This window comes from Cytobacillus oceanisediminis, from assembly GCF_003182355.1.
Lineage (GTDB): Bacteria > Bacillota > Bacilli > Bacillales > Cytobacillaceae > Cytobacillus > Cytobacillus oceanisediminis_A.
Genome location: NZ_QGTW01000018.1, coordinates 1 through 55,756 on the forward strand (window position 1 = coordinate 1; position 55,756 = coordinate 55,756).

General features: G+C 39.9%; 62 protein-coding genes (1 of these 62 cut by a window edge). 22 read left to right on the top strand and 40 right to left on the bottom strand.

The features are described from left to right. Positions 1-114: 114 nt before the first annotated feature. Genes DFO73_RS24420 through typA form a run of 3 tightly spaced genes read right to left on the bottom strand, consistent with a single transcriptional unit; the run spans position 115 to position 2,604 of the window. Positions 115-408 (bottom strand): hypothetical protein, encoded by a 294-nt coding sequence (locus tag DFO73_RS24420; RefSeq protein ID WP_110067289.1) that lies wholly within the window; start codon positions 406-408, stop codon positions 115-117. Between the two features lie 15 nt (positions 409-423). After that, the gene (locus tag DFO73_RS24425; protein WP_110067290.1) at positions 424-738 is read right to left on the bottom strand and encodes a YlaH-like family protein; all 315 of its coding nucleotides are present in this window, start codon (positions 736-738) and stop codon (positions 424-426) included. Positions 739-765: 27 nt separating this feature from the next. Further along, positions 766-2,604, bottom strand: coding sequence for a translational GTPase TypA (gene typA / locus DFO73_RS24430; RefSeq protein WP_110067291.1), 1,839 nt, complete (start codon positions 2,602-2,604; stop codon positions 766-768). Between the two features lie 227 nt (positions 2,605-2,831). On the opposite strand from typA, the gene DFO73_RS24435 reads away from it, so the two are divergent. Further along, positions 2,832-3,017 (top strand): YlaF family protein, encoded by a 186-nt coding sequence (locus tag DFO73_RS24435; RefSeq protein WP_110067292.1) that lies wholly within the window; start codon positions 2,832-2,834, stop codon positions 3,015-3,017. 39 nt (positions 3,018-3,056) lie between these two features. Here the strand turns inward: DFO73_RS24435 and DFO73_RS24440 are convergent, their stop codons facing one another. The 3 genes from DFO73_RS24440 to DFO73_RS24450 form a co-directional block, all read right to left on the bottom strand. Continuing rightward, positions 3,057-3,527: a GNAT family N-acetyltransferase gene (locus DFO73_RS24440; protein WP_110067293.1), complete on the bottom strand. Its 471-nt coding sequence runs from the start codon at positions 3,525-3,527 to the stop codon at positions 3,057-3,059. Continuing rightward, a complete protein-coding gene (locus DFO73_RS24445) occupies positions 3,514-4,314 on the bottom strand; it encodes an inositol monophosphatase family protein (protein ID WP_110067294.1) in 801 nt (266 codons plus the stop codon). The genes DFO73_RS24440 and DFO73_RS24445 overlap by 14 nt, the downstream gene beginning before the upstream one ends. A 441-nt stretch (positions 4,315-4,755) precedes the next feature. After that, the gene (locus DFO73_RS24450) at positions 4,756-4,950 is read right to left on the bottom strand and encodes a hypothetical protein (RefSeq protein WP_110067295.1); all 195 of its coding nucleotides are present in this window, start codon (positions 4,948-4,950) and stop codon (positions 4,756-4,758) included. 197 nt (positions 4,951-5,147) lie between these two features. Between DFO73_RS24450 and DFO73_RS24455 the strand changes: the two genes are divergently transcribed. Next, positions 5,148-5,768 (top strand): YktB family protein, encoded by a 621-nt coding sequence (locus DFO73_RS24455; RefSeq protein WP_110067296.1) that lies wholly within the window; start codon positions 5,148-5,150, stop codon positions 5,766-5,768. Between the two features lie 102 nt (positions 5,769-5,870). Here DFO73_RS24455 and DFO73_RS24460 read toward each other — a convergent pair whose 3' ends face one another. Then, the gene (locus tag DFO73_RS24460) at positions 5,871-6,143 is read right to left on the bottom strand and encodes a UPF0223 family protein (protein WP_110067297.1); all 273 of its coding nucleotides are present in this window, start codon (positions 6,141-6,143) and stop codon (positions 5,871-5,873) included. Positions 6,144-6,183: 40 nt separating this feature from the next. Then, positions 6,184-7,143, bottom strand: a complete 960-nt coding sequence (locus DFO73_RS24465; RefSeq protein ID WP_110067298.1) for an NAD(P)H-dependent flavin oxidoreductase — start codon at positions 7,141-7,143, stop codon at positions 6,184-6,186. A gap of 230 nt (positions 7,144-7,373) precedes the next feature. On the opposite strand from DFO73_RS24465, the gene DFO73_RS24470 reads away from it, so the two are divergent. Further along, positions 7,374-8,843: an aminotransferase class I/II-fold pyridoxal phosphate-dependent enzyme gene (locus DFO73_RS24470; RefSeq protein ID WP_110067299.1), complete on the top strand. Its 1,470-nt coding sequence runs from the start codon at positions 7,374-7,376 to the stop codon at positions 8,841-8,843. A gap of 42 nt (positions 8,844-8,885) precedes the next feature. On the opposite strand, the gene DFO73_RS24475 is transcribed toward DFO73_RS24470, so the two are convergent. Together DFO73_RS24475 and DFO73_RS24480 are read right to left on the bottom strand one after the other, a co-directional pair. Then, entirely contained in the window at positions 8,886-9,020 is a 135-nt protein-coding gene (locus tag DFO73_RS24475) for a GapA-binding peptide SR1P (protein WP_110067300.1), read from the bottom strand. A 229-nt stretch (positions 9,021-9,249) separates the two neighbouring features. Beyond that, entirely contained in the window at positions 9,250-9,549 is a 300-nt protein-coding gene (locus DFO73_RS24480; RefSeq protein ID WP_110067301.1) for a DUF3055 domain-containing protein, read from the bottom strand. Positions 9,550-9,723: 174 nt separating this feature from the next. Here DFO73_RS24480 and DFO73_RS24485 point away from each other — a divergent pair, with 174 nt between their 5' ends. Together DFO73_RS24485 and DFO73_RS24490 are read left to right on the top strand one after the other, a co-directional pair. Beyond that, the gene (locus DFO73_RS24485; protein ID WP_181396126.1) at positions 9,724-10,158 is read left to right on the top strand and encodes a DUF1885 family protein; all 435 of its coding nucleotides are present in this window, start codon (positions 9,724-9,726) and stop codon (positions 10,156-10,158) included. 86 nt (positions 10,159-10,244) lie between these two features. After that, on the top strand, positions 10,245-10,595 hold the full coding sequence (locus tag DFO73_RS24490; RefSeq protein WP_110067303.1) for a hypothetical protein: 351 nt from the start codon (positions 10,245-10,247) through the stop codon (positions 10,593-10,595). A 304-nt stretch (positions 10,596-10,899) separates the two neighbouring features. Here DFO73_RS24490 and DFO73_RS24495 read toward each other — a convergent pair whose 3' ends face one another. Then, on the bottom strand, positions 10,900-11,757 hold the full coding sequence (locus DFO73_RS24495; protein ID WP_110067304.1) for a polysaccharide deacetylase family protein: 858 nt from the start codon (positions 11,755-11,757) through the stop codon (positions 10,900-10,902). A gap of 249 nt (positions 11,758-12,006) precedes the next feature. Between DFO73_RS24495 and DFO73_RS24500 the strand changes: the two genes are divergently transcribed. Continuing rightward, positions 12,007-13,530: a glycine betaine uptake BCCT transporter gene (locus tag DFO73_RS24500; protein ID WP_110067305.1), complete on the top strand. Its 1,524-nt coding sequence runs from the start codon at positions 12,007-12,009 to the stop codon at positions 13,528-13,530. A gap of 59 nt (positions 13,531-13,589) precedes the next feature. On the opposite strand, the gene DFO73_RS24505 is transcribed toward DFO73_RS24500, so the two are convergent. Further along, positions 13,590-13,835 (bottom strand): hypothetical protein, encoded by a 246-nt coding sequence (locus DFO73_RS24505; protein ID WP_110067306.1) that lies wholly within the window; start codon positions 13,833-13,835, stop codon positions 13,590-13,592. A 303-nt stretch (positions 13,836-14,138) separates the two neighbouring features. On the opposite strand from DFO73_RS24505, the gene DFO73_RS24510 reads away from it, so the two are divergent. After that, entirely contained in the window at positions 14,139-14,525 is a 387-nt protein-coding gene (locus DFO73_RS24510) for a small peptidoglycan-associated lipoprotein (protein ID WP_258309743.1), read from the top strand. Positions 14,526-14,572: 47 nt separating this feature from the next. Here DFO73_RS24510 and lpdA read toward each other — a convergent pair whose 3' ends face one another. The 5 genes from lpdA to DFO73_RS24535 all read right to left on the bottom strand — a co-directional run bounded on the left by lpdA (position 14,573) and on the right by DFO73_RS24535 (position 21,167). Further along, positions 14,573-15,982 (bottom strand): dihydrolipoyl dehydrogenase, encoded by a 1,410-nt coding sequence (lpdA, locus tag DFO73_RS24515; protein WP_110067307.1) that lies wholly within the window; start codon positions 15,980-15,982, stop codon positions 14,573-14,575. A 3-nt stretch (positions 15,983-15,985) separates the two neighbouring features. Further along, entirely contained in the window at positions 15,986-17,344 is a 1,359-nt protein-coding gene (locus DFO73_RS24520) for a dihydrolipoamide acetyltransferase family protein (protein WP_110067308.1), read from the bottom strand. Positions 17,345-17,784: 440 nt separating this feature from the next. Continuing rightward, entirely contained in the window at positions 17,785-18,762 is a 978-nt protein-coding gene (locus DFO73_RS24525) for an alpha-ketoacid dehydrogenase subunit beta (protein WP_110067309.1), read from the bottom strand. 3 nt (positions 18,763-18,765) lie between these two features. Beyond that, positions 18,766-19,881: a pyruvate dehydrogenase (acetyl-transferring) E1 component subunit alpha gene (gene pdhA, locus DFO73_RS24530; RefSeq protein WP_110067310.1), complete on the bottom strand. Its 1,116-nt coding sequence runs from the start codon at positions 19,879-19,881 to the stop codon at positions 18,766-18,768. A gap of 617 nt (positions 19,882-20,498) precedes the next feature. Continuing rightward, a complete protein-coding gene (locus tag DFO73_RS24535) occupies positions 20,499-21,167 on the bottom strand; it encodes a YkyA family protein (RefSeq protein ID WP_110067311.1) in 669 nt (222 codons plus the stop codon). A 283-nt stretch (positions 21,168-21,450) separates the two neighbouring features. Between DFO73_RS24535 and DFO73_RS24540 the strand changes: the two genes are divergently transcribed. Next, entirely contained in the window at positions 21,451-21,591 is a 141-nt protein-coding gene (locus DFO73_RS24540) for a YjcZ family sporulation protein (RefSeq protein WP_110067312.1), read from the top strand. Positions 21,592-21,762: 171 nt separating this feature from the next. After that, a complete protein-coding gene (gene def / locus DFO73_RS24545; protein ID WP_110067313.1) occupies positions 21,763-22,314 on the top strand; it encodes a peptide deformylase in 552 nt (183 codons plus the stop codon). A gap of 330 nt (positions 22,315-22,644) precedes the next feature. On the opposite strand, the gene DFO73_RS24550 is transcribed toward def, so the two are convergent. Then, a complete protein-coding gene (locus DFO73_RS24550; RefSeq protein ID WP_110067314.1) occupies positions 22,645-23,415 on the bottom strand; it encodes a Cof-type HAD-IIB family hydrolase in 771 nt (256 codons plus the stop codon). A gap of 37 nt (positions 23,416-23,452) precedes the next feature. Beyond that, positions 23,453-24,346, bottom strand: a complete 894-nt coding sequence (locus DFO73_RS24555) for a DMT family transporter (RefSeq protein ID WP_110067315.1) — start codon at positions 24,344-24,346, stop codon at positions 23,453-23,455. A gap of 683 nt (positions 24,347-25,029) precedes the next feature. Here DFO73_RS24555 and DFO73_RS24560 point away from each other — a divergent pair. Both DFO73_RS24560 and rnjA read left to right on the top strand, forming a co-directional pair. Continuing rightward, a complete protein-coding gene (locus DFO73_RS24560) occupies positions 25,030-25,242 on the top strand; it encodes a DNA-dependent RNA polymerase subunit epsilon (RefSeq protein ID WP_110067316.1) in 213 nt (70 codons plus the stop codon). Between the two features lie 3 nt (positions 25,243-25,245). After that, complete coding sequence (gene rnjA, locus DFO73_RS24565; protein ID WP_110067317.1) at positions 25,246-26,913, top strand: ribonuclease J1; 1,668 nt, start codon at positions 25,246-25,248, stop codon at positions 26,911-26,913. A gap of 67 nt (positions 26,914-26,980) precedes the next feature. On the opposite strand, the gene DFO73_RS24570 is transcribed toward rnjA, so the two are convergent. The 6 genes from DFO73_RS24570 to DFO73_RS24595 form a co-directional block, all read right to left on the bottom strand. Beyond that, a complete protein-coding gene (locus tag DFO73_RS24570) occupies positions 26,981-27,640 on the bottom strand; it encodes a potassium channel family protein (RefSeq protein ID WP_026584904.1) in 660 nt (219 codons plus the stop codon). Between the two features lie 102 nt (positions 27,641-27,742). Further along, positions 27,743-28,645 (bottom strand): DUF4349 domain-containing protein, encoded by a 903-nt coding sequence (locus tag DFO73_RS24575; RefSeq protein WP_110067318.1) that lies wholly within the window; start codon positions 28,643-28,645, stop codon positions 27,743-27,745. Positions 28,646-28,728: 83 nt separating this feature from the next. Next, entirely contained in the window at positions 28,729-30,546 is a 1,818-nt protein-coding gene (locus tag DFO73_RS24580; protein WP_110067319.1) for an ABC transporter ATP-binding protein, read from the bottom strand. Between the two features lie 11 nt (positions 30,547-30,557). Continuing rightward, a complete protein-coding gene (locus tag DFO73_RS24585; protein ID WP_110067320.1) occupies positions 30,558-32,312 on the bottom strand; it encodes an ABC transporter ATP-binding protein in 1,755 nt (584 codons plus the stop codon). A gap of 250 nt (positions 32,313-32,562) precedes the next feature. Continuing rightward, positions 32,563-33,021 (bottom strand): TlpA family protein disulfide reductase, encoded by a 459-nt coding sequence (locus DFO73_RS24590; RefSeq protein WP_110067321.1) that lies wholly within the window; start codon positions 33,019-33,021, stop codon positions 32,563-32,565. Positions 33,022-33,129: 108 nt separating this feature from the next. Further along, on the bottom strand, positions 33,130-33,672 hold the full coding sequence (locus DFO73_RS24595; RefSeq protein WP_110067322.1) for a peroxiredoxin: 543 nt from the start codon (positions 33,670-33,672) through the stop codon (positions 33,130-33,132). Positions 33,673-34,045: 373 nt separating this feature from the next. Here DFO73_RS24595 and DFO73_RS24600 point away from each other — a divergent pair, with 373 nt between their 5' ends. Continuing rightward, positions 34,046-34,906 (top strand): mechanosensitive ion channel family protein, encoded by an 861-nt coding sequence (locus DFO73_RS24600; RefSeq protein WP_110067323.1) that lies wholly within the window; start codon positions 34,046-34,048, stop codon positions 34,904-34,906. A gap of 205 nt (positions 34,907-35,111) precedes the next feature. Here the strand turns inward: DFO73_RS24600 and DFO73_RS24605 are convergent, their stop codons facing one another. The 3 genes from DFO73_RS24605 to DFO73_RS24615 all read right to left on the bottom strand — a co-directional run bounded on the left by DFO73_RS24605 (position 35,112) and on the right by DFO73_RS24615 (position 38,066). After that, the gene (locus DFO73_RS24605; protein ID WP_110067324.1) at positions 35,112-36,236 is read right to left on the bottom strand and encodes an N-acetyldiaminopimelate deacetylase; all 1,125 of its coding nucleotides are present in this window, start codon (positions 36,234-36,236) and stop codon (positions 35,112-35,114) included. 71 nt (positions 36,237-36,307) lie between these two features. After that, complete coding sequence (gene dapD, locus DFO73_RS24610) at positions 36,308-37,018, bottom strand: 2,3,4,5-tetrahydropyridine-2,6-dicarboxylate N-acetyltransferase (RefSeq protein ID WP_110067325.1); 711 nt, start codon at positions 37,016-37,018, stop codon at positions 36,308-36,310. Positions 37,019-37,178: 160 nt separating this feature from the next. Beyond that, entirely contained in the window at positions 37,179-38,066 is an 888-nt protein-coding gene (locus DFO73_RS24615) for a LysR family transcriptional regulator (RefSeq protein ID WP_110067326.1), read from the bottom strand. A gap of 111 nt (positions 38,067-38,177) precedes the next feature. Between DFO73_RS24615 and DFO73_RS24620 the strand changes: the two genes are divergently transcribed. Then, a complete protein-coding gene (locus tag DFO73_RS24620; RefSeq protein ID WP_110067327.1) occupies positions 38,178-38,903 on the top strand; it encodes a sulfite exporter TauE/SafE family protein in 726 nt (241 codons plus the stop codon). Positions 38,904-39,147: 244 nt separating this feature from the next. Here the strand turns inward: DFO73_RS24620 and DFO73_RS24625 are convergent, their stop codons facing one another. The 5 genes from DFO73_RS24625 to DFO73_RS24635 all read right to left on the bottom strand — a co-directional run bounded on the left by DFO73_RS24625 (position 39,148) and on the right by DFO73_RS24635 (position 42,028). Next, the gene (locus DFO73_RS24625; RefSeq protein WP_258309758.1) at positions 39,148-40,593 is read right to left on the bottom strand and encodes an MDR family MFS transporter; all 1,446 of its coding nucleotides are present in this window, start codon (positions 40,591-40,593) and stop codon (positions 39,148-39,150) included. Between the two features lie 207 nt (positions 40,594-40,800). Further along, positions 40,801-41,247, bottom strand: coding sequence for a cyclic-di-AMP-binding protein CbpB (gene cbpB / locus DFO73_RS24630; RefSeq protein ID WP_110067329.1), 447 nt, complete (start codon positions 41,245-41,247; stop codon positions 40,801-40,803). An 81-nt stretch (positions 41,248-41,328) separates the two neighbouring features. Then, positions 41,329-41,472, bottom strand: a complete 144-nt coding sequence (locus DFO73_RS28895) for a hypothetical protein (RefSeq protein WP_181396122.1) — start codon at positions 41,470-41,472, stop codon at positions 41,329-41,331. Positions 41,473-41,525: 53 nt separating this feature from the next. Further along, positions 41,526-41,675: a hypothetical protein gene (locus DFO73_RS28900; RefSeq protein ID WP_181396123.1), complete on the bottom strand. Its 150-nt coding sequence runs from the start codon at positions 41,673-41,675 to the stop codon at positions 41,526-41,528. Between the two features lie 116 nt (positions 41,676-41,791). Beyond that, complete coding sequence (locus DFO73_RS24635) at positions 41,792-42,028, bottom strand: YkuJ family protein (protein ID WP_026583075.1); 237 nt, start codon at positions 42,026-42,028, stop codon at positions 41,792-41,794. A 184-nt stretch (positions 42,029-42,212) separates the two neighbouring features. Between DFO73_RS24635 and DFO73_RS24640 the strand changes: the two genes are divergently transcribed. Both DFO73_RS24640 and DFO73_RS24645 read left to right on the top strand, forming a co-directional pair. Continuing rightward, entirely contained in the window at positions 42,213-43,163 is a 951-nt protein-coding gene (locus DFO73_RS24640) for an MBL fold metallo-hydrolase (RefSeq protein ID WP_110067330.1), read from the top strand. 60 nt (positions 43,164-43,223) lie between these two features. Next, positions 43,224-43,463, top strand: a complete 240-nt coding sequence (locus tag DFO73_RS24645; protein WP_110067331.1) for a glutaredoxin family protein — start codon at positions 43,224-43,226, stop codon at positions 43,461-43,463. Positions 43,464-43,509: 46 nt separating this feature from the next. Here the strand turns inward: DFO73_RS24645 and DFO73_RS24650 are convergent, their stop codons facing one another. From DFO73_RS24650 to DFO73_RS24660, 3 genes are all read right to left on the bottom strand, one after another. Next, positions 43,510-44,220, bottom strand: coding sequence for a DUF3993 domain-containing protein (locus DFO73_RS24650; RefSeq protein WP_110067332.1), 711 nt, complete (start codon positions 44,218-44,220; stop codon positions 43,510-43,512). A gap of 241 nt (positions 44,221-44,461) precedes the next feature. Continuing rightward, positions 44,462-44,701 carry a hypothetical protein gene (locus tag DFO73_RS24655; RefSeq protein ID WP_110067333.1) on the bottom strand — a complete coding sequence of 80 codons (240 nt, stop codon included), beginning with the start codon at positions 44,699-44,701 and terminating at the stop codon, positions 44,462-44,464. Positions 44,702-44,786: 85 nt separating this feature from the next. Beyond that, complete coding sequence (locus DFO73_RS24660; protein ID WP_110067334.1) at positions 44,787-46,001, bottom strand: EAL domain-containing protein; 1,215 nt, start codon at positions 45,999-46,001, stop codon at positions 44,787-44,789. Between the two features lie 182 nt (positions 46,002-46,183). On the opposite strand from DFO73_RS24660, the gene DFO73_RS24665 reads away from it, so the two are divergent. Then, on the top strand, positions 46,184-46,978 hold the full coding sequence (locus tag DFO73_RS24665; protein ID WP_110067335.1) for a C39 family peptidase: 795 nt from the start codon (positions 46,184-46,186) through the stop codon (positions 46,976-46,978). 46 nt (positions 46,979-47,024) lie between these two features. Here DFO73_RS24665 and fadH read toward each other — a convergent pair whose 3' ends face one another. Continuing rightward, positions 47,025-47,789: a 2,4-dienoyl-CoA reductase gene (fadH, locus tag DFO73_RS24670; RefSeq protein ID WP_110067336.1), complete on the bottom strand. Its 765-nt coding sequence runs from the start codon at positions 47,787-47,789 to the stop codon at positions 47,025-47,027. A 260-nt stretch (positions 47,790-48,049) separates the two neighbouring features. On the opposite strand from fadH, the gene DFO73_RS24675 reads away from it, so the two are divergent. From DFO73_RS24675 to DFO73_RS24695, 5 genes are all read left to right on the top strand, one after another. Beyond that, positions 48,050-48,925, top strand: coding sequence for a metallophosphoesterase (locus DFO73_RS24675; protein WP_110067337.1), 876 nt, complete (start codon positions 48,050-48,052; stop codon positions 48,923-48,925). 135 nt (positions 48,926-49,060) lie between these two features. After that, complete coding sequence (locus tag DFO73_RS24680) at positions 49,061-49,558, top strand: L,D-transpeptidase family protein (protein ID WP_110067373.1); 498 nt, start codon at positions 49,061-49,063, stop codon at positions 49,556-49,558. Positions 49,559-49,709: 151 nt separating this feature from the next. Continuing rightward, a complete protein-coding gene (locus DFO73_RS24685) occupies positions 49,710-50,318 on the top strand; it encodes a PadR family transcriptional regulator (RefSeq protein WP_110067338.1) in 609 nt (202 codons plus the stop codon). A 3-nt stretch (positions 50,319-50,321) separates the two neighbouring features. Beyond that, positions 50,322-51,596 carry an MFS transporter gene (locus DFO73_RS24690; RefSeq protein WP_110067339.1) on the top strand — a complete coding sequence of 425 codons (1,275 nt, stop codon included), beginning with the start codon at positions 50,322-50,324 and terminating at the stop codon, positions 51,594-51,596. 83 nt (positions 51,597-51,679) lie between these two features. Then, positions 51,680-52,165, top strand: a complete 486-nt coding sequence (locus DFO73_RS24695) for a YkyB family protein (protein WP_258309748.1) — start codon at positions 51,680-51,682, stop codon at positions 52,163-52,165. A gap of 29 nt (positions 52,166-52,194) precedes the next feature. Here the strand turns inward: DFO73_RS24695 and DFO73_RS24700 are convergent, their stop codons facing one another. Next, positions 52,195-53,100: a chemotaxis protein gene (locus tag DFO73_RS24700; protein WP_110067340.1), complete on the bottom strand. Its 906-nt coding sequence runs from the start codon at positions 53,098-53,100 to the stop codon at positions 52,195-52,197. Positions 53,101-53,298: 198 nt separating this feature from the next. Beyond that, on the bottom strand, positions 53,299-54,618 hold the full coding sequence (locus DFO73_RS24705) for an MFS transporter (protein WP_110067341.1): 1,320 nt from the start codon (positions 54,616-54,618) through the stop codon (positions 53,299-53,301). 187 nt (positions 54,619-54,805) lie between these two features. Between DFO73_RS24705 and DFO73_RS24710 the strand changes: the two genes are divergently transcribed. Then, positions 54,806-55,420 carry a TetR/AcrR family transcriptional regulator gene (locus tag DFO73_RS24710; protein ID WP_110067342.1) on the top strand — a complete coding sequence of 205 codons (615 nt, stop codon included), beginning with the start codon at positions 54,806-54,808 and terminating at the stop codon, positions 55,418-55,420. On the opposite strand, the gene DFO73_RS24715 is transcribed toward DFO73_RS24710, so the two are convergent. After that, positions 55,417-55,756: the 3' portion of a DinB family protein gene (locus DFO73_RS24715; RefSeq protein ID WP_110067343.1), read on the bottom strand. The gene runs 125 nt beyond the window's last position; only the last 340 of its 465 coding nucleotides appear in the window; the start codon falls outside the window, past its right edge; it ends in the stop codon at positions 55,417-55,419. The two genes, DFO73_RS24710 and DFO73_RS24715, sit on opposite strands and share 4 nt — an antisense overlap.

Consider the following 55,756-nt stretch of genomic DNA (forward strand, 5'->3'; position numbering starts at 1 on the left):
AATCCTCCGCTCATATTCATTAAATCTATTGAAACACAAAAAACCCCGGAAAGGGGCACTTTTTTATCAGTGTCCGCTATCCGGGGTATAGTTCACGGAAAGGGGCGGCTCTTTTTAATCCTCTGGATAATTCACATACTTATCAGGCTCATTTTTGATCTGATTGAGCATTACTTCAATCAATTCACGCGGAAAACGGATCTTGTTCCGTTCTCCATCCTTATTGTCGTAATGTACATAGTACATAACTTCATCTTTTTCAATTTCAATATTGAATACGTGAAACTCATCCCCGAGAATATTGAAAAACATTTTTTCTGTATCTGCTGCTGCTGTATCATCCGGCCGTTCATCACTGACAATTTTAATCGTTAACCAGTTATACAGTGAATCCTGCAAAGATTTCATATCAGCCTCTCCCTGTTAATCCGCATTAGCCTGCTGTTTCTTTTCCTGGTGAAGGCGGATTTTATAGATAATCAAGATTAGCGCAGCCACAACAAGGCCTTCTGCAACCGGAAGGAACACACCAAGAAAAGTCAGCATCGTACATCCCAAAATTAAGAAGGTGTAAATAACAACTGATTTAGCAATAGGAAGCTTCTTGGCAAATCCCAATTTAAAAACCAGGATAGACAAAAGGACAATTGTTATATAAAGCAGCCACATCCCTGTTGTAGGATTTTGATCGACTTTGAATAAAGCAGCGAAAAAAGACAGGCGTTGTGAAACATCCATATCCCTCTCTCCTCCCCCTTCTTAGCCTTAGTTTGTTTCAGCGTATTTCTTTTTCTTAGCTACTCTTTCACGTTCATTTTTATCAAGAATTTTCTTGCGGAGTCTGATTGATTCAGGCGTTACTTCAAGAAGCTCATCATCATTCAAGTATTCCAGTGCTTCTTCAAGTGTCAATATGCGCGGCTTTTTAATTACATTCGTTTGATCCTTATTAGCAGAGCGGATATTGGTTGCATGCTTCACTTTTGTGATATTAACTGTAAGGTCATTCTCACGAGTATGTTCCCCAACAATCATTCCTTCATAAATCTCAGTACCTGGTTCAACGAAAATAGTTCCTCTATCCTCTACTTGCATAATACCATATGTGGATGACTTACCACTTTCCATTGAAACCAGCACGCCTTTGCTTCTGCCGCCGATTTGTCCTTTAATCTCAGGCTGGTAGCTGTCAAAAGTGTGGTTAATAATACCATATCCGCGAGTAAGCGTCATAAATTCTGTAGAGTAGCCGATTAGTCCGCGGGCTGGGACATTGAATGTTAATCGTACTTGCCCATTGCCGTTATTAACCATGTCAAGCATTTCACCTTTACGCGTACCCATTGATTCAATAATAGCACCAGTGTTGTCTTCTGGTACATCGATTTGAACACGTTCTACCGGTTCGCAGCGAACACCGTCAATTTCTCTAATAATTACTTCAGGTTTTGATACCTGCAATTCAAAGCCTTCACGGCGCATATTTTCAATTAATATCGATAAATGAAGTTCTCCACGTCCAGATACAATCCAAGCGTCAGGTGAATCTGTATTTTCGACACGAAGACTCACATCTGTCTCAAGCTGAGCACGCAATCTTTCTTCAACTTTTCTGGCTGTAATATACTTGCCTTCTCTTCCTGCAAATGGGCTGTTATTTACAACGAAAGTCATTTGCAATGTTGGCTCATCTATTCTTAAAACAGGAAGAGCTTCCTGATGTTCAACAGGGCAGACAGTTTCCCCTACGTTGATGTCTTCCATTCCGGAAACAGCGATTAAATCTCCAGGATAGGCTTCCTGAATTTCCTCTCGCTTCAGGCCGAAGAAACCAAAAATTTTCGTCACACGGAACTGTTTGACAGCTCCATCAAGCTTCATCAGTGCAACTTGCTGGCCGACCTTGATTGTTCCTCGGAACACGCGGCCAATCCCAATTCTTCCTACATAATCATTGTAATCTAAAAGTGCTACCTGGAATTGAAGCGGCTCTTCCCGGTTATCAGCAGGTGCTGGTATATGGTCAATAATTGCTTCATAAACCGAATGCATATCATCATCCTGTTTATCAGGAGTTGTACTTGCAGTCCCAGCAATTGCTGAAGCATAAATGACTGGAAACTCCAGCTGATCTTCATCTGCACCAAGTTCGATAAATAAATCGATTACTTCATCCACAACTTCTGTTGGACGGGCAGACTCCTTGTCAATTTTATTTACTACAACAATTGGAGTTAATTTTTGTTCCAATGCCTTTTTTAGTACGAATCGTGTTTGCGGCATACACCCTTCATAGGCATCAACTACCAATAATACACCGTCAACCATTTTCATGATACGTTCAACTTCTCCGCCGAAATCTGCGTGTCCTGGGGTATCAAGAATGTTTATTCTTGTATCTTTATATTTAACCGCAGTATTTTTAGCTAAGATGGTAATTCCACGTTCTCTTTCCAAATCATTTGAATCCATTGCACGCTCTTCCACATGCTCATTAGAACGGAAAGTTCCAGACTGTTTCAAAAGCTCGTCAACCAGCGTTGTTTTCCCATGGTCAACGTGGGCAATAATAGCTATATTGCGAATATCTTCTCTTAATTTCAAAAGATTTCCTCCTATTTATAAAAACTAAATAATTTTCTGCATTTTTTTCACAACTGATACATTATATCATAATTACAGTAGAAACCTAAAAGCTTTTTGTGTAAAATAATGTAGAAAAGGGGTTCGTGCCTGGCTTTTTAGATTATTTTCATTATTTGATGCAGCTATTTCTATATATTGTTTGCCAGCAAATGCACTTATTACTCCGCCTGGGAGGGTAAAATCGTATGAAAAATATAAAGTGGCCATTATTAGCTTTTGCGGTTGGAGCAGCCCTATGCATGATGGGAATTGGCGTTGCTGTGGCTGAAAGAAGCATAATTGGCATTATTTTTTCAATCATTCTGTTAGTTTTTGTAATGGGTTTTGGTTTTAAAATAAAGAAGAAAATGAGAGAAGACGGATTGCTATAATAAAGCGCGAAAAAGCTGCAGCCAAGTGCTGCAGCTTTTTTAAATGAGGGGACAGACCATGATTAAATAATCTTGGCCTTCAGGAGAAACCTCCATCTTAAACTGTTCAAATCCGGCATCCGATAAAAACTCGATCCACATGTAGCGATATTCCGGCACACCCGCAAATAATGACTTTTCGCCTCTTATTTTCAATTCCTTGCCTATGTGGCCGATTATCGCTATACCCAACCCTTTTCTCCGCATTTCTTTTTTAACAAGTATAGTCCCAATCCACGGCTTTTGATTAGATGGCGATGATTTAACATGAAAGGTAATGCCTATCCGCTCACCATCCAGGCGCCATAGTCTCCACTCACCATTCAGTTTCTCGTACATAGCCATGTACTTTTTAGGATCAAAACCGCTTTTTTCGGTTTCTTCCCACTCAGGGCTGTCTTTGATGGTTTCTATGAAGAATGGCCAATCTGCATCAGTCATCAAATCACTGGACAGATTACCAATTCCCATCTTTTAAATACTCTTTCATGATTTCCTGGTGGAGACCCGGCTTCGAGACAAAAACAGTATTATTTTCAAGCAGATTCAAAGGCTCTCCTTTAAGAGTAGTCGCTATTCCTCCCAGCTCCTCAATCAATATGACACCAGCGGCAAAGTCCCATGGCGCCAGCCTTAAAGTGATATACGCGTCAACCCGCCCTGATGCAATATAGGCCATCTCTATTGCCGCAGACCCATAGGAGCGGGTGCCCCTCGCATTTTTAACTAGCGGAGCCAGCAGCGATGGATCGATCCGCTTATTTTCAGTTACCCATGTTGCATTCAGCCCGATAACTGCTTTGGATACTTCTGTTTCTTTTAATGGCGGGAGTTCCAATTCATTCATAAAAACTCCATGCCCCTTAATAGCATGATACAATTCATCATGCACCACATCATAAATTAATCCGATTTTCCCTTTACCATTTTCATAGATGCCAATTGAAATCGCAAAATTTCTTTGCTGGTGCACGAAGTTCATCGTTCCATCGATTGGGTCGATGATCCATACAATTCCATCCAAATTGTTTAACTTATCGCCAAATCCCTCTTCCCCAAGGATTCGGTGCTCAGGATATTTCTCTTTAATTTTCTTTATGAAAAATTGTTCTGTTCCCTGGTCAATATCCGTCACCAAGTCATTTGCATTTGACTTTGTCGTAATTGTCAATGTTTTACTAAAGGAATTCCGGATGTTAACTCCAGCCTCTTTAACCCAGGCTTTTGCATATGTATCAATTTCGCTCCAATTCGTCATAATTGGTCCACCCTCCGCTTGGTTCCCCATCGTTATTTTCTGAGATCCCTTTTAAAATATAAATAGCTTAAATGAATTAGTGATGTTCTTCAAGTTATATACTCTCCCAGGGAGAGTATAATCATTTGCAAGCCATGAAGTTATTTTAAAAAAGCTCTGTTAAACTTGCCTGTTGATTCCGCACCATGTACTCAGCGAACCGCGGGGGTTCCGACGCTCCTCGGTCCAATACGCCTTCAGGGTCTCCCTTTCACTGGTTTTCCCGCTGGAGTCCTGAGCCTTCCGCTCCAATCAACAGAGTGCCAAAACCAACAATTATTCATTTATAAAATAATAAACGAACTCCTCATGCAAAAAGGGAGTTCGTTTCTAAAGGTTTCTGCTTTTCATCTGCATTTTTTCTGCTTTTTCTCCTTTGCTTCACAGTTCAAAAATTTATCATTAAAGTGCTTTCAATCTTAGAAGTTCCTGTCTGATCCTTTCAAGCTTTAGCTTTGTTTGTTTCTTTAAGTCTTCATTTTTTTCTGTCATGGCATCAAATAAAGTAGCCAATTCATAATCCATTTCCAGTCGTAGAACTGCTGTCCTTTCTCTCTCACCGGCTTTTTTCTTAACAGAATTCATAAGTTGTTTCATTAGACAGTACACCCCTTCCAATAATCTGGTTAGTTTTCTGATTATTTTTACTATTATCATATGAAGAGTAAATCCTAGATGCAACTAATTTGTGCTATAACCCAAACTTTAATTTATAGAGAGCTTCAAGGCTTAACATTTCTTGTTTGTTCGAGGTTATGCTACAATATTTGACAAAGCATTCAGGAGGTTAGCTTATGTCATTTTCCGGTTTTACCAATGATGATTTTGATGTTTTTAAAATAGATGGCCTAGATGACAGAATGGAAGCATTAAAGTCAACAATCAGACCGAAGCTTGAAGAATTGGGACTGCATTTTGCCCCATCGCTTTCAGCTTTATCGGGCGATGAAATGTTTCCTCATGTTGCCAAACATGCGAGGCGAACCAAGAATCCCCCAAATGATACGTGGGTTGCATTTGCCAGCAATGCGAGAGGCTACAAAATGCTTCCGCATTTTCAAGTTGGCTTATGGGAAACACATGTATTCATTTGGTTTGCTGTCATCTATGAAGCACCGAATAAAGAGGCAATCGGCAAAGCTTTCGAGGACAGCTTGGATAAATTGTATAAAGAAATACCTAAGGATTATGTCTGGTCTGGAGATCATACGAAACCATCTGCACTTCCGCACAATCAATTGTCTAAAGATGAATTAAAATCCATGTTTGTTCGCCTGCAGACTGTCAAGAAGGCTGAAATTCTTTGCGGCTTCCATATCCCTAGAGAAGAGGCCGTCAACATGTCGCCTGATCAATTTATTGAAAAAGCAGATTCTGTATTTAGAAATTTATTACCCCTATACAAAATGGCATAAACATCATTAAGTGATTAGATTAATTACTAAAAAGGAAAACCTCCTAACAGGAGGTTTTCCTTTTTTAACTATATAGCCAGTGCAAGGCGTGTTCACGGCCTGTTATTTCATTCTTATTTTATCCCCTGCAGAAGACTCCTTGGCAGCCTTCACCGTTCTGTATGATGAATAGCCGCTCTGTTCTTCAAATTCATCGCAAAGGTTTTTTTCCTGGGCTTTGCCCGGCACTATTTCCTTAAACCGTCTGTATGCATTCATAAATTGATCCCGCTCAATTCCTTTTTCATATGCCTGTTCAATGCTTTCGAAATATTTTATAACATCAACAATTTCTTCTGTTGACCAATCATGGTCAATCGGGTATTGATATTCCATCATTTCACCTCATTTATGATAATCCTGCTGCCTCTCATATTTACTCAGCCCACTTTTTGCGGACGTCTTCCCCTTCAGCTACCATTCGCTGAATTAACTCTTCAACAGTCGGCACATCCTTGATTAACCCCATTACCTGGCCAGCCCATGCGAAACCTTCATGGTCTTTCCCCTCATGAATATATTTCTTATTAGCATTCCCGCTTATGTAGTTCTTTAGTTGTTCATAGCCGCCATTTTGTTTTTCAACTTCAAGGATTTTATCTGTCCAGGAATTTGCAATTACCCTGGCAGGAGCACCTATGGTTCTTTTAATGACAACTGTATCATTTTCTGTCCCTTCTACGAGACGGTTTTTATATAATTCGGAAGCATGAACACATTCTTTTGTCGCCACAAATCTTGTTCCCATTTCAATCCCTTCGGCTCCAAGGCTTAGTGCAGCCATCATTCCTCTTCCATCCCCGATGCCTCCTGATGCAATAACAGGAATGGATACAGCATCAACAACCTGAGGCACGAGGACAAAGGTACCGATATCATCCCTGCCCAAATGGCCTCCGCCTTCCTGGCCAACGACCATGACTGCATCAGCACCAAGTTCTTCCGCCTTTACAGCCTGCCTTTTTGCTGCAACAAGAACAAGCTTCTTAACGTTTACCCCTTTCAATTGCTCAAAAATGGGAGCAGGATTTCCTCCTGTCATGGATATTACCGGAACTTCTTCTTCAATTGCAACATCCAGATAATCAGAGAAAGGTCTGCCGTGCTGCCCAATAGCAAAATTAACTCCAAAAGGCTTGTCTGTCAATTTCTTTACTTTTTGAATTTCTTCTTTAAGTTTTTCCGGGCTGCTAAGAGACATTGCTGTAACCTGCCCCAGCCCGCCTGCATTTGAAACGGCAGCAGCCAGATCAGAATAAGCGAGATGTGCAAGCCCTCCCTGTATAATAGGATATTGAATATTTAGCATGTCTGTAACCCTTGTGTTCCACTTCATATTTATAACCTCCATTCGTCAATATTCTTCTATTTCTATTTTTATGTTTTAATTTCCTGTTAACTTCTAAAACTAAAAGCAAGTTCAAAATTTAAGGAAGCGGAAGTGTTTGGACCATATGGCGGCAAAACGATAAGTCTTTCTATGCAAAGGGAATGAATAATGCTATAATGCAAATGTTTTATAACACGATCAAATTGAAATATTAACTAAAGAGGTGTGGGAATAAGTTGTCTCAATTTAAAACACCGTTGTTCAGCGGTTTACTTGCACACGCAAAAAAGGATCCGGTGCAGTTTCATATACCAGGGCATAAAAAAGGTACTGGGATTGACCCGGAATTTAGAGATTATATTGGAGATAATGCTCTTGCAATCGACCTGATAAATATCGGACCGCTTGATGATCTCCATCAGCCAAAAGGAATTATTAAAGAAGCGCAGGACCTTGCTGCAGAGGCATTTGGAGCTGATAGAACCTTCTTCTCTGTACAGGGTACAAGCGGAGCCATCATGACGATGGTTATGGCGGTCTGCGGTCCTGGAGATAAAATTATCGTCCCTCGAAATGTTCATAAATCAGTCATGTCTGCTATCGTTTTCTCGGGTGCAACGCCTATTTTCATTCATCCGGAGATTGATGAAAAGCTGGGAATATCGCACGGAATTACAACCGAATCTGTATCAAAAGCCCTTGAACTCCATCCGGATGCCAAAGGGGTTTTGGTTATAAATCCGACATATTTCGGGATTTCCGCTGATTTAAAGAAAATTGTGGACATTGCCCATTCCTATAATGTACCTGTCCTTGTCGATGAAGCACATGGAGTGCATATCCACTTCCATGACGAGCTTCCATTATCGGCTATGCAGGCCGGAGCAGATCTGGCAGCTACTTCTGTTCATAAACTTGGGGGTTCCATGACGCAAAGCTCTGTTTTAAATATGAAAGGAAACCTTGTATCGGCAAAAAGGGTTCAATCCATTTTGAGTATGCTGACGACTACTTCTACTTCTTATTTATTGCTCGCTTCATTGGATGTCGCAAGAAAACGCCTTGCCACTGAGGGCAAGGAGCTCATTGGCAACACTATAGAATTGGCCCAATCAATCCGCCGCCGCATAAATGAAATCGATCGCTTATATTGCGTCGGAGAGGAAATATTGGAAACAAAGGCCGCTCATGACTACGATCCGACAAAATTAATCATTTCGGTTAAGGAACTTGGTATGAACGGTTTTGATGTTGAAAATTGGCTTCGCGAAAAACATAATATCGAAGTGGAAATGTCCGATTTATATAACATCCTTTGCATTATTACACCAGGAGACACGGAAAGAGAAGCCGATATTTTAGTTTCTGCTCTTGCCGAGCTGGAGAAAGAGCGTCAAGGAAATACGGAGAAACTTGAAACTCAAGTGCTCTTGCCTAATATTCCAGTCTTATCCTTAACACCGCGTGATGCCTTTTATGCAGATACTGAGCTTGTACCGTTTGATGAATCAGAGGGAAGAATTATAGCTGAATTTATCATGGTCTATCCGCCTGGTATACCGATTTTTATCCCAGGTGAAATCATTACGAAAGAGAATCTTCGGTATATTAAAACGAATATGGAAGCCGGACTTCCCGTTCAAGGACCGGAAGATTACGATTTCAAATACCTTCGCGTCATTGAAGAACATCGTGCCATCCGATAATGCAAAAGAGCCTTTCCTTTAAGGAATAGGCTCTTTTTATTTTTAGCGGTTATTGTTTGCTTTATCTGTTTTTTCTCCGTCACAGCAGTTGCATTGTTTTGAATATAAAACCGTTACCTTTTCATCCTCAAAGTGATCGATAGTTGAATTGCAAGCCTGGCATACGATTGTACCCATCTTTTCATTCTCCTTTTCATTGAGTTTTTTAATTAAACTTGAAAGCGCTTAACATCTTTAAATTAATAATAATATAACACTATTAATTTTTCAAGCCTAATTGTATAACATATTTAAAGTATTTTTTGGTATTTATAGTTTTTACAAGGCATAAACCCCTCATTAATAGTATGTCACAATGCAAAAAAACAGACCTATATGGTCTGTTTTTCATAAGAAAGATTAAATATTATTCATATTGTGTCTCAAAACGGGCACCCGGTATTGCTTCTCTGAAAAATTCACTCAAATCGGCAGCTTGTTCATATAAATCAAGCTTAAATGCCTTTTGTAAGTATTCAATGTCTTCGAGATCTTTAGGGTCGAGGAGAGTGGAGCGGCCAGTTTGCATACAAATAACCAGAGGTTTTGAGAAGAAGAGATTCGTATAAACAATACCAAAATCATAACGGGTTGTTTCAGTTGTAAACCCCACAAAACGGACATTAACATTTTCATGCTCATCATAGAGCTTTTCGAAAAAGTCCATATTATTCCTCCTTTTCGTTTTAATATTTAGAATATTATTATAATTCATTAATCCTTTTTTGACAAGTATTTTAAATTTTCCTTCTTATTTTAAGTTGTCATAAGATTTTAATCAGTGCTAGAATGAAATAGGATGTTCTTGACCATACTATTTGGGATAATGGGGGGAAAGATGATGGCAGCTAATGCATTTATTAAGCTTGTTCCTTCATCAGCAAAGGAAAGTATCACAACTGAAGATCTGAAAGAGCTCTTTTTGTATTTTAAAAACATTACAGGAAAAACAGGTGACCAGATTAAATGGGAATATGATGATGCCGCTTTTCCTTACGAAATTAAAGAGAAGCCAGAAGGAAAAGGCAGCTGGTTTTATCTTTTGTCAAACCATGACCGCTATAATGCTATTATACTCGGTGTGGACAAAGAAATGATTAGAGAAGAAGATGGTTCTGAACAAGAGCAAACCTACATACAAGTAACCTTACCAGAAAACGCTACATTTGGGGACAAGGGAAAAGCCAATGAATTTTGCAAATTTCTTGCTAAAAAGCTCCAAGGGGAATTGCATTTGTTTAATGGAAGAATCATGTACTTCTATCCCAGAAAATAATGAAAACTTTTATAAAAGATCTATGGAAGAGAACAGCTCCTACTGCTGTTCTTATTCTATTTATACATGTAGTCAGGAGGTGAAATATGATCAGTAAAAAGGATATTATTATAGGAATATTGAGCTTGGCCTTTACAATAATATCTCCATTTACTTTTCACTCCTATTATGAGGGAAAACCGGAAAGCACCATTCAAAATATTGTGTTCGGCGCCCCGTTCCCTTTCGCGGAACAGACAATATCCTTTCCGGAGAATTCCGATTCATATCCACTGGAAGTAAAGTTTATATCTCCGTTTGAAAAAGAAACGGACTACAAAGTTGTGCCTTTTCTTTTTTCTTTCTTTAGTTACTTTTTATTGTTCTATTCTCTTTACACTATTTTTTCACGATATATGACACGGAAGCCAAAAAGAAAGAAAGAGGAGCAGACCTAGTGGCTCCTCTTTCTTTTGGCTTTGTTAGCTTTCCGCTCCAGCGCTCAGCGAACCGCGGGCGTTCTGACGCTCCTCAAGTATTAAGCCTGCGGGGTCTCCCTTTGACGTACTCCCGCAGGATATTGAATCAGCTTCCTTGAATAATCACCGTACGAAGGAAATGCACATGCATTTTCGAGGTTCACACGCCTTCAGATCCAATCAACAAAGTGCAAAATCAACATTGAGCTTTAACAGAGCCTTCTTTTTAAAAAGCCTGTATGCTCTCCAGTAAAGCAGAATAAGCGCCTGTTCAGCGTTTGCTTTATTCAACTGTTTTGATCTGTGCTGGGTCGACCATTTTAAATCCTTTATTTTGCAGTCCTTTTACGATATCCTCTATAGCTTCCCTTGTCCATTGCCTATCATGCATCAGTAAATTGGCACCCTCCACTAAATATGGTGAATTGACCATTATGTCCGTCAGCGCCTCTTTAGATTGATATTCTTTCTCCCAGTCGTACCCATAAGTCCAATTCATGACGAGCATTTTTTCATCCTGTGCAATTTTTTTACTGTAAGCTGTATTGGAACCAAAAGGAGCTCTAAAAAACTTTGGCCGCTGACCGATTAGGTCTTCAATTTTATCATTTAGACCGACAATTTCTTTGTATTGCTGTTCCTCTGAAAGGTTCTTCAGGTTTTGGTGGCTGTATGTGTGGTTGCCAATTGGAAAGCCAAGATCATGAATGGCTTTTAGTACGGCTGCCTCTTCAGGTGTATCAATAAAATGCCCGTTCACAAAAAAGATTGCTGGTGTACCTAACTTCTTTAAGGTTTCTGCCATTTCGAGCGCATATGTATCGGGAGCGTCATCAATCGTTAATAGTACAACTTTTGAATTTGCATTATTAATAGGTTCAATAGTCCAATTATTTTCGTTTAGCTGGTATTCTGTTTTAACAGCTGTTACAGTTTCCTTCTGGCTTGTTTCAGTATCGCCACCTTCTTTGATATTGCTTTCATCATTCGCCTGTATCTTTGTTTCCTGCTCAGGCTTACTTGCTTCTGTTGCTTCTTCTTGTTCATCTTTGACTGTTGTCGCTTGTTCCTTTTTTACAGTACCACATGCAGACAGAAACAGAATGAAAGAAAAAAGAATCATAACCCCTGCTTTTTTCATGTTGTCCTCCTTAAAATGCATATTTCTTTTCAGTCAACTCAATAAGTGGTATTATCGACAATGGCTTTCAAAAAGCCAAGAGTTGTTCCCCTGCTCACTCCTAACCCTTACCCACTGCATTTACCCAAAATAGGTTCGATATGAACATTATAAAACATTTTTCCTATTTACTTAACGGCCAGGGAGTTTTACACAGTTTTTTATTAGGGTAAAAAAATATTAGATATTTAAAAGATTTGGAGGGATTTGATGAAGAAACTGACACCCGTATTTACGGTTTCAGTCATATTCACAGCACTATTTATTTTATGGGGACTTGTCCCGGAAAGTGTATTGCCGAATGGAAACCTTGACACAGTCACACAGAGCATTCAAGGATTTATACTGCAGAAATTTGGCTGGTTTTATTTATTATCGGCTTCAGCCTTTTTAATTTTTTCTATCCTATTAATATTCACCAAGTACGGAAATATTCGTTTAGGGAAGGATGCTGACAGACCTGAATATAACTATTTAACTTGGTTTGCCATGCTTTTTAGCGCAGGAATGGGGATCGGCCTTGTATTTTGGGGAGTGGCGGAACCGATGTACCATTATTATGCTCCACCTTTCTCAGAAGGGCAGACACCTGATGCTGCTAGAGCAGCCATGAGATATTCCTTTTTCCACTGGGGTCTCCATCCATGGGCGATTTATACTGTAATTGCGCTGGCTCTTGCCTATTTTCAATTTAGAAAAGGGGCGCCGGGAGTTATTAGCTCTATATTAAGGCCAATTTTGGGCGACCGCGTTGATGGTCCTCTTGGCGTGATCATTAATTTCATCGCCGTTTTTGCTACTGTATTTGGGGTTGCAACCTCTTTAGGTCTTGGAGCCATTCAAATTACAGGGGGACTTTCCGCCACATTTGACGGAATCGATAATAATATTGCTACCCAGTTAACGGTTATTGCCATCGTAACCATTCTATTTATGCTTTCAGCGCAAACAGGTTTAAATAAGGGTATAAAATACTTAAGTAATTTAAACATTATCTTAGCAATAGCTTTAATGGTGTTCTTGCTGTTTGTAGGGCCTACCAATTTTATTATGGATCTTTTTACAACAACGATTGGCTCGTACCTTCAAAACCTCCCATCCATGAGCTTCAGATTAAGTCCATTTGATCAGAAGCTTACATGGTTCCAGGATTGGACAATCTTTTATTGGGCATGGTGGATTGCGTGGGCACCATTTGTCGGAACCTTTATAGCCCGAATCTCAAAGGGACGGACCATCCGTGAATTCGTGATAGGAGTGCTTGCTGTTCCAACGATTTTCGGTGCTCTATGGTTTTCCGTTTTCGGAGGAACTGGAATTTATCTTGAGTTCTTTGAAGCAAAACCTGTAATGAGTTCTATAGAACAACAAGGAATGGAAGTCGCTTTATTTACCGTTTTTGATAACTTCCCTTTCTCAACGGTTCTATCCTTACTGGCTATTTTCTTAATCAGCACCTTCTTTATTACATCTGCTGACTCTGCCACCTTTGTTCTTGGCATGCAGACAACTAACGGGAGCCTGAACCCTTCCAACAGAATAAAATTTGTCTGGGGGGTTATCCAATCTGCCTCAGCAGCCATACTTTTATGGACAGGGGGATTGGAAGCACTCCAGAGGGCTTCCATTATCGCAGCACTGCCTTTTACAATCATCATGCTTCTTATTGTTATATCACTGATAAAATCCTTTAAAGAGGAAGTCATTCCCGCACGAAAAGTGCATAAATCATAGAAAAAACAGGTACCTATCCTGATAGGTGCCTGTTTTTTTATCAGATTTGACCCCTTATTTTACCAATGGCTGAGATATGACATGGCTAAATGGAAGGAGCCATATAAACTTAAACTCATTAGTGTGACCATAAACGTTTTTTTAGCCGACTTAATAATCCAATTCCCTATATTTATTGCCAAGTAGAAAAAAACGAAAAACATAATTACTTTGTATACAAGCTGATCATATTTTGACAGCCATTCAATGAATGTATAACCGCTCCAAATAATCAGCTGAAGCAAAAGAGCTGTATAAATCTTCATTTTTCACACCACCACATTTTATCATTCATTTCCCTTTTCTTTTATAAAGGAAACACTGTGTGTTTGTAATATATGTTTAAAACGAAAATCTTATTTTTCATTTCTGTAACATTTGAATGACAAGCCAAATTTTTAACTTCCTGTATGATAAAATACTCATTATTATGAAGGAATAGCTATGAATAAATGCTGAACTGTTAGTTTAATGGTAAATTACTTAGACTTTTATACTACACAAAATATACACTTTTACTTTGAACTGTCTTCGATTCGTTTTATGGAATATTTAATAAAGTGAGGGCAATGGATATGAAAGGTCTGCCGCTTTTAATAATCGTTTCACTCTTGTTTGTGACCTCTTCATGCAATCATAAAGAAGCAAAAAAAGAATTAATGATTGACGACAGTGTTAAACAAATCATTTTCTTCTCTAATCATAAACAATACGAGCAAGAAGTCTCTTATTATGATGCAATTATTGAATTAAAGAGAAGTTTTCCGGAAGAAATAAAGAACATGAAGATTATTACTGCGTCGGAATCAAAAAACTATTATAACAATTTTGAAGTTGAAAACTGCCCGGCTATTTTGCTGGTTTATCAGGATGAAGTACTTGTTGAGATAAAAGGAATTGTTCCAAAAGAACAAATCGTTAAGCCCCTGGCCAATGCCTTGGATAGCGGCAGGTAAACGAACCTAAAAAAATCCTTCCCGAGTTGGGAAGGATTTTTTTATCATTACTTAACGATGTGAATAGGGCTTCCAATAGCAACTTCTGCTGCTTCCATTGTGATTTCACCTAGAGTTGGATGAGCATGGATCGTCATAGCGAGATCTTCTGCAGTCATACCAGCTTCAATAGCCAATCCAAGTTCAGCGATCATATCGGATGCGCTAGCACCAGCAATTTGGGCACCAATTACAAGTCCATCTTCTTTACGTGTCACAAGCTTTAAGAAGCCATCAGTTGAATCAAGAGCAAGCGCACGGCCGTTAGCTGCAAATGGGAACTTGGCTGCTGTTACTTCGATTCCTTCTTCTTTTGCCTGTTGTTCTGTATAGCCAACAGAAGCCAACTCAGGCTCAGAGAATACGACAGCTGGAATCGCCAGGTAATCAATTTCAGAATTATGTCCGGCAATTGCTTCTGAAGCAATCTTACCTTCGTAAGAAGCTTTATGCGCAAGTGGAGGACCTTCTACAATATCGCCGATTGCGTAGATATTGCTTACACTAGTACGGCACTGCTTATCAATCTTAACAACACCCCGGTCACTCATTTCAATGCCTACTTGCTCTAAACCTAATTCATCAGTATTAGGACGGCGTCCAACCATAACAAATACATAATCTGCTTCAACGGTTTTCTCTTCGCCTTTTACCTCATATTTAACAGTAACGCTGTTTTCACTTTCTTCAACGCCCTTAGCAAGAGCTTTTGTGATGATTTCAGCGCCTTTTTTCTTAAGGTTGCGTTTTACAAGTGAAGACATCTGCTTTTCGAAACCATTTAGGATTTCATCGGCACCTTCAAGTATTGTTACTTTCGTGCCAAAGTTCGCATACGCTCCACCAAGCTCTGTACCGATATAGCCTCCACCGATAACAACAATGCTTTCGGGAATTTCTTCAAGGGCTAATGCACCAGTTGAGTCAAGTACACGTTTTGTGTATTTGAATGCAGGAAGTTCAATTGGGCGTGATCCTGTTGCAATAATAGCATTTTTAAATGTATACGTCTGGGCAGAATTTTCATCCATCACCCGAAGAGTATTCGCATCAACAAAGTAAGCTTCTCCGCGTACAATGTCTACCTTGTTGCCTTTTAGAAGGCCTTCAACACCGCCTGTAAGCTTTTTAACAACGCCAGCTTTCCATTCTTGGACTTTTGTGAAATCAACCTTCACATTTTCAGCAGTAATACCCATGTTATCAGAGTGCTTTGCTGTTTCATAACGGTGTCCCGCAGAGATAAGTGCCTTAGAAGGAATACATCCAACGTTTAGGCAAACACCGCCTAGAGTGCCTTTTTCTACGATTGTAACCTTTTGTCCAAGCTGTGCTGCGCGGATAGCTGCAACATATCCTCCTGGACCTGCTCCAATGACTATAGTATCTGTTTCAATAGGGAAATCTCCTACTACCATTTATTACGCCTCCATTAACAATAGTTCTGGATCGTTCAGTAAACGCTTGATGTGGTTTAGTGCATTCTGTGCAGTTGCTCCATCAATGATTCTGTGGTCAAAGCTTAGAGACAATGCCAATACTGGTGCAGCAACAATTTCTCCGTCTTTTACCACCGGCTTTTCCGCAATACGACCAATACCAAGAATCGCAACTTCAGGATGATTGATAACTGGTGTAAACCATTGTCCGCCTGCAGAACCGATATTTGTGATTGTGCATGAAGCACCTTTCATTTCATCCGGAGCAAGCTTGCCATCACGAGCTTTTCCAGCAAGCTCGTTGATTTCATTAGAGATCGCAAATGTAGATTTGCGGTCTGCATCTTTTACAACCGGTACAAGAAGACCTTTCTCCGTATCAGCTGCAATACCAATGTTGTAGTAATGCTTATGAATGATTTCACCTGCAGCATCATCAATTGAAGTGTTTAATGCAGGGAACTCACGCAATGCGCTTGTTAGTGCCTTTACCACATATGGAAGGAACGTAAGCTTGATTCCTTTATTTGCGGCAATTTCTTTGAACTTCTTGCGGTGTGCAACAAGTTTCGTTACATCAATTTCATCCATCAATGTAACATGTGGAGCAGTATGCTTAGAGTTAACCATAGCTTTAGCAATGGCTTTGCGGATTCCGCTCATCTTCTCGCGAGTTTCAGGATATTGCCCTTCTGGAATCGCTTGTGCAGCTGCCGGTGCAGTTTCTTTTGTTTCAGTTTGCACTGGTACAGTTTCCTGAGCAGGAGCTTCAGCAGTTTGAGCTTTTGCTCCGCCATTCAAGAATGCGTCAATATCAGCCTTTTGAATACGCCCGTTTTTGCCGCTTCCTGCTACCTGGCGGATGTCAATGCCCTTATCGCGAGCATATTTTCTAACTGAAGGCATAGCAATAATGCGGCGATTAGGATCTACTTCAGCCTGGGAAATAGCTGCTCCTTCTTTTGGTGCTTCTTGCATAGGAGCTTCTTCCTTTTTCACATCCTGACCAGCTTCACCTGTTGACTGAACTTGCGCTTCAGTTTTAGTTTCTTCTTTTGGTGCTTCGTCTTCATGATCTCCCTTGAATTTAAGGTCCTCATATCCAGGAGCATCAAAAGTAATTAAAACCTGGCCTACAGTTGCAACTGTTCCTTCTTCAACAAGAATTTCTTCGACTTTACCTTTAACAGGGGAAGGAATTTCGACAACTGCTTTATCGTTTTGAACCTCACAAAGCACATCATCTTCTTGTACTTCATCGCCTGGCTTTACAAACCACTTGACGATTTCACCTTCATGGATACCTTCACCAATGTCAGGCAATCTAAATTGGAATGCCAATGGAATTCAACCTCCTATTATTTCGATCAATTAATAAAGTGCAAGCGCCTTGTCCACCCCCGACAAGCACAAGACGAGCCTAACGGAAAGGCGTTCTTTGCCTTTCTGGGAGGATTGGCTTGTGACCTCGAGGGGGTAGGCGCTGGAGCTAGAATAGTAAAACACAGCAGGGGAATAGTTTCCCCCACTTTGATCTGAGTAATTTCATAAATTGCGTTCTGTAACAATTGCCTGTTGACTTCCGCTCCAAGCTCAGCGAACCTCGGGCGCTCCTCTGCGCCTGCGGGACTTCGGTTGACACGTTTCTCCCGAAAGACTTTGAGTAAGCATCTTTGAATGAACATCGCACGAAAAAAACACGAATGATTTTCGAGGGTCTTGGACTTTACGCTAAAATCAACAGGTTGACAAAATTACTATTAGCTTTAAAACGTCTTTAATTAAAATTCAAGAACTTTTTTAGCTGTTTCGATTACATCTTTATAGTTTGGCAGCCATACTGTCTCAGCTTGCGGGAAAGCAAATACAGTATCTGGAGCCGCTACACGAAGGACTGGTGCTTCAAGGCTAAGGATTGCACGGTCATTGATTTCAGCCACAACATTTGCTGCAACACCAGCTTGCTTTTGTGCCTCCTGAACAACGATGGCTCTTCCTGTTTTCTCAACCGAAGAAATGATTGTATCAATATCAAGCGGAGCAACTGTGCGCAAATCGATAACTTCTACAGATTTTCCTTCTTTTTCAAGTTCTTCAGCAGCTTTTAATGACTCATGAACCATTGCACCATAAGTCACAATTGTAAGGTCTGAGCCTTCACGTTTTACTTCTGCCTTGCCAAGTGGAATTGAATATTCTTCTTCTGGCACTTCCTGGCGGAAAGAACGGTATAATTTCATGTGCTCAAGGAAGATAACAGGGTCGTTATCACGGATAGCTGAAATCAGAAGCCCTTTCGCATCATATGGAGTTGATGGTATTACAACCTTTAATCCCGGCTGCTGAGCCATAAGTCCTTCAAGGCTGTCCGCATGCATTTCAGGAGTATGTACGCCTCCTCCGAATGGTGATCGGATTGTAACCGGTGCACTGTATCTTCCGCCGGAACGGTAACGCATACGCGCCAGCTGGCCGGAAATAGAATCCATTACTTCGTAAACAAATCCAAAAAATTGAATTTCAGGAACTGGACGGAAGCCCTGTAAACCAAGACCTACTGCCAGACCGCCGATTCCGGATTCAGCTAGTGGTGTGTCGAATACACGCTCTTCGCCGAATTCTTTTTGCAGGCCTTCGGTAGCACGGAAAACGCCGCCGTTTACGCCAACATCTTCACCGAATACTAAAACATTCGGATCGTTACGCAATTCTGTGCGCAGAGCATCAGTAATTGCCTGAATCATTGTCATTTGCGCCATGGCTTACTTCGACTCCTTTTCTTTATAAATTTCATATTGTTCTTTTAAATTGTGAGGCATTTCTTCGTACATAATTTTCATCAAGTCAGTAACCTTTTGCTTAGGTGTATCATCAGCCTTCTTAATGGCTTCTTTAATATCATCTTTCGCTTTTTCAATGACTTCGTTTTCCATATCTTCGTTCCAGATTCCCTTGTCTTCAAGGAACTTGCGGAAACGTACAAGAGGGTCTTTCTTTTCCCACTCGTTATCAAGATCTGATGTACGGTAGCGAGTTGGGTCATCCCCTGCCATTGTGTGCGGTCCGTAACGGTAAGTTAGTGTTTCAATAAGAGTTGGACCTTCGCCATTAATAGCGCGCTCACGAGCTTCACGAACTGCAGCATATACTGCAAGCGGATCCATTCCATCAACCTGGATTCCCGGAATTCCAGCAGCAACTGCTTTTTGTGCAATTGTTTTAGCAGCAGATTGCTTTTCAACAGGAGTGGAAATAGCAAAACGGTTATTTTGGACAATAAAGATTGCCGGGGCTTTGAATGCTCCCGCAAAGTTAATTCCTTCGTAGAAGTCACCCTGTGAGGCACCGCCGTCACCAGTGTAAGTGATCGCAACTTTCTTTTCGCCGCGCTTTTTCATGCCAAGCGCCACACCTGCAGTTTGGATGTATTGAGCACCAATGATAATTTGAGGAGAAATAACATTTACACCTTCAGGGATATTTCCGCCTTCAAAGTGTCCTCTTGACCATAGGAAAGCCTGGTATAAAGGAAGGCCGTGCCAAATGATTTGAGGCACATCACGGTAGCCTGGAAGAATGAAATCTTCTTTTTCCAATGCAAATTGGGAAGCAAGCTGTGAAGCCTCCTGTCCTGCTGTTGGTGCGTAGAAGCCTAAACGGCCTTGTCTGTTTAGTGAAATGGAGCGCTGGTCAAGAATACGGGTATAAACCATGCGGCGCATTAATTCCTGCAGCTGCTCATCGCTTAAGTCAGGCATTGCTGATTCATTAACAATCTTGCCTTCTTCACTTAAAATTTGTAGAGTTTGGAACTGTTCTTCAACTGTTTCGAGCTGTTTTTTCGCGTCGAATTGTGCCTTCTTTGTTTTAGAAGCCATATCAGTCACCCTTTCCTTTCATAAAAAGACGTTAATTAAGAGTTTTTATACACAAAATTTAGGTTACCCAAAATGAAGCCATATTAGAAAAACCTTCTTAATGTAATTAATTTTTTCTATCAGGCGCTGCGCTTTGTAAAGTATCTCTAAATTAGCAGAAAGCTTGATTCTGCAATTTGCATACTTTTGATTAGTTTTCCACAGAACTCGCATAAAAAAACGTCTTTCTGTTCATCCTTAACTATCATATTCTGTATTAGTTTAATTTGCAACTAAATTGATACAGAATTATCTACGAGATTTAGTTTAATATACCTAAAACACATACGTCAATTACCTTGTTTTATGTTTTTACATTGTAAGCATACTTTTTATATATTTTCATAAAAATAAAACTGTATTATCTGAGCCGCCTGTTCTGTACTATAAAAAACCTCTAAACCTGCTTGTGTTATAGTAAAGTTACTCTGCCTGGTATTATTTTAATAAAATAAAAAAAGGGATCTGCTCTGATCCCTTTTTTTAACTTAGTCCATAAATCAATGTTATTTACACCTTCCTCGCATACCCTAATAATACAAAAAATGCCGGCATTTTATTATGCCGGCACCACATCATTAATCTTCGCTCTTAATCTCAAGCCCAGCCTCTTTATAAAAAGCCAGCTTTGCTTTATTATATTCTTTCGTTTTTTCGTTGAATTGTTTATTTGACTCCAGAATGTTTTCATACATACCGTTTATTTTGCTGATTTGTTCTTCCAGCTGTTCAAGGGAAAGATCCTCTTTCTTAAACATCGCATAAAGCTCTTTATCATATTCAAGCGCTTCGGTATAGTCTTTATAAAGATCATCGTGGATCTTATATCTTTCCATCATAATTTCATATAATCCCTTGGACTTTTCCTGTAATTTTTTATCCTCTATTTCCTCTATAATAGGCAATAAAGTTTCAAATTCCTCTTTGGATGCCTGAATGCTCTTCTGCTCTTTTTCCATGTGGTCCTTTCTTTGGTCGACAATGGAAGAAGCTTCATCTGAAAGCTTTGTAATTTCGTCAAATTCTTTCATTCCCAGGGCAATAATTTTATCGTATAATTCCTTTTCTTTTTTCTCCAGATTTACAAGCGGATCCTGCTGCTCCTCAAAAGTCTTCTCTTTTGCAACAACGTTTTCAAGGACCTCATAAATTTTTTCCTCTGGAGTAGGCTGATTCATACAGCCTGTCAGGAAAATGGCTCCTATTGTTAAAACCAGCAACAGGCGGCATTTACTAAAAATCGACACGATGAAACCTCCTTACTTATAACAATTTTAACTATATCGGTACTTGCACCATTTGACAATAGCCTATTGGAATGACAAATTTTGTCGAGTTTCAACTCGGGCCGCTTTTAGACTGTCCTATCCTGCAGCTTTTGCCTTTTTTTAATCTATTCATATCGTTTTTCCTTTATGACTTGGGCAAAGGCCTACACCAAAATTCTGCTCACACATAGGCTATATTAATCGTCCGATACGACTCGTTTTAAAATATGGACGATAATCTACTTCAGGGAGGTTATCCTTCATGTACGGATATGGCGGATACGGTTATGGCTGCGGTTATCCAGGAGCCGTTGCAGGTGCTGGTTACGGCAGAGGTTTTGCGTTAATAGTTGTTTTGTTTATTCTCTTGATCATTGTTGGCTGCGCCTGCTGGAATTTTTAATTTTTGAGAAGGTGCCGCTGGTGCCTTCTCTTATTAACTTTTTCACTGCACTCTGTTAGACTTAAAATATTAAAAGCAGCCGTGAGCTGGATTTGGCTCCTGCTTCCCAGCATGCCAAATCCTTTGCTGCCCCATCCACATTTTATTTTTACATAGCGGGAGTGATTATTCATGCTGAGCATGACAGATATAATACGTGATGGTCATCCTACCTTAAGACAAACAGCCGCAAAAGTGAGCATGCCTCCATCCGAAGAAGACAAGCAAATATTAAAGGAAATGCTTGAATATGTAAGAAACAGCCAAAACCCTGAATTGGCTTCACAATATGGTTTGAGGCCGGGCATTGGCTTAGCAGCACCCCAAATAAATGTTCTTAAACGAATGATAGCCATACATGTAACCGATAGTAATGAGCTATATAGTTATGCTCTTTTCAACCCAAAAATTATTAGCCATTCTGTGCAGCGTTCATATTTGGCTGCAGGTGAAGGTTGTTTATCTGTTGATCAACCCATACCCGGTTTTGTGCCAAGGTATGCCAAAGTAACAGTAAAAGGTACAGATCTCGATGGTAAAGAGGTAAACCTCAGGTTAAAGGGATTGCCTGCAATTGTGTTCCAGCATGAAATAGACCATTTGAACGGAATCATGTTTTACGACCACATTAATAAACAAAATCCGTTCCAGCCAATTGAAAATGCAGTGGCAATTGAAAGATAACCAAATGTTCCACATTACCCAGAGGCAAGCAAAATAAAAGGAAAGTCCATTTGGTATCCGGACTTTCCTTTTATTACTAGCTCTGTTAAACTTGTCTGTTGATTGAAGCTCGCTTTCCGCGGGCGGTCCTACGCTCATCAAGTACCAAGCCTGCGGGGCCTCCCTTTGACTCTCGTCTCTCGCTTGTTAATGAAGAGCATACTCGAATCATTACCGCACGAAGGAAATAACGAATACATTTTTGAGGAGTCGCTCGGCTTCCTCTCCAATCAGCGGGCAAATACAACAATGGCTTTACCATAGCCTTATTGCTAAGGTTTTATCGGAAAGCTAAATTAATTGAAGCTCTTTTAATCCATTCCATATGCCTTCTTCATCGACCGAAGATGTAACACGGTCTGCTGCCTCTTTTACTATATCTGCGGCATTACCCATAGCTACCCCGGTTCCCACCGCATTCAGCATCTCAATATCATTTAAACCATCTCCAAAAGCATATACATCCTTCATTTCAAAGCCCAGCCGTTCAATCATTTTTTTAATTCCTTCAGCTTTAGATCCACCCGCAGGCAAAACATCCACCGAGTAAGGGTGCCATCTGATAAAACCAAAATCCGGATATTCCGAAAAATACATTTTCTCGTCTTTTTCCTCACAGAAAAGCAATGACTGATATAATTCCCTATCCTTAAAGAAATTCCTATCTTCTTCAGGATGAGGAAACTTAAGGCTTCCCATGCTTTTTTCAATAAATTCATGATGCCGGACTGATGATTTCATCGTTTTCTCATTCATAAATACGAGAGGATGCCCGTTATCCTGCGCATGTTTATAAAGCTTTTCAATTTCAGTTATTCTTAAAGGGTTACGGTAAATAGCTTCATTCTCAAAAACTACATATTGTCCGTTAAAGCTGACGAATGAATCTATATCAAGCTCATCCCTAAGGCTTTCGAACATAAAAGGGGCCCTTCCAGTCGCGATAGCCACAAATGTCCCTTTCTTTTTCAATTGGTCTATAGCTTCCTTTGTACTGTCAGGGAGCTTTTTATCAGAATCCAATAAGGTCCCGTCTATATCGAAGAAAACAATTTTTTTCATTTTATACTAACTTCCTTTCGCACATAATCATGCTGCTTCATGCGGCAGCATTTCTGCCTGCTGAATTCTCTTTTTTCGATGTTATATATACTCCGGCAAAAATAATAAGAAGCCCGAAAAGCATTGACAAGTGAATTTGTTCCTTAAGGAGAATTGCTCCCCAGATGATTGCTGATGCAGGTACAATATAGGTTACCAATGAGGCAAATTCAGGACTGCCCTCTTTGACTAAATAATAATACAGCAGATAGGCTAGACCGGAACCGAAAGTTCCCAAACCAACTAGCGGGAGAAATATATCTGCCTCCATAAATTTGTTTATAGGTGTGGGCGATAACACCTGCATTGAAAAAAAACTAATGATCGTTGCTGCAAAGAGGGTAAACAGGGAAATTTCCAGGGTGGACACACCAGAAAGGTGTTTTTTTGTTAGGTGCGTACCAGCTCCGTAGCAGAAAGCAGCACCCGACATCAAAAGTACACCATATGTATTTCCTGATAATAAATCAGCGGTATGGATATCAGACAAGATTAAAATTCCGATAAAACCAATCCCAATGCCGAGCCGCTGATTTTTGCCAAGCGAGGCAGCAAAAAATAATGAACCGATCAAAAGAGTCCAAATTGGAGTAGTGGCATTCATCACTGAAGCCATGCTGGAAGAAATCATTGTTTCACTTGCTGAAATTAGCAGCCATGGCAATGCATTGTTTAAAAAACCTACTAATATCAGTTTTTTCATCGGCAACCGTTTAAATGCAATATTTTCCCTCTTTAAAAGTACAATAAAAGCAAGCGTTACAAATCCAAATAAACACCTTCCAAATACTATAGCCGCAGGACCCACGTCCTCCAGCAGAATCTTAATAAATAGAAATGAGGTCCCCCAAATCAGACTCAAGACCATTAAAGCTCCATAAAGCCTCCCCATCCGCTCCACAACCTTCTGTTAAAGATACAACATTATAACTTTGATAACTATCTAGCTGCAGCGCCACCCCCCTCGAGATCACAAGATTAGCCTCCCAGAAAGGCAAAGAAAGCCTTCCTGGGAGGTTCGTCCTGTACTTGTCCGGGGTGATCAAGGCGCTTGATCTTTTCTAATTTACAGTAATAAAACATTAAACCCTTAAAGGGAAATTGTCAATTTGCTTCCTGTGTTCAGTCACTAAAATCTAAAATTGTAAAGGATTTTCCAAGTTTCCCCACGAGAGATTTTCATATTTCATCATATAATATAACTAAAAAGAGACCACTATTAAAACTAAATCTGTTTAAAACGCCCTTGTTTCCTTTACTTTGGACAAGGATCGTTTAAAATAGAAAGTAAGGAGATGATCCACTATGTTGAAGAAGCTAAGAAAGAAGCTCTTAAAACAGTGGAACGACATGCTTCGAAAAAAGTCAATCGCCTGACAATTTTGAGCCCTTCAAACTTGCGAAGGGCTCCTTCCTTATTGTAAATTGGTTATCAGTACACTTTTTTACATAGTTTTCACACCGCTCCACCTGCTGCCATCTGAAGCGGAATAAACCTAAACAAGAAAAAACATGTAATACATGTTATTATTTTATATAATAGAAAAAGCTATATCGGATTAAGGAGAGATTGAAATGATTTTTAAGGTATATTATCAGGATTCCAAAACAGAAGTACCGGTTAGAGAAAAAACAAAAACGATATTTGTTGAAGGAAATTCTGAAAGAGATGTCCGCACAAAGCTGGCTGATCGTCCATATAATATTGAGTTTGTAACAGCTGTGGAAGGCGAATTCTTGGAATATGAAAAACAAAGTGAAGACTTTAAAGTATTGGAGATTGGATAATTTATGAAATTTGTTAAAAATGACCAAACGGCCGTTTTCGCATTAGGCGGCCTGGGAGAAATCGGCAAAAACACGTATGGTGTACAGTTCCAGGATGAAATAATCCTAATAGATGCGGGAATAAAATTCCCTGAAGATGAGCTGCTCGGCATTGATTATGTTATTCCTGACTATACCTATTTAGTTAAAAACGAAGATAAAATAAAAGGATTATTTATTACACATGGGCACGAAGATCATATTGGGGGAATTCCTTATCTATTAAGAGAAGTGAACATCCCTGTTTACGGCGGAAAACTTGCACTTGGCCTTCTTAAAAACAAACTTGAGGAACATGGCTTGCTAAGGCAGACTACCCTCCATGAAATAAAGGAAGATGACATTATTAAATTCAGAAAGACTTCTGTTACTTTCTTCCGCACAACTCATAGTATTCCGGACTCATATGGGATTGTTGTTAAAACACCTCCTGGACAAGTTGTCCATACAGGAGATTTTAAGTTTGATTTCACCCCTGTTGGTGAACCTGCAAACTTAACTAAAATGGCTGAAATCGGAAAGGAAGGTGTCCTTTGCCTGCTTTCCGATAGTACAAACAGTGAAATCCCTGAATTTACAATGTCTGAGCGCCGTGTAGGCGACAGCATTCACGACATCTTCCGAAAAGTGGAAGGCAGAATTATTTTTGCTACATTCGCATCCAATATCCATCGTCTGCAGCAGGTGACAGAAGCGGCCGTAACAAACGGCAGAAAAATTGCTGTCTTTGGAAGAAGCATGGAAGCAGCGATCAATATTGGCCAGGAACTTGGATATATTCAAGCCCCAAAAGATACTTTTATTGACGCTCACCAAATCAATCGCCTCCCTGCTAACCAGGTGACAATCCTATGTACGGGCAGCCAGGGTGAACCGATGGCGGCATTGTCAAGAATCGCTAACGGAACCCATCGCCAGATTCAAATTATACCAGGAGATACCGTTGTATTTTCTTCTTCACCAATACCAGGAAACACAATCAGTGTCAGCCGTACAATTGACAGGCTTTCCCGTGCAGGCGCAGAGGTTATTTACGGAAAATTGAGCGATATCCATACCTCAGGACATGGCGGCCAGGAAGAACAAAAGCTAATGCTTCGTTTAATCAAGCCAAAGTTCTTCATGCCGATACACGGTGAATACAGAATGCAAAAAATGCATGCTAAATTGGCCGTTGACTGCGGTGTTGATGAAGAAAACTGTTTCATCATGGATAACGGTGAAGTACTGGCACTCAGCGACGATGCTGCACAGGTTGCCGGTAAAATCCCTTCAGGTTCTGTTTATATAGATGGAAGCGGAATTGGGGATATTGGAAATATCGTCCTTAGAGACCGCCGAATTCTATCTGAGGAAGGTTTGGTTGTCGTAGTAGTAAGCATTAATATGAAAGATTTTAAAATTGCTGCAGGACCTGACTTGATTTCACGCGGATTTGTCTACATGAGAGAATCAGGAGACTTAATCAATGATGCCCAATCTCTTATTACAAAGCACTTAAGCAAGGTAATGGAACGCAGAACAACACAATGGTCTGAAATCAAAAACGAGATCACAGATACACTTGCTCCATTCCTTTATGAAAAGACCAAACGCCGTCCAATGATATTGCCAATCATTATGGAGGTTTAAGAAAAAAGGCTGTATCGCTCATTTGAGTGATACAGCCTTTTTATATTTCGGATTCTTCAAATCAGACTTAAGACATTACTTTCTTTTCAAATCGGTTGATATCGACATCCGCTCCTATAACAATCAGAATATCATCATATTGGATTTTTTCATTTGCCTGAGGAGATACAATGATTTCATTTTTTCTTTTAATTGCAACAATATTTATTCCATATTTGGCACGGATATCGAGATCAATAATGCTGTGTCCTGCAAGCTTTTCATTCGCTACAATTTCAACGATGCTATGCTCGTCGGAAAGCTCAAGATAATCAAGAACGTTATTTGAGACGATACTATGGGCAATCCTTTTACCCATATCTCTCTCAGGATGGACAACATGGTCCGCTCCTATTTTCCTTAACACTTTTTCATGATAATCATTTTGGGCTTTAACGGTTATCTTATTGACTCCGAGTTCTTTCAAAATTAAAGTTGTCAGGATGGATGCCTGGATATTGTCTCCAATAGCGACAATAACATGGTCAAAATTCCTGATCCCAAGGCTTTTGATCACCGATTCATCAGTCGTGTCGCCAACGACTGCATGTGAAGCGATTCTTGCAAATTCATTTACACGATCTTCATTTAAGTCAATCGCCATTACTTCCATACCTTCTTCAGCAAGCGCACGGCAGATACTGCCCCCAAAACGGCCAAGACCGATAACAGCAAACTCTTTCTTCATTTCTTATTCCTCCAACCCGTTAGCTATATAAACAATAATAACATATTAGCATAAGCAGCAGGTAAGCAAGAATAATCGCAGTCAGACGAATATCTGCCTGTTTTATTCCCGTTTACCTGAGCCTTTTGTTTTTCTCTTCCAAAAGAGTGCGGCTCCGGCTAAAATAATAAATACAATAATGAAAGGCAGGTTGCCAATCACCATTACCACAGCTCCTGAAAGGATTGCAAGCATCCAATTAGTACTGGTTGCCAGCTGCTTTTTTGTTCTTTCCCATGTATTTAAATCTCCATTTTCCAATGACGGCACGATAACTTTATTCTCAAATAAATGGATATTGACAGTAGAAAACGAAGTCTGGTTCTTCAAATATCTCATCCGGCCTTCAATCTGTTCGATTTCTTCCTGGATGACTGAGAGATCTGCCGAGATTTGTAATAAGTCTTCTGTCATTTCAGCCTTTTTCATAAAATCAATCAGGCGCTCTTCTGCTACACGCTTCGAACGGATTCTTGATTCAAGATCAACAAACTCTTCAGAAACATCCTGTCCGCTTACACTCCTCTCAAGGGTCTCTGCTGCTACTCCCTCAGCATCATGCAAGAAGCTTTGAAAACTGTCTGCAGGTATTCGAATTTTCATGGCACCGCCTGTATGCTCTTCCCCCTCTTTATAACTATTCGATTCCACAATATATCCATTATAGTGAGCTGCCTTTTCTTCAAGCGATTTTAGGGCAATTTGAAAATCCTTAACACTTATGGATAATTCCGCATTATAGATAACCATCCTGCCTTCATTTGCCTTAATAGGCTTCGGTTCTTCTTCTATGGAATTCCCTTTCGAAATAGCCGTTGACTCATCTTCACTTTCAATTGGTTTATCACTTTTTTCAGCGGCCCTTTCTTCCCCTGCCGAATCATCCATGCTTTTTTCCGATGAGCCAGCGCTGCATCCTGCCAAAATGATCATTAAGCCAAAAAAGAAAAATTTTTTAAACATCATTCTATTGCCCCCTTTTTTTTCTATTTATTATGAAGACGCTAATATATGGAATAATGTTACAAAAAAACCTCCCTAAAGGAGGTTTAGATGGCTTCCAGCATATTAAATTGGGCTTTTACTAAGTGATAATATTCACCTTTCATATCTATTAGCTGATCATGATTTCCTTGTTCAAGAATGTTTCCATGATCCAAAACAAAAATTTGGTCAGATTCGCGAATGGTTGAAAGTCTGTGTGCGATAATTATGGCCGTTCTGCCTTTTAAGAGTGTTTTTAATGCCACCTGGATTTTCATTTCAGTCTCAGTGTCTATACTTGCAGTTGCCTCATCCAGGATGAGAATGCGCGGGTCTGCTAGCAAGGCGCGGGCAAAGGATAGTAGCTGTCTCTCCCCTACAGAAAGGATATTTCCTCGTTCCTCTACTTCGGTCTTATACCCATTGGGCAGTTTTTCTATAAACCCATGTGCACCTACAGCTTTTGCAGCTTCTATTACTTCGTCATCCGTAGCATCAGGTCTTCCAAAACGGATGTTATCAAAGATCGTTCCTGAAAAAATAAACGTATCCTGCAGCACTACACTAATTTGATGTCGTAAGCTGGATAGCGATACATCCCTCAAATTATGGCCGTCGATCTTCACAGCCCCGCCAGTTGGGTCATAGAAACGGCTGATTAAATTGGCAATCGTTGTTTTTCCGGAACCTGTATGCCCAACAAGTGCTACAGTCTGCCCGGCTTTCATTTCAAGGCAAACTCCGTTTAAAGCAGTTCTTTTCTCATCATAGGAAAATACGACATCCTCAAACTCAATATGACCCTTTATATCATGAAGATCAATTGCGTTCGTTTTTTCTGAAACAATTGGTTTTTCATCAAGAAATTCGAAAATCCTTTCTGAAGAAGCCATCCCCATGAGAAGCTGGTTATATACCATCCCAAGCCGGGAAATCGGCTCCCAGAACATGCCCAGATAGAATGCAAAAGAAACAAAAACACCGATGGTAATAGCGTCAGTCTGGATTAAATGCGTACCATACCAAATTAAAACAGCAGTGCCTAATGCATTGGTTAATTCAACAAGCGGCCTGAACTTAGCGTTTTTCTGTGAGGCTGTCCGCCAGCTTTCAAAATTCTCTGTATTCACACCATCAAAAAACGCCATATTTTCTTTTTCCTGTGTAAATGATTGAGTAATTCTGATTCCCTGAATGCTTTCATTTAAATGGGAATTCAGCTTGGATTGTTTTAACCGAACCGTTTGCCATGATCTTCTGATATTTCGCCGTAAAGAAGTAGAAATAAAAAACATGATCGGCAATATGACCATAATGGCCAGTGTCAGTTCCGGACTTAAAGTAAATAAGATAATAAAGATACCAGCAAGCATGATCAGGTCCATTAGGAGGTTGATTACACCATTAGTGAATAGCTCCTGTAAGGAGTTAATGTCATTCATTATCCTTACCAATATGGACCCTGCCGAACGCTGGTCAAAGAAACGGTGTGAAAGCGTCTGGACATGCGTAAAGAGGTGTTTTCGAATGTCATAGATAACACTTTGGCCAAGCATATTCATCCATTTGATCCGGAAATAGTTCGCTATATATGACATTATATAAAGTCCGGCTATCAACGCAACTAGAAATGACAGAAGCTGCCCATCCTTTTCAATTAAGGCTTTATCGAGCGTATAAACACCTATTAAAATAGGAATTACCAGCCTTACACCAGTATTGATCAATACCATAATGATAGAAAGGGGCAGCAAGTCCTTTCGGTATGGTTTCATATAGCTAAAAAGACGCAGCATTTGCTTCCAGTTGAACGGTTTCTCAATTAGTTCTTCTGTTGAATATTGAAATCTGTTTAATACTTTTTCATCTTTCTCCTTTTTCAAATGAACACCTCCTAGCCTGCATGTGATTGAAGAACCTTTTCTCGGTCCTGATATTGAATATCGTAAATTCTCTGATAAGGACCGTTATTCTTAAGCAGCATTTCATGAGTACCTCTTTCTGCTACAGCCCCATTTTCCAAAACCATAATTTCGTCAGCATGTTTAAGAGAAGAAATTCGGTGGGCAATAATAAAGGTTGTTCGGTTTGCCATAACTTCCTTCAATGCCTTCTGTATCCTGAATTCGGTTTCCATATCTACTGCACTTGTAGCATCATCCAGAATTAAAATGCTCGGGTCAGCGCAAATGGCCCGTGCTATAGCAATTCTCTGTTTCTGGCCTCCTGAAAGGCCCATTCCCCTTTCCCCAAGGACAGTATCGTAATTTTCTGGAAGCTCCATGATAAAATCATGAGCCTGTGCCCGTTTGGCTGCCTCAATAATCTCATCCATCGATGCATCGGGTTTCCCGAAAGCTATATTCGCTTTTATAGAGGAAGAAAATAAAAATGATTCCTGGAGTACAAAGCCAATGTTTCTTCTAAGTGACTCAAGAGAGTAATCCTTTACATTAACTCCGTCAATAAGCACTTCACCTTCAACAGGTTCGTAAAATCTTGTCATAAGCTGGGTAAGACTCGTTTTACCTGACCCCGTTGAACCGATTAAGCCAATGACCTTCCCAGGCTGTGCATGGAAATTAATTTTGCTTAAAGCATCTTTATCTTCTTCTGTGTATCTCAGGGTAACATCGCAAAATTCAACCTCCCCTTGCAGGCGTTCAACCGTGACGGAAGATTCTTTGCTTTCAATTTCATTATCAGCTTCCAATATCTCAAGCAGCCGTTCGCCTGATGCCTTTGATTGTGAAAAAAGGTTAACAATAAAACCAAGGTTCATAATTGGCCACATGATGTACCAAACAAGGCTATAAAAGGCGACAAGCTCCCCTGGCTTTAAACTGCTATTCATTACTAGATAGCCGCCGTAAGCCAGCAGTAAAACGACGCTTAAATTACCCAAAAACTCCATTAACGGAAAGTATTTAGCCCAAATATCCGAAGTAAACAGGTATTTGTCTTTATAGTCGCTATTCGAATTATTAAATTTATTGATCTCGTAATCTTCTCTTGATAGTGATTTCACTGTATTGATGCCGCTGATGTTTTCTTGGACTTTGGTGTTCAGGTGTCCGAACGATTTGCGTATACTCCGGAACGCCGGGTGGACCGCCTTATCAAACTTGAATGTGACGACTGCCAGAAAGGGCAGTGTTAAGAGAGTTACTATAGTCAATGAAATAGAATAGTAGAACATGACTGATATGCTGATTAAGATTAATAAAAAGAATCTGATTAGTTCTGAAAAACCGAATGAAAGAAAAAATCGAAAACCTTCTACATCTGCGGTTAACCGTGACATTAAGTCTCCAGTTTTTGCGTTGTCATAATATCTGAACGGCAAAAACTGCAGCTTTTCATAAAGTGCATTCCTGAGCTTGTAAACAGATGTAATACCAAATAAATCACCTGTATATTGATGGATATAGGTTGCAACACCTTTTACAGCCATGATGGCAATAAACCCTAAAGCCAAATAAGGAATCCATTCATATTTTCCTCCCATTACAACCTCGTCAATTGTAACTTGCAGAATCATGGGATAAACAACTGTTATAGCTGTTACTATAAACAGAAATAGAATTGACCACATAAAATAATTTTTAAACGGCCAATAATATTGCTTTAATTTTTTAAATGTTTCCATCTGCATCCCCCCTTAAGTTGTGGAAAATTTAGAAAAATTAGAATGTATTATTAAATATATCGGGTTTCGAAGTATTTATCTACCCTTTTTTGTGTGAATTTTCCACTTTTTTTAAAACCTCCTGTAGATGAGTTTATTCCAAACCCATTCGCATATTAAAATTGCTTCAAAAATCGGTAAAAAGGCTTAAATTTCTCTTAAAGTATTTTAGGCAAAAAAAAAGACCAGGCATTTGCCTGATCGCTTGTATTTACTGTTCGTTTTTCTTCATTTCATCCAAAACACGATTTACACGCTTTTCGAGCATTTTCATGCCGCTTCCACCAGCCTGAAAGTGACGAAGATTGCCGTCCTTATCAAAAACATAATAAGCCGGAACATATTGATTTTCAAAAGCTTCAGTAAGCTTATGTTCGCTGTCGACAAAAATAGGCTGTGAAATATCATGCTCTGAAGCTGTTTTCTTAATAACTTCAAGATCTAAGTCATCCTCGGAGCGAGGCATGTGCACAGCCACTACATTCAATTGGTCTTTATATTGATCACGGAATTCATTTACTTGCGGCATCGCCTCTTTGCATAAATGGCAGCTCACTGACCAGAAATGGATAAGTGTTGGCTTTTCACCAATTAACTTTTCCTTAGTCACTTCTCCATTAAGCCATTCTGTTGCGCCAGCCAGCTCCGGCATTGGTTCACGAAGTTTCATCGAAATTCCTCCTTATTATTGATGATTACGTATTAAATTAAAGCTGTTAGTGCAAGAAAAGACCTAACAATCGTTAGGCCTTTCCTATTTAAGTTATAAAATTCTATATTATAGAGTTTTTTGGCCTGGCTTCCAGTTAGCTGGGCAAAGTCCGCCAGTTTGAAGAGCCTGAAGCACACGTAAAGTTTCATCTACGTCACGGCCAATGTTGTTGTGGTTAACAACAGAGTACATTAATTCACCTTCAGGGTTGATGATGTATAGTCCACGAAGAGCTACACCTTCTTCTTCAATTAAAACACCATAGTCGCGGGATACAACATGGTTTGTATCTGCTGCTAATGGATATTTTAAATCGCCAAGACCATTGTCTTTACGGTCTGTATTGATCCATGCCAAGTGAGTGTGGATTGTATCAGTGGATACACCAATTACTTCTGCATCAAGATCTTCGAACTCATCGTAACGATCAGACATAGCAGTGATTTCAGTAGGACATACAAAAGTGAAGTCCATTGGATAGAAGAAAAGTACTGTCCACTTATCATTTTTCATGTTTTCTTCAAGACTTACTTTACCAAATTCCTTGTTAGCCATTACAGCGTCCATTTCGAAACGCGGTGCTTGTTTACCTACCATACGTTCTGGCATGTATAATCCCTCCATTATGTTTATTAAATGAGAATTTCTTATGTATATTCTCATTTGGACTATTCATTCACAACTATTATTATAGCGACTTTAACTTTTTGAGTCAATATTAAATTGTAATTAATTTAATTAGATACAAATTACAATTTAAGTAAATACAAGCCCATTACATGTTTTGCCCTTTTTAATTAAAAATTAAACAATTATTCGGCTTGTCCAATTGGTATATTTTCCATTTAAGTTTACCAAAACTGCAAGGAATAATAAAATGAAATGCTTTTTATGACGGTGCCATAATCCCAAAGTCCTGTTGCATATAAAGCAGCATTGCGTTAAAATGATGACTTTAATCAGACTGAAAGGGAGTGCAGGAATGGAGAAAATAAATTTCTCACAAATAAATTGGGAAGCCATCCTGATTGAAGCGGGAATTATTTTAATGAAGCTAGCAGCCATCTATATAGCATTTCTTATCGTAAAAGCTGCAGGGAACAAAATCATACATAAAAGTTTTGAAAGAATTAAAAACAAAGAAAAGGTTTCACCAGGCAGATCCAAAACTCTTGAAAGTCTGGTCAAAAACATTTTCTCTTATGTACTTATTTTTATTTTTATTGTAACTGTCCTTCAGATATTTGGAATTGAAGCAACTGCAATTCTAGCCGGCGCAGGAGTTGTTGGGCTGGCCATCGGTTTTGGGGCTCAAGGCCTGGTAAGCGATGTGGTAACAGGCTTTTTTATACTCCTTGAGAGGCAGGTTGATGTCGGAGATTATGTTACCACTGGAAGCTACTCGGGGATTGTTGAACAAATCGGTTTAAAAACGACGCAAATCCGCGGGTTTGACGGAACATTACACTTCATTCCAAATCGTGAAATTACAAGTTTGAGCAATCACTCGCGCGGTAATATGCGGGCACTCGTGGATATAGGAATATCCTATGATGACAATATTGATGAAGCAATCGCCGTCCTTCAGGGGGCATGTGACAAAATTGCTGCAGAAAACCAGGCAATTGTAGAAGGCCCGAATGTAATTGGCGTACAAACACTAGGTTCTTCCGATGTCGTCTTAAGGGTCATTGCCAAAACGGAAAACATGGAGCAATGGGCTGTTGAGCGGGAGCTAAGAAAAGCGCTTAAAGAAGCTTTGGATGCACATGGAATTGAGATACCATTCCCTCATCAAGTTCTTATACAAAAGCATGCCGGTACGGAACGTGAAAACGGGTAGTTTTTAGAAAAATAATGCTGATTCCGCGAAATCTTTTGGAAAAGGATCCGTAGAATCAGCTTTTTTATATTGGCTATGTTAAAGCTTATTTGATTTTGGCGCCCTGTTGATTCAGGCAAAGTTTTTCGTGAATTTAAGGCTTCAATTTGGTGCTTTTCTCCTGCCCCACAAAAAAAGATGCCTGCAGCAGGCATCCTCTATCAAATTAACCTTTATATTTTAAATAAGAGGCAATAAACTCAATTGCTTTTTCTATCGCCTGTTCATTAGGATTTAACTTGGCATGGTGCAGCCCGTATTCCGAATCGACGCCAAGCCAAAACATGAATCCTGGAATTTCTTCGAGCATATAGCCGAAATCCTCTCCTGTCATGGCTTCCCGGCATTCAACAACATTCATTTCTGTGTTGGCGCGGGTAAAATCCATGAATTCCCTGGTTAAGCTTTCTTCATTGTATACCTGGTGATACATGCTGCCGAAGTCAATGGCAGTTTCACACTCATACCCAACTTCAATGCCCTTTACAAGAGCCTGTACCCTACTTTTTACTTTTTCCATGGATTCAGGTGACAATGTCCGGATGGTTCCTTCCAGCCTTGCTGTTTCAGCAATTATATTTTGTACAGTGCCGCCCGTGATTTTTCCAATTGTAATGACTGCACTGTCAAGCGGGTCCACATTTCTTGAAACAATTGATTGAAGCTGACTGACTAATGCACAAGCTGCCACAACCATATCATTTGTTTTATGCGGATATGCTGCATGGCCACCTTTTCCTTTTAAATCGATAAAAAGTTCGGATGTGTTGGCGAACAGCAAGCCCTCTTTTAAGGCGATGGTTCCTACAGGATACTCGGGAGCAATATGCAGAGCGATAATCATATCAGGCTTCCATTCCTGCATAATACCTGATTTCAGCATTGGTTCTGCTCCGCCTGGCCCTTCTTCTGCTGGCTGAAAAATAAAAAGCAAGTCATCGTTAATCCGGTCCTCTGCGAATTTAGTGATCAGCCCCAAAGCAATTGCCATATGGAAATCATGGCCGCAGGCATGCATCTGCTCACTATGCTCCGATTTGAAAGGCAAGCCCGTTTCTTCAACAATCGGCAGCCCATCAATATCAGCACGGTACCCAATCATCCTGGAAGGGTTCTTGCCGCTGATTTTTACAAAAATACCTGTTTTCCATGTCTTTATTTCTATATTTTCTTGCGGGAGAGAATATAAGTAGTTTAATAAAAATTGCTGTGTTTTAAATTCCTGAAACCCCAATTCGGGTATTTTATGAAGTTCGCGGCGTATCTCTGTAAAAGGATTTGTCGCACCCATGCCAGCTTCCCCCTTCTATCTATTTAAGAAAAAGCGCGGATAGGAAATCCACGCTTTTTGCTTTATGGCAATTAAAGTTGACGAAGTTCCTGCTTGATTTCTGTTTTGGACTTTGTCTTCTCATCGATTTCTTTGATAACGCGTGCAGGTGTCCCTGCAACAACAGTGTAAGGAGGTACATCGTCAATAACAATTGCGCCTGCAGCTACAACAGCTCCCTTACCTACTGTTACTCCTTCAAGGACAACAGCGTTAGCACCGATGACAACATCGTCTTCAACGACAACCGGTTTTGCTGAAGGAGGCTCGATAACGCCTGCTAATACTGTTCCTGCACCAATGTGGCAGTTTTTGCCGACGGTAGCTCTTCCGCCAAGGACAACGTTCATGTCGATCATTGTGCCTTCACCGACTACAGATCCGATATTAATGGATGCACCCATCATAATCACCGCATTATCGCCAATTTCAACCTGGTCGCGGATAATCGCACCAGGCTCAATGCGCGCTTTAATATTTTTCATATCAAGCAAAGGAATCGCAGAGTTTCTGCGGTCGTTTTCGATAACATAATCTTCAATTTTTTCCTGGTTGGATTCGATAGCCTGGCTAATCTCAGCCCATTCGCCAAATACAACCCCAGTATTTCCGTTTAGAAAAGTTTTAGCAGATGGCCCGAAGTCGATCCCTTCTAAATCTCCTTTTACATAAACCTTTACAGGTGTTGATTTTGTGCTGTTTTGGATAAAAGATATAATCTCGTTTGCATCCATCATTTTCATATTAAAAGTCCTCCTCTATGTATAACTTTACAACTAGCATTACTTTAACAAACAAAAGCATTGAAAACAAGAAAAATAACATGGAATTTTCGTGTTAATTAATTGGTATACCTGACCTTTTCTGCTAATTCTGGCGTTCGAACTAGATAAGGAGAACCAACTAATTATTGCCTTCCTCTTCAATATGCTCTTTGATTAATTCAGCAAATGCCTGCACCTGTTTCAGCTGGAATGCAGATTCATAGCCCAGCAGCCAAGTATCGCGCTTGATGGGCATGTTATTTTCATCCAGCAAGGGAATCTTAAAAATATTTTTTTCTGCGCCATTCAAGGTAATAGCCGGAAGTATCGCATAGCCAATTCCATTAAAAGTCATCTGCTTGCATGTCTCGATTTGATCGACCACAATTGTCCGTTTCGGTGATGTCTTAAACTGCCTTAACCACCAGTCCTGGATTTCCTGGTAGTAGTTTGAATCACTCTTAAACTGAATAAAGGGACGGTCCGTTTCATGAACCTGTTCAGGTCTTGTAATCTCTGTATCTACAAGATAAAGGCTATCCTTGAAAAGAGGGATCTTTACACCTTTCCAGTCAGGCGTCCCGCGGATAATTCCTATATGTACCTGGTCATCATAAAGAGATTTTAAGATTTCACTGCTCCAGCCGGTTATCAAAGAAATTTTCGCTTGCGGATAGCGGCTGACGAATTTCTTAAGTACCTGCGGCAGCCAATTCTGGCCTACGATTGAAGCGACTGCTATTTTTAATGTCCCATGCACTTCCGAGTTAAGGGCTGTGATCGACTCCCTCACTTTTTCTTCCTTGGCAAGGACTTCATTTACAAATTGAATGACAAGTTCACCGGCCGGGGTCAGGGACAAGCCTTTCTGCGAGCGGATGAAAAGCCTGTTTCCCCATTCTTTCTCAATATTCACTAGGCGCTGGGAAAGGGCTGGCTGGGATACAAATAATCTTTCAGCTGCTTTTCTCATATTCATTTCCTGAGCCAATACCGATAGAAGGTGAAATTCTGTAAGTGAAGACATTTCCTCTCCCCTTTATAACTTTTTCTTATAGTATATCTTAATTTTATTTGAATTTCATTATCAAGAGAATCGGAATAAAATGAAATCAGGAACAGGAGGTGGAGGAAAAAAGTGGAGCTTTTCATTTTTACCTTTATTGGGTTTATTGCAGCATTTATTGGCACATTGGCAGGCAGCGGAGGATTGATTGGGATGCCATCATTGCTAATGCTGGGTGTTCCAATCCATACAGCCATAGCTTCAGCTAAGTTCTCTAATATTTTCAGCTCATTTTCAAGCTTCCTTGTGCTCCTTAAGGAAAAAAAGATCACTTTTGCACCTGCAGCCAAGACTGCTCCCTTTGCATTGGGTGGAGGAATTACAGGAGGGTTGCTGGCAAATACGCTTTCAGAAAAAACGATGACACTCATTGCTGTGATATTGCTTTGTTTTGCTCTCATTCTTACAATTATAAAAAAACCATCTGAAAAGGAAGGGGCTGAAAATACAAAAGGTACTTACCCTTACCTGTATGGCATCGGCGTCTATGACGGCATGTTCGGCCCTGGGCAAGGGACATTGCTGATGTTCATGTACTTAAACAGAGGCTTTTCCTATTTAAAAGCAATGGCCTTTACCCGGTTCCAAACCTTTGTCAGCTGTTCAGGTTCCATTTTTTCATATGTAGCTGCCGGCAATTTCAATATCAGCATTGCCATTTTCCTTGGCATCGGATCCATCATCGGGGCCCAAACAGCAGTCAGATTGGCAAACAAAATCTCTATTAGAATACTCAAATTGCTGCTGCATACAATTACAATCCTTTTAATCATCCAGCTTTTAATAAAAATCTTCTAACAAAAAAGCTTTGCATTTCGCTGCAGAGCTTTTATTTAGGCTCTATTAAATTTGCCTGCTGATTTCCGCTCCAGGCACTAAAGCGAACCGCGGGTGGTCAGGGAGCCTCCTCAGCGCGCTTGGGGGATCTCCCTTTGACACACTCCTCCTGCTGGAGTCTCGCGCGCTCCTCTCCATTTAACAGGGTGCCAAAATCAACAATGGGCTTTAACAAAGCCTTTAAATAAATAAAATTTTAACGACTTTAGGCAGCAGTATCCTTTTCATGCTTTGGCAAAGCAATGACCAATATAAAACTGACTACAGCAAATAATAAAACAGCATAGTAAACCGAGTGGAGCGAGAAGGTCAGCCCATCTTGAAGCACCTCTTTAACTCCTGCATCCATATTATTCCTTGCTTGTTCATTTAAAAGCACGTTCGCTGAATCAAGAGATAAATCAGCATCAATATCTTCACCATTTTTCCGGATAAATGACTTTATCTGGCTGTTTAGAATCCCGCCCAGCAATGCTGCACCTATGGTGTTGCCAAGGTTTCTCATAAACATATTGGCGGCAGTTGCTATTCCCCTTTGTTTCCATTCAACCGTACTTTGGATAGAGACAATAAAAGCAGTGCTGGTCAATCCCATACCTGCACCGACAAGGAAGCTGCCTGAAGCTGCCCATAACGGTCCAGCTTCAGGAGTAAGTGTGACAAATACAATGCTGCCTAAAATAAGGAATATTCCGCCTAATACTGACGTACTTCTGAAACCAATCTTCAGCAGCAGCTTCCCTGCAACTGCTGCAGCTATAGGCCAGCCAATTGACATCGTTGTCAGTGTGAATCCAGCCACAATTGGCGATCTTTCCATAACACCCTGGACAAATGCAGGCAGAAAACTAGATATGCCAATCAGCATTACGCCAGTCGTCAAAGAGGCCAGGTTTGCAATCAGGATGGGCTTTTCTTTCCAAATGTTAAAAGGCATCATGGGCTCGGCAGCTTTTTGCTCCTGCAGGATAAATAATATAAATGCAATTACACTCACAGAAATCAGGCTGATTGCTTCAATTGAATTCCACGCCCAATTTGTCCCGCCTTCTACAAGTACAAACATCAGCGAAGAAATTGAAACGGTTAAAAGAACAGCCCCAGCATAGTCGATCTGATGCTTTTTTCTTTCAACGTTTTCATGCAGGAAGATCCATAAGCCTGCAATAGCCATTATGCCAAGCGGAATATTAACCCAAAATACATAGCGCCAGCTTACATATTCAACAAGAAGGCCACCAATTGCCGGGCCCATTATGGCTGAAATCCCCCATACACTTGATAAATAGCCCTGAACCTGTGCCCTTTCCTCTTTTGTGTAAATATCTCCGACGATTGTAGTAGCAATTGGCATTACGGCACCAGCACCAAATCCCTGGATTAGGCGGAAAATAATAAGCATGGTCATGGACTCCGCAAAACCGCATAAAATTGAACCGATTAAAAATACAATAATACCGAATGTCAGAACCGGCTTCCGCCCAAATAAGTCAGACAGCTTGCCGTAAATTAAAACCGTAACGGCATTCATTAACAAGTAAGCTGAAAATACCCAGCTGTATAAAGCAAAGCCGCCTAAGTCACCAACAATGGCAGGCATAGCTGTTGAAACAATGGTTGCCTCGATTGCACCCATGAACATCGCGAGCATAACCGTAGCAAGCACAAAAGGCTTTTTCGTTACTTTTCTCTTTCCGTCAGGCTGCTTCTTATGTATGACTTGGCCCAAACAATTTCCCCTCCAATAGGATAAGAAGAACGCAAAACAAAGGACCCAAACAGAAAGGGAATTAAATAAATGCGTTTTCTTATCCATTAAAAATAAAGCAAGCTCCCTCAGTTGGGGAGCTGAATAAATTTATTTTTTATTTAATCTTCTAAGATGCTTATTCAACTGGTCCAATACAGTTCTTCGAGTCAGAATCCCTTCAAAGTAGCCTTCCTTGTTTTCCACACACAAAAAAGGATGATCAACTAAAAGAGCGATAGACTGCTGAATTGAAGCGTCAATATCAAGCCGCGGAATTGTACGGTTCATAGCCTCTTCCACTCGTTTTTTTTCCAGCATTTCAAATTCAATCCGCTCGAGACCAAGAATGGAATCCATGATAATCGGAGTACTGATTAAACCTTGCAGTTTATAATGCGGATCAAGAACCGGAATGGCTGTATAACCGCTTTTCGTCAAAACCAAAAGGGCGTGTTCCAAATTATTTCCCACCTGGACATGTGCTACCCGCTCTGAAGGAATCATGAAATCACTCATGTTAAATTCTAAAAATTCCTCGCTATGAAGACTAATCATCGCCGAAAACTCCTCAAAAAAAAGTTATGAATCCCTTTTATTTTATCACAGTCCCCGGCAATTTTCCCCCTTTTTACATCATCATCCTTTGCTGGTTTGAATATCCTTAACCTCGTAATGGCAGTTGGGGCAGCGAAAGATCACATTCTGATTAGACTGGGCAGTCAGTACTCCATCAATTTCTTTTTCAGCCATACAGCTCGGACACTTAACAGTTGGCATCATAGTATCACCTCTTTTTTATATCCTTTTCTATCTCTCAGCAGGGTATGTATGTTTTACTTTTTAGAGCCTTTGATTTCTTCAAGAATTTTTTTCATATCTTCAAGTGTTTTCCGGATCATGACTACTTCTTTTTTTGTATTGATTAAATCCGCAAGCATAAGAAGCACTGTAAAAAAAAGAAGGATCACTATTAAATAATACATTTCGCACCTCTAGCAATTTGTTTAAGAAATTATATCATATTTCTAAAAATCCCCGGAGGCAATTTCCAGTAAAATAAAAGGAGCCCTTAAAAGGGCCCCTTATGTATGTGGTGAAATTATTGGATCAAGTCGAAAATTTCGATGGTGATCATATCAATATTGTCAAATTGATATCTTTTTGGCTTCTCTTTATCGTTATATACTTCTAATTCAAATGTTTCATTTTTTGGATGATAGGTAACCTGGCATTTCCTTTCTCCATTTACCTCAAAAAATCTCTGCATTGGCTCTCCGCCTGTTGATTGTTCCTGCAAGCTTTTTAAGCGTGTTAATATACCTTGAAGCTGTGACATGCTCTCTCTCCTTTCAAAACAAAACCCATAATCATACATTTAGGTTTCTCTTTTGGCATGTTTCTATCCTTATGAATTGAATTCAGAATATTCAACCTTAGTTACTTTACATACCAATATTAACAGAATAAAATAATGTCATGTGTTTGTACAAGCAAAAGCTTTATAAAGGGTGTGAATTTTTTTGAAAAAACCTGAAAAACTGGCTGAAAATCTTTATTTAATTGATGATTTTGATCTTTCATTGGAAAAACGTACCGGTACATATGTTTTAACGGAAAAAAAATTAACTTTGATTGAAACGTCCGCCAGCCCATCAGTCCCCTATATTCTTGAAGGACTAAAACAGCTCCAATTCAAACCAGAGGACGTTGACTATATCATCGTTACTCATATCCACCTGGATCATGCTGGAGGTGCTGGCCTGCTCCTAACCCACTGTCCAAATGCAAAATTGGTTGTCCATCCAAAAGGAGCCAGGCATTTGTCAGACCCTTCCCGCCTTATTGCCGGCGCAAAAGCTGTTTACGGTAATAAATTCGATGACCTATTTAATCCGATACTTCCTGTTCCGGAAGGAAAAATAATCATTAAAGAACATGAAGAGGAGCTTACAATCGGTTCCGGGTGCACCCTAAAGTTTTTTAATTCCCCAGGGCATGCCAACCACCACTTCAGCATCTTCCATCCGGCATTAAATGGGATGTTCACCGGGGATACCGCTGGGGTAACCTATCCTCAATTAGCGGTCGAAGGCATTGAGTTATACTTGCCCTCAACTTCACCGAATCAATTCAATCCCGGGAAAATGCTGCACTCTATTTCAATGTATGAAAAAATGGATTTGGATTATATCTTTTTTGGACATTACGGCATGAGCCGGAATCCGAAAGAGGTTTACAGGCAAATCAAAGAGTGGATTGAAGTTTTTGTAAAAGCAGGCAAGTTAGGGATGGCTGAAGGAGGTTCCTTTGAACAGCAGACGCATGCAGCAAGAGACGAGCTTGCCAGCCGGGTTAAGGGATATCTTTCTGAGAAAGGTGTACCTAATGACCATCCAGTCTTTGAGACCCTTTCTATTGACATGGAAGTATGCTCAATGGGTTTAATTGATTATCTTCAAAAAGCAAATTAATTGATTACTCAAGACCCCTGCACTATGATGATAGTTATTAAACCCCGGGAGGACTTTAAGTTGGAGGAAATTATCTTGTATACACAGCCGGAATGCCCCCCCTGTGAAATAACTAAAATGTTTTTAAAAGAGTATGGATTTTCTTTTACAATAAAAGATATTAAAAAAGATGCAGCAACTCACAAAGAGTTGACCCAGCAGTATAATTCCTACTCCACCCCGACCATTGTCATCGGTGACATGGTCATTACAGGATTTGACCTGGAAAAACTAAAAACAGCGCTGCAAATTAAAGAATAAAAAAACAGAGCATAAAAGCATCACATTGCTTTTATGCTCTGCTGTTTTAATTGGAAGCCAGCTGGTCATTTAATTTCTTATGTTCAAATAGACCAAGGACTCCCTGCCTATTGTCTGTTAACAGCATGCTTCCTGATCGGAGGAATGCATCAAAAGGGTCTAATAAAAAGCTGAATTGGTATGCTGGCTTATTAACCCAAACCGGTTCGTCAGCTGCTTTGAATGTAGTCTTTTCCGATTCTTGCCTGGATTTCTCTGCTTTTTCCAAGATATTTTCAGGTATTTTTTCACCTAGAAATTGTGCGACTTTCATTTGTCCTTTATCTTTTTCAAGCAATACCCCTTCATAATGGCTTTCATAGCCTACTGGACCTTCATGGTTTTCCGGAAAATATTCAAATACATAAATCTTATCTTTGTCTGAAACTACCTTGGTATCATCCGAATACGTAAAAAACGGAATGTAAAAATGTGCGGCATCCGATCCGTAGATAAAATACTTTCCATTTTCAGAAACAAGATTTTCATCCAGAAATTGCTTTTTGGGTGTTTTCAAAAAATAAGGTGTAAGCATTCCATTAACTTCTTCCAGACTTCGTTCTTCCTCACTTAACGATACTTGTGCCTGGAACGCTTCCTGTAAAAATTTGTATACTTCCTCATTGTTTATGAATCCGCTCTCTGCGTTAGGATGGGAAGGAATCACTGCGAACATGGCTGCAAAAGTAAATAAAAATCCTAATAAGTGCTTGTACATTCCAATCTCCCTTTCTTTATCGCTCTATATTTACACCCTCAATTTTACCAGCAAATGAATGATCTACCAGCTACTTTCGTTCCCGAAATTCTCTTATGTTTTGACAGGAAAATTCTTTTCTTGTTTTAAATCTACCCGTATTGACAAAGAATTAACGTTTTATGCGAGAAAGTGCATCTTTAACTTTTATGTAAATATTGCTAATTATTATTTATATAAAAAAAGACCCTGCCCGGGTCTTTTACCAATTCCATGTAAAAGCAAAATACATAATCAATGCAAGCACAATGCCAAAGAAAATAGCATAGGTCAGAAAAACAGGATTGCGCAAATAAGCATGCTTCTGTACCTTATCAGGGATTTCCGTATCAATATCTCCCCTGACAGCTTTTCGTTCTTTTGCAACAAACAGGGTATACACTAAGGAATATACAAGGACCCCTGCTCCAATAAATAAAAGGATCAAAGTAAACATACTCATTTTTTAATCTCTCCTCAAGGAAAGGTTCTACCCATACAATTCCTCAATAAGAGACTGTTTATACTAGTTATTTATCTTTATCCCTCTATAATAATCCATCATGCTCGTAAAGATAATTGTATGATAAATCCACAAATAAATAGTCATCCGCATTTAGGGGAAATGAAAAAGTCCTTACCGTTTCGCCTGTTTCAATATCGGTATACAAATCGGAAAGAATGCCTTTTTTGTTTATTCTCATCTTCATGATATTTTCCAGAAAGTATGGGCGCCAGCTCCAATTTTTATGGAGATATTCTTTCTGGAGAACCCATCCTCCGTCCTTTTTGAAAAAATTTGCAGATTTCTGAAAACCATCTTCATCACAGATATAAAGGCGAAAAGCAGCTCCATCCAAAAGCTGCGCAAGATGTTCCAGACTTTCTTCATAATTGGTTATCTTACGGTTTTTATTAATAAAGTCATTAAGCTTTTCGTTAAACTCCAGTGTTACCTTGTAAAGCGATTCAAGCTTTTTCTTTTCATGGGTAATAAACTGATGGCATTCATTTTTGAGTTTTTCTTTTAGCAGGTTTCTTTCGGTAAAATCTTCTGCAGGTTTTTGTAAATAATAACCCTGATAGTAACGTCCGCCATTTTTCCAGGCATATTGCAGCTGATATGTCATTTCTATATTCTCAAAAAGCAAGCTTGCGCCAATTTTTCTTGCGAGCATGGATAATGAATAAAGAATATCGTTAAAATTGTATGCAGAAGCTGTTGAGCGCATAGAAATTAAGTCAACCTTTAATATGTCCGGAGCCAATTGTCCTATACGGTCAAGGTGGCTGCTTTCATTGCCAAGTTTATCGATTGCTAATTTAATTCCATAAGTCCGGTAATAATTTAAAAGATGATCGAGATGGTCGATATCCCCTTTGTAATTTCGCTCTGTAATTTCCAGGACAATGCGGCCGAGGCTTATGCCTTTTTTTTCATACTCACGGAGTGTGTTAAGGAACTGTTCTCCATCATTATGCATAAGCAGATCTGCATCTCTGTTTACAAACAGCAAAATATCTTTATCGAGATCAAGTGCTTTTTCCAAAGCCTTTTTTAAGATTTCATAATCAACCTCGAGCCTAAATTCTTCAGGAATGTTTTCATCCTGAAAAAAAGGCCCCAGGCTGACAACTCCCGAAGGTCCCCTATACCGTCCCAGCACCTCATAACCAATGACACGATGCTCATCCGCACTGAATATTGGCTGGAAATAAGGAAACACATTATCCAAATCTGTAAGAATATCCAATGCATCCATGTCCATTAGCCTCCCTATGTATATTAATGAATTATTATACCATATTCTCTTTCATCATTTACTATTCAAAATACAGGTTCCACAAATTGATAAATCCGCTTGGTTTTCCATAAGCTTAACCTTATACTAGGGCCCTCCTCTTCACAAGCTAAAACCAGGACATCAATGAAAGAGGGTATTTCATGAGGAATTTCCTAATTGTTTTCCTTCTTATTCCTTTGCTTGGATGCGGTCATTCCGAACCTGTGAGTCCAAAAGGGCAAGAGGCCAATATGTCCTCAAGTGAAGTGGACAGCCAAACCCGGACAAAGGCAAAGGAAGAACAGCCGCAAACGCAAAAATTCACAGCCCTAAACACAAATACGGCTGTAAAAGAGAAAAAACGCGCTGTAATGCTTGATGTTCCATTGATCAGCCAAAATCCGGAGTTAAAATACGGATGTGAAGTTACAAGTTTGACGATGGTTCTGCAATATGCAGGTGTGAAATTGGGGAAAATGGATTTGTACAATAGCGTAAAAAAAGAAAATGATCCGCTTATCCGGTATAAAAATGATATTGTAAAATGGGGAAACCCTGCAGAAGGATTTGTAGGTGATATGACTGGAAAACATGCAGGGTATGCTGTATTCGATAAACCCATTGTGGAATTGGTAAATAAATTCCTGCCGGGAAGAGCCGTTAATTTAACCGGCCAGGACTTTGAATCAGTCTTAAACCACGCTTCCAAAGGGCTTCCTGTTGTGGTCTGGACTACAGGTGATTACAGGCTTCCAGACCGCTGGGAATCATGGACCCACGGCAGCCAAACCATTAAAACACCTTTAGACCTGCATGCTGTAGTACTAGTTGGCTACGATGACAACTATGTTTATTTAAATGACCCGCTTTCCGGCAAGAAACAGGTAAAGGTTTCAAAAGAACGCTTTATTTCTTCATGGAAAGCTTTACAATCAAGAGCTGTCAGCTACCAATAGATGATGTTTAACCGGCTGATTAAATCAGCCGGTTTTATGCATGACCTTAAAATGGGTTTTGATTAAGCCACTGGCCTCCATCCATGGCAATGCACTCCCCGTTAATATACCCGGCATTTTCTGAAAACAGGAAGAAAGCCAATTCAGCAATTTCTTCAGGCTTGCCTAGCCTGCCGAGAGGGACACTTTGAAGCGTTCTCTTGGCAGCTTCTTCTGATTCCCAAAGCCTGTCTGCCCCGCCAGTTCTTTCTATTGGGCCAGGGGCAATAGCGTTGACCCTTATTCCGTGCCTTCTGCCCCATTCAACAGCCAGCGTTCTTGTCATGGATAGTACTCCCGCCTTGGCGGCTGCCGAGTGGATTACACCTGCACCGGCATCCCATGCATATGTAGCCACCATATTGATGATACTCCCTTTTATGCCTTTTTCAATCCAGTATTTACCGACTTCACTAGAACAATAAAAGGTTCCGTTCAGGACAATATTAATTACAGAATTCCAGCCATTGGCGCTTAATTGCTCTGCCGGACAGATAAAATTGCCTGCTGCATTATTGACAAGGAAGTCTACCTGTCCGAAGGCATTCAGCGTTTCGTTGAGCATATGTTTTACATGTTCAATTTCACGCACATCCATTTGAACCGTCAGAACTTTTCCAGGGGAAGCTTCAATTTCTGTTTTCGCCGCTTCCAGCCGTTCTGGATTTCGGCCGGTTATAACCACATTAGCCCCTGCTTCCGCAAACCTTTTAGCCATATATTTCCCCATTCCGCTTGAACCGCCTGTCACAATAACTGTTTTATTCTTCAAAACTATTCCCTCCCAAAAACTGAATGATCATTCATTTCCTATTTTACCACTAAATATGGAATTTTCGAACTATTTATTTTTTAAAATTTTCCCAAGCTGCAACAGGAAAAAGAAGTCAATAAAGAAAAGAGTTATTCCTTCTTTTTAATAGCATAGTTTGATAGTATTAGAAGGTACGGCTAAAAGAGTGCCAAGCCGGGCAAATGCCTTTAAGTTTGGTATTCCGGAGCAAAATTTGAAAAGATAGGTTGGTAAAATAAATGCCGAAAAAAGTGTCCAGAAGATCCTTTTTAAAAAAAACGCTCGGTTTTGCTGCTGCCGCTTTCGGTTTAAGTGCGGGAGGCTACTATTATGCACGCGATATAGAGCCCCGGCTTTTGGATATCACAAACCATAAAATTTCTAATAATGCAATTCCGCAAGCATTCGACAATCTTAAAATAGTCCAATTCAGCGATACACATCTCGGTTTCCATTATGATTTGGATCAGCTGGAAGAATTAATTGAAAAGATAAATAAAATTAAGGCAGATATTATCTTTTTCACTGGTGACTTAATGGATGAGCCCAATAAGTATTCAGAGGCTAATCAAATACCTCCTCTTCTGCAAAAAATCGAAGCACCTATGGGTAAATTTGCCATTTACGGAAACCATGATCATGGCGGTTATGGATCTGACATCTATAAATCTATTATGGAGGAAGCAGGTTTTATCCTCTTACTTAATGAAAATCGTAAAATTGAGGTTTCTGGAAGCAGCATCCATGTTATCGGAATTGATGATGCCATGCTGGGAAGGCCGGATATTAAGCTTGCTGCAGAAAACATTGCGGAACCTTCCTATAAAATTTTATTGTCACACGCACCTGATTTGGCTGATGGAGCCTCTTCCTTTGGCATTCAGCTACAGTTAAGCGGCCACAGCCATGGCGGACAAATAAAAATACCTTTTTTCGGTGCACTGGTTAAGCCGCCATATGCAGAAAGATATCATGAAGGCTTTTACGAGATCGGCAGCCAGGAGCCCCTAACCCTCTATGTTAACAGGGGATTAGGCACAACCCGCCTGCCCTTCCGATTTTTATCCCGTCCTGAAATGACGGTATTCACATTACACTCCGATAATGGGAACTAAAGAAAGAAAGCAGCTATTTGGCGGGCTTTCTTTTTTCATGGGCTGCCTTCTTTCCTTACCATACTTTTTACAAGTTCCAAGATCAACTTTGTGGGCATATATTTGATTAGACCTTTAAAGAAGGGAATGATTTTTATTTATCATATTGTAAAGCAAGGTGAGACTCTGGCGATAATCGCGAGAAACTACCGCCGCTCTCTCAGGCAGCTGTTTGCAGCCAATCCTTCCATCACAAATCCCAATCTAATCTATCCCGGGCAGCAAATATTAATCCCAGGCCTTCCAAACCCGAATACAATTCCATACACCATCGTCGTTTCACGTGGAAGAAGAAATTTAACTCTTTTAAAAAACGGTGCTGTTCAAAAGGTGTATCCAATCGCTGTAGGCAAAATGCTTACCCAAACGCCAATCGGTGAATTTGTTATTGTAAACCGAGAGCCTAACCCCGGCGGCCCTTTTGGTGTGATGTGGCTATCCTTATCAAAATCCGGATACGGGATCCACGGGACAAATAATCCTGCATCAATTGGCCAATATGTTTCCAAAGGCTGTATTCGAATGTATAACGAAAATGTATTGGAATTAGCCCGGATTGTTCCCAATGGCACCAGGGTGCTCATACAGCCGTAAAGAATTTTCTTTTTAATAAATCCCCTTTATAAGCTTTCGTCGAAAAGGCGAGAGCTTTTTAATATTTTGGTTGATATTACCTCAAATTTCACATATCATAATGATATATCAATCTGATATATAGAACTAACACATGGAAGGGAGAATCTTTTTGTCTGTCGAGCACACATTACTAGCTGTTCTCAGCTTTTGGCCCAGCACCGGCTATAACATTAAATCTGAATTTGAGCATAAAGCGGCAGGTCTTTATTGGGGAATGAGCTATGGAAGCATCTATCCGAAATTAAAAAAACTTGAGGATGAAGGATTTATTTATACGGTCGAACAGGAGGATGAAGGCCGGAAGAAAAAATTGTATGAACTTACCTCTAAAGGCTGGGAAGAATTTGAAAACTGGCTAAAAGCTCCTCCTTCCTATCCAGTCATTAAAGATGAATTGCTAATGAAGATGTCCACCTGGCATGAGGATATGGATTATGATATTTTAATTAGCCATTTAACAAAAAGAAAGGAAGAAACAGAAGATATTCTCAGGTTTGTAAAAGAGTGGCCACAAATTGGATATTCTTATATCAGCAAGCTTGGCACTTTGTCAATTCGCTTTGCTGAAATGAGATTGGAAACTGAATTGAAATGGATTGCAGAATCAATAGAGGCATTGAAAAAAGATGACCTTCCCGATGGCCAGGACCCCCATGGAAATACGGAAAAACTGCTTGAACGGCGGAGAAAGGCAATTGGCGAAAAAAAGGAGAAATGATCAATGAAAGCAGGCATTTTTAAACCTTTAAAATTGAAGCCCTTCCGCTCGCTATTTGGCGCCCAGCTTTTTTCCGACCTTGGAAACTGGCTGGATTTTATTGCCCTCCAGGTTATTGTTGCCTACCATTGGGGCCTGGATGAAACCGCTATTGCTTCAGTCATCATTGTTCTGGGACTGCCCTGGGTAATAGTTGGTCCCTTCGCTAGTGTATTCGTCGATCGATTACCAAAAAAAGCTGTCATGATTGTTTGCCTGCTTTTAAGAGTTTTATTTGTGGCAGGTTTATTTTTCGCTCCAAACCTTTATATCTTGCTATTGTTTGTATTTTTAAAAGGTACCGTGTCTGCCCTATATGACCCTGCCAGACAAAGTGCCATCAGGATGATTGTTCCTGATAGCCTGCTTCCGGAGGCGGTCACTCTTAGCCAGCTTTCCGTTAACACGATGAAAATCGCTGGTCCTGCTTTAGGTGGCGTGATCATAGCCCTTTTTGGCCCGAAAAGCCCCTTCTTATTTGAAGCAGCCGGGTTTTTAATAGCTGTCATCTTTTTATTGTTTCTCCCTAATTTAACGGATCTTGAGAAATCGGAGGAAATTGAACCTGCAGGCAATCCGGAAAAACGAAATTACTGGTTTGATTTTTCAGAAGGCATTAAACATATCGCACATACTCCGCTGTTAAAAATATCGATCATTTTATCTTCCGCCGCATTTTTTATTATCTTTCTATATGACGGGCTTCTCATATTTATCGCCCAGCATCTCGGATTCAGCGAAGGCAATTTTGGGCTGCTCATAAGTGCGGTGGGATTCGGAAGTGTTGTAGGCTCCCTCTTATTGGGGCAATGGACAAAATGGAACCGAAAACCGATTCATCTGATGGCTTCATCAGCGGTCTTTAGCGGCACTTTAATTTTATCTGTTGGATTGGGAGGGCTGGGTTTTCTTGATTTACCGCCATTCGTTTGGATAATAGGTGCATGTCTGCTTGGCTTGCTAGGAGCGGGTGAATCTGTTCCATATGGCTATGTTCTGCAGTCTGAAACTCCCAAGAACATGATGGGAAGAGTATCGGCAGCCGCCATGTCCTTGCAGACTTTTTCCATGCTTATGGCTCCTGCAGCAGGAGCGCTGCTTGCTAAATGGCTGGGCGTCCCTTCCGTTATGATTGGAGCGGGAATGGCAACTATTTTATTGGGGTCATTTATGCTTCTGGCCATTATAAGAGGAGGAGCTCTCAGCCACCCAGCCAAAGAAAAACACATTCGGGCGTGAAACCCTTCCAAACAACTTGTATGGATACGCATGTTGGTTTTATTGAATAAAAGGGGTATAATAAGGCTATACCCCTTTAAAATATGAAAGGAGCCATAAAATTGAATTCGGAAAAGAAACAAAATCCCCATCTGCATCCAACGGTTGAAAACCTCTCACAAGCCATCTTCACCGTTAACCGCCATGCAAAAACAGCACCAGACCCTAAGTTTTTATATAAGCTCAAGCATGATGCGCTTCAAAAACTTATTAAAGAAGGAAAAGCCAGCAAGGTAGGCCTTCACTATTCAGGCAATCCAAAAAACAGCCAGCAGCAGTCAGATGTCTTAGTGAAATGCGGAAATTATTCTTTTCACCTGCCGCCTTCCAAGGAAGACTTCTCGCACCTTCCACACCTTGGAAAACTAGATTCCTATGTAAGAAATCCTAAAGCTTCTCTATCTCTAAACACTGCGAAAAAACTGCTCATGACTTATACAGGCTTAAAAGAATATAACAGCACACCGCACCAGAAGAAACCGCGCTATGAAAAGCCAGTATTCAAGAAGCTTGGCGAAAGTTATTTTTAAGAGCAAAAAAGCTGGGGAAACCCAGCTTTTTATAATGCATATTGATCAATTAGAAGCACCAGCTCAGCAATCTCGGGCTTGCTTACCTGAGCATCTGCACCCACCATTTGCCCTTTATGGCGGAGATCCTCCGTTATCAGGGAGGAAAAGATAATAACAGGAATGCCGGAAAGCTGTGGATGATCTTTTACCTTCTTTGTGAGATGATGGCCATCCATTTGCGGCATTTCAATATCTGTTATAATTAACTGTATTTCCTGAGTTATATTAGATCCTTTTTCAATGAGAGATTCCAAATACTTATAAGCAGCATGCCCATTCTCAAAAAATTCAACATTGGAAAAGCCGGCTTCATTCAAAGTATCATGCAGAAGCTTTCGCAATAAAGGCGAATCCTCTGCAACAATCAGCCTCTTATCTGACCTCTCCCTCTTGCCGAGCTTCTGTACCTTTTGGATGCTAATCCCCGAATCAGGATTGATCTCCGTAACCATTTTTTCAAAATCTAATAGGAGGACCATTTCCCCTTGAAGCTTGATCACACCGATTACTTGGCTATCTGGCCCCTGATACATTTCAGATGGCTTTTCAATCTGGTCCCAGGAGATTCGGTGGATTTGTGAAACATTATGTACATGGAAAATAATTTTTTGCTGATTAAATTCAGTAACAATAAACTTATCCTGCTGCAGATTTTCAGAAGGCTTCATTCCCAGTGAAGCAGCCACATCTACTACCGGAAGAACTTCTCCCCGCAATTCCATAATCCCTTCAATGTGCCTATGAGAATGCGGTACCGGAATGACCTGCTCCGGATTGATAATTTCCTTTACTTTTATGACATTAATTCCAAATTTATTTCTCCCAATTGAAAATTCAACAATTTCCAATTCATTTGTTCCGCTCTCCAGCAGTATGCCTTTCTTTTGCTCCATTTCTTTCGCCCTTCCTATCTGTAGTAAAGCATTTTCTCTACTAATATACCATGAATGGATAATTTTTCTTATGAAAAGTTCAAGATTAGTATGAAGGAAGACCCTAATTTAAAATGAATATTATTTAAAAGAATATAAAAAAGCAAGCCGATTGGCTTGCTAATGTAGACGCAACTTTAATTTAGTCCTCTTAAGTACTTATGCAGGGTTGCCATCCTCTTTGATTCTGGAATGAATAATTAATCCTATTAAAGTGAGAATCATTAAAGATCCTAGAGCCATTCTGCTCGCCAGATTTCCATATTCCGCAAAGATTAAGGTGATGCTTCCGTAAATGAGCGGGCCAATGATAGAAGAAACTTTTCCTGAAAACGCAAAGAGACCAAAAAATTGCCCTCTCTTATGATCAGGAGTCAATTCCACTATATACGTTCTCGTCGTTACCCACATGGAACCGAGAGCAATACCAAACATGCTGCCGGCTATCCAGAACATCAATTCATTCACAGAAGCAACTGCTATCGCAAGCGCAACCAGGAGGAGAACTCCCACATATTTAACAGCTTTGTTAGGCCCTTTCGCCTTGGTTATATAGCCAAATGCAAAGGAACCAATGATACTGGAAACAGTCGAAACGAGATAAAGCAAAATGAATTTGCCTGTAGTAAAGCCTACTATCGTTTTTGCATAAACGGCCATCATGGCAATTGTTGTTGCAATGGCATCATTCAAGAAAAAATATGCAATCATAAAAGTGAAAATGGCTTTGTAATGTTTCATTTCTTTAAAAGTCTGCCAAATTTCCTTATAACCCGATAAAAAGCTTTGTTTTTCTTTTAATTCAAGCGGCTTATCCTTAACAAAGAAAAATAGAGGCAATGAAAAAAGCATAAATAATATAGCTGTAGGTATAAACGCTTCATGGAAACCGTCATCCCCTACAAATAAATAAACCGTCAGGCCTACAAGGGTTCCTATATATCCGACTGCAACGCCAAATCCAGAGATTAAAGGTATGTCTTGCTTCGTCCCCAAATCCGAGATCATCGCATCATAAAAGACCAGGCTAGAATGGTAAAAAAACTTGGCTATAACAAAGCATAAAATGACCAAGGCCAGATAAATTGGCAGCCCAAGAACTTTTCCGCTAAATTGGCTTGTTGCAAAGACTCCCATTAAAATAGTTGCCAGTACAGTGATCAGCGTAAAGGCCACTATATATTTCTTCTTTTTTCCAGTCCTGTCTATCATGACTCCAAATAAAGGAGAAAAAAGCACAAGAAAAAAACTCGCAAGTGCATTCGAATAAGAAATAAAGGTACTGGCAATCTGGTTTAAAACTTCATTTTCCCCTATTACTTCCTGGAGATAAAAAGGAAAGAAGATCGTATTTATATTGGATGAAAAAATAGTATTTGCAAAATCATAAAGTGCCCAGGATACTATTGGCATTGTCATATAGAGCCGCCAGGAATTCAATTTCCCTTGTTTGCGAAGCTCCGTTTTTTCAACTTCCATTTCATCAGCCCTTTCTGGTAAAAAACACCTTATTCCTTATTCAAGACTGGTCAGAAAAACCCTTTTTATTTTGTTAATTTTTAAGAAAAACCTAAATTTGAAAGTTTTCGTAAAAATTAAATGAATATTTTAATAATTATTTTTTATTATGCTATAATAGCAAGTATTATATTTAAGGTGGATAATAATGAAAAGGAAGGAACAAAAAGAATATACAAAAAAATTAATCTTTAAGAGCGCAGTAGAGCTTTTTAAGAAGCAGGGATTCCAAAATACAACTGTCCAGCAAATTACCGACCATGCAGGAGTTGCCAAAGGTACATTTTTTAATTACTTTCATTCGAAGGAGTCTGTTCTGCATTTAGTGGGACAATCCCAGCTTAAGCTGTTGCATGCTTTTTATATGGAAGTCATTGACAGCAGCGAATCAATTGAAGAAAACCTTTATAAGCTTTTTAAATTTATGGCTATTAAAAATGAGGAATACGGACCGATCCTTCTTTTATCTATTTTCCATATAAGTACGGTAGTAAAAGATTTTCAAATCTCTGAAACCCGGCTGGCCTCTGAATTCAGGTCCATATTAATTAGCTTGATTGAAGAAGGGAAAAAAAGAGGTGAATTTAGCGAACAGGCAAATGCCCCCCGAATTGCCAAAATGATTGTTAACTCGTTCTTCGGCACTTTATTTTATTGGGTGCATCATTCTGAGGTGGAGTCTTTGCCTGCTTTGCTGAGCGATGTAATGGCATCTTATATTACTGTTATAAAATCACAGCCCAGTATACTTGACCGGTGTTAATTGCTTACACCGGTTGCTTCCATTATCTGCTTTTTATGGTGCAGATCATGCTCAATAAAATCAGCAAAATAATCACGAATTGTTAGAGAATGCTTTCCAATCATAAATAAAATATCCAAGCTTTCTTCTGTCATATTGCCGAGCATTTTAAGAAACTGTTCTCTAACAGCCAAAAGTTCGTCAATTATCTTAATTTGATCATGCTTTTCAGCGTATTCCTTTGCAGCATCATTCACACTTTGAAAATCCGGAAAGCTTCCCAGCTCTGTACCTTCTTTGAATAGCGGAAAACGTTCCTTGAGTGAATATCTGTCCCAAAAGAGCAAATGTGCAACC

What these genes read in the sequence shown, in the direction of transcription:
- DFO73_RS24690 (WP_110067339.1), top strand. Translation starts at nt 50,322, where the DNA reads ATGAAAGCAGGCATTTTTAAACCTTTAAAATTGAAGCCCTTCCGCTCG.
- def (WP_110067313.1), top strand. Translation starts at nt 21,763, where the DNA reads ATGCTGAGCATGACAGATATAATACGTGATGGTCATCCTACCTTAAGA.
- DFO73_RS24700 (WP_110067340.1), bottom strand. Translation starts at nt 53,100, where the DNA reads ATGGAGCAAAAGAAAGGCATACTGCTGGAGAGCGGAACAAATGAATTG.
- DFO73_RS24425 (WP_110067290.1), bottom strand. Translation starts at nt 738, where the DNA reads ATGGATGTTTCACAACGCCTGTCTTTTTTCGCTGCTTTATTCAAAGTC.
- DFO73_RS24590 (WP_110067321.1), bottom strand. Translation starts at nt 33,021, where the DNA reads ATGAAACTTCGTGAACCAATGCCGGAGCTGGCTGGCGCAACAGAATGG.
- DFO73_RS24665 (WP_110067335.1), top strand. Translation starts at nt 46,184, where the DNA reads ATGAGGAATTTCCTAATTGTTTTCCTTCTTATTCCTTTGCTTGGATGC.
- DFO73_RS24460 (WP_110067297.1), bottom strand. Translation starts at nt 6,143, where the DNA reads ATGGAATATCAATACCCGATTGACCATGATTGGTCAACAGAAGAAATT.
- DFO73_RS24495 (WP_110067304.1), bottom strand. Translation starts at nt 11,757, where the DNA reads ATGAAAAAAGCAGGGGTTATGATTCTTTTTTCTTTCATTCTGTTTCTG.
- DFO73_RS24695 (WP_258309748.1), top strand. Translation starts at nt 51,680, where the DNA reads ATGAAAGGAGCCATAAAATTGAATTCGGAAAAGAAACAAAATCCCCAT.
- DFO73_RS24585 (WP_110067320.1), bottom strand. Translation starts at nt 32,312, where the DNA reads ATGGAAACATTTAAAAAATTAAAGCAATATTATTGGCCGTTTAAAAAT.
- DFO73_RS24705 (WP_110067341.1), bottom strand. Translation starts at nt 54,618, where the DNA reads ATGGAAGTTGAAAAAACGGAGCTTCGCAAACAAGGGAAATTGAATTCC.
- DFO73_RS24450 (WP_110067295.1), bottom strand. Translation starts at nt 4,950, where the DNA reads ATGAAACAACTTATGAATTCTGTTAAGAAAAAAGCCGGTGAGAGAGAA.
- DFO73_RS24555 (WP_110067315.1), bottom strand. Translation starts at nt 24,346, where the DNA reads ATGGGGAGGCTTTATGGAGCTTTAATGGTCTTGAGTCTGATTTGGGGG.
- DFO73_RS24490 (WP_110067303.1), top strand. Translation starts at nt 10,245, where the DNA reads ATGATCAGTAAAAAGGATATTATTATAGGAATATTGAGCTTGGCCTTT.
- DFO73_RS24435 (WP_110067292.1), top strand. Translation starts at nt 2,832, where the DNA reads ATGAAAAATATAAAGTGGCCATTATTAGCTTTTGCGGTTGGAGCAGCC.
- DFO73_RS24505 (WP_110067306.1), bottom strand. Translation starts at nt 13,835, where the DNA reads ATGAAGATTTATACAGCTCTTTTGCTTCAGCTGATTATTTGGAGCGGT.
- lpdA (WP_110067307.1), bottom strand. Translation starts at nt 15,982, where the DNA reads ATGGTAGTAGGAGATTTCCCTATTGAAACAGATACTATAGTCATTGGA.
- DFO73_RS24455 (WP_110067296.1), top strand. Translation starts at nt 5,148, where the DNA reads ATGTCATTTTCCGGTTTTACCAATGATGATTTTGATGTTTTTAAAATA.
- DFO73_RS24605 (WP_110067324.1), bottom strand. Translation starts at nt 36,236, where the DNA reads ATGGGTGCGACAAATCCTTTTACAGAGATACGCCGCGAACTTCATAAA.
- DFO73_RS24600 (WP_110067323.1), top strand. Translation starts at nt 34,046, where the DNA reads ATGGAGAAAATAAATTTCTCACAAATAAATTGGGAAGCCATCCTGATT.
- DFO73_RS24525 (WP_110067309.1), bottom strand. Translation starts at nt 18,762, where the DNA reads ATGGCGCAAATGACAATGATTCAGGCAATTACTGATGCTCTGCGCACA.
- DFO73_RS24540 (WP_110067312.1), top strand. Translation starts at nt 21,451, where the DNA reads ATGTACGGATATGGCGGATACGGTTATGGCTGCGGTTATCCAGGAGCC.
- DFO73_RS24475 (WP_110067300.1), bottom strand. Translation starts at nt 9,020, where the DNA reads ATGGGTACAATCGTATGCCAGGCTTGCAATTCAACTATCGATCACTTT.
- DFO73_RS24675 (WP_110067337.1), top strand. Translation starts at nt 48,050, where the DNA reads ATGCCGAAAAAAGTGTCCAGAAGATCCTTTTTAAAAAAAACGCTCGGT.
- DFO73_RS24650 (WP_110067332.1), bottom strand. Translation starts at nt 44,220, where the DNA reads ATGTACAAGCACTTATTAGGATTTTTATTTACTTTTGCAGCCATGTTC.
- DFO73_RS24550 (WP_110067314.1), bottom strand. Translation starts at nt 23,415, where the DNA reads ATGAAAAAAATTGTTTTCTTCGATATAGACGGGACCTTATTGGATTCT.
- DFO73_RS24420 (WP_110067289.1), bottom strand. Translation starts at nt 408, where the DNA reads ATGAAATCTTTGCAGGATTCACTGTATAACTGGTTAACGATTAAAATT.
- DFO73_RS24510 (WP_258309743.1), top strand. Translation starts at nt 14,139, where the DNA reads ATGGATATGAAAGGTCTGCCGCTTTTAATAATCGTTTCACTCTTGTTT.
- DFO73_RS28900 (WP_181396123.1), bottom strand. Translation starts at nt 41,675, where the DNA reads ATGTATTATTTAATAGTGATCCTTCTTTTTTTTACAGTGCTTCTTATG.
- pdhA (WP_110067310.1), bottom strand. Translation starts at nt 19,881, where the DNA reads ATGGCTTCTAAAACAAAGAAGGCACAATTCGACGCGAAAAAACAGCTC.
- DFO73_RS24465 (WP_110067298.1), bottom strand. Translation starts at nt 7,143, where the DNA reads ATGAAGTGGAACACAAGGGTTACAGACATGCTAAATATTCAATATCCT.
- DFO73_RS28895 (WP_181396122.1), bottom strand. Translation starts at nt 41,472, where the DNA reads ATGATGCCAACTGTTAAGTGTCCGAGCTGTATGGCTGAAAAAGAAATT.
- DFO73_RS24570 (WP_026584904.1), bottom strand. Translation starts at nt 27,640, where the DNA reads ATGAAGAAAGAGTTTGCTGTTATCGGTCTTGGCCGTTTTGGGGGCAGT.
- rnjA (WP_110067317.1), top strand. Translation starts at nt 25,246, where the DNA reads ATGAAATTTGTTAAAAATGACCAAACGGCCGTTTTCGCATTAGGCGGC.
- DFO73_RS24660 (WP_110067334.1), bottom strand. Translation starts at nt 46,001, where the DNA reads ATGGATGCATTGGATATTCTTACAGATTTGGATAATGTGTTTCCTTAT.
- DFO73_RS24625 (WP_258309758.1), bottom strand. Translation starts at nt 40,593, where the DNA reads ATGCTCGCGATGTTCATGGGTGCAATCGAGGCAACCATTGTTTCAACA.
- DFO73_RS24710 (WP_110067342.1), top strand. Translation starts at nt 54,806, where the DNA reads ATGAAAAGGAAGGAACAAAAAGAATATACAAAAAAATTAATCTTTAAG.
- DFO73_RS24655 (WP_110067333.1), bottom strand. Translation starts at nt 44,701, where the DNA reads ATGAGTATGTTTACTTTGATCCTTTTATTTATTGGAGCAGGGGTCCTT.
- DFO73_RS24440 (WP_110067293.1), bottom strand. Translation starts at nt 3,527, where the DNA reads ATGGGAATTGGTAATCTGTCCAGTGATTTGATGACTGATGCAGATTGG.
- DFO73_RS24635 (WP_026583075.1), bottom strand. Translation starts at nt 42,028, where the DNA reads ATGTCACAGCTTCAAGGTATATTAACACGCTTAAAAAGCTTGCAGGAA.
- cbpB (WP_110067329.1), bottom strand. Translation starts at nt 41,247, where the DNA reads ATGATTAGTCTTCATAGCGAGGAATTTTTAGAATTTAACATGAGTGAT.
- DFO73_RS24560 (WP_110067316.1), top strand. Translation starts at nt 25,030, where the DNA reads ATGATTTTTAAGGTATATTATCAGGATTCCAAAACAGAAGTACCGGTT.
- dapD (WP_110067325.1), bottom strand. Translation starts at nt 37,018, where the DNA reads ATGAAAATGATGGATGCAAACGAGATTATATCTTTTATCCAAAACAGC.
- DFO73_RS24595 (WP_110067322.1), bottom strand. Translation starts at nt 33,672, where the DNA reads ATGCCAGAACGTATGGTAGGTAAACAAGCACCGCGTTTCGAAATGGAC.
- DFO73_RS24500 (WP_110067305.1), top strand. Translation starts at nt 12,007, where the DNA reads ATGAAGAAACTGACACCCGTATTTACGGTTTCAGTCATATTCACAGCA.
- DFO73_RS24445 (WP_110067294.1), bottom strand. Translation starts at nt 4,314, where the DNA reads ATGACGAATTGGAGCGAAATTGATACATATGCAAAAGCCTGGGTTAAA.
- DFO73_RS24615 (WP_110067326.1), bottom strand. Translation starts at nt 38,066, where the DNA reads ATGTCTTCACTTACAGAATTTCACCTTCTATCGGTATTGGCTCAGGAA.
- DFO73_RS24485 (WP_181396126.1), top strand. Translation starts at nt 9,724, where the DNA reads ATGGCAGCTAATGCATTTATTAAGCTTGTTCCTTCATCAGCAAAGGAA.
- DFO73_RS24575 (WP_110067318.1), bottom strand. Translation starts at nt 28,645, where the DNA reads ATGATGTTTAAAAAATTTTTCTTTTTTGGCTTAATGATCATTTTGGCA.
- DFO73_RS24480 (WP_110067301.1), bottom strand. Translation starts at nt 9,549, where the DNA reads ATGGACTTTTTCGAAAAGCTCTATGATGAGCATGAAAATGTTAATGTC.